This window comes from Pseudonocardia yunnanensis (assembly GCF_039534065.1).
In the GTDB taxonomy this organism is placed as follows: domain Bacteria; phylum Actinomycetota; class Actinomycetes; order Mycobacteriales; family Pseudonocardiaceae; genus Pseudonocardia; species Pseudonocardia yunnanensis.
In genome coordinates this window covers 120,907-177,791 of the sequence record NZ_BAAAUS010000039.1, presented here as the reverse complement: position 1 = coordinate 177,791, position 56,885 = coordinate 120,907, and the positions used below count along the sequence as shown (strand labels likewise).

54 protein-coding genes, 1 pseudogene and 1 riboswitch (2 of these 56 only partly in view) are annotated in these 56,885 nt (G+C 71.9%); of the genes and pseudogenes, 32 read left to right on the top strand and 23 right to left on the bottom strand.

Translation table 11 applies throughout. The annotated features are described in order from the left end of the window. Window positions 1-1,719 carry the 3' portion of a vWA domain-containing protein gene (locus tag ABD743_RS33010; protein ID WP_344726808.1) on the top strand. The gene continues 216 nt to the left of window position 1, outside the view, so only the last 1,719 of its 1,935 coding nucleotides appear in the window; its start codon lies beyond the left edge, outside the window; its stop codon occupies window positions 1,717-1,719. Between the two features lie 2 nt (window positions 1,720-1,721). Here ABD743_RS33010 and ABD743_RS33005 read toward each other — a convergent pair whose 3' ends face one another. The 8 genes from ABD743_RS33005 to ABD743_RS32970 form a co-directional block, all read right to left on the bottom strand. Beyond that, window positions 1,722-3,350 carry a thiamine pyrophosphate-binding protein gene (locus ABD743_RS33005; protein WP_344726806.1) on the bottom strand — a complete coding sequence of 543 codons (1,629 nt, stop codon included), beginning with the start codon at window positions 3,348-3,350 and terminating at the stop codon, window positions 1,722-1,724. A gap of 64 nt (window positions 3,351-3,414) precedes the next feature. Next, window positions 3,415-4,188: a cyclase family protein gene (locus ABD743_RS33000; protein WP_344726804.1), complete on the bottom strand. Its 774-nt coding sequence runs from the start codon at window positions 4,186-4,188 to the stop codon at window positions 3,415-3,417. A 114-nt stretch (window positions 4,189-4,302) separates the two neighbouring features. Beyond that, the gene (locus ABD743_RS32995; RefSeq protein WP_344726802.1) at window positions 4,303-5,109 is read right to left on the bottom strand and encodes an alpha/beta hydrolase family protein; all 807 of its coding nucleotides are present in this window, start codon (window positions 5,107-5,109) and stop codon (window positions 4,303-4,305) included. 359 nt (window positions 5,110-5,468) lie between these two features. Further along, window positions 5,469-6,212, bottom strand: a complete 744-nt coding sequence (locus ABD743_RS32990) for a 16S rRNA (uracil(1498)-N(3))-methyltransferase (RefSeq protein ID WP_344726800.1) — start codon at window positions 6,210-6,212, stop codon at window positions 5,469-5,471. A gap of 226 nt (window positions 6,213-6,438) precedes the next feature. Further along, window positions 6,439-7,593, bottom strand: coding sequence for a molecular chaperone DnaJ (gene dnaJ / locus ABD743_RS32985; protein ID WP_344726896.1), 1,155 nt, complete (start codon window positions 7,591-7,593; stop codon window positions 6,439-6,441). 66 nt (window positions 7,594-7,659) lie between these two features. Next, window positions 7,660-8,679 (bottom strand): heat-inducible transcriptional repressor HrcA, encoded by a 1,020-nt coding sequence (gene hrcA, locus ABD743_RS32980; RefSeq protein ID WP_344726798.1) that lies wholly within the window; start codon window positions 8,677-8,679, stop codon window positions 7,660-7,662. Between the two features lie 127 nt (window positions 8,680-8,806). Further along, window positions 8,807-10,234, bottom strand: a complete 1,428-nt coding sequence (locus tag ABD743_RS32975; protein WP_344726797.1) for an MFS transporter — start codon at window positions 10,232-10,234, stop codon at window positions 8,807-8,809. A gap of 68 nt (window positions 10,235-10,302) precedes the next feature. After that, complete coding sequence (locus ABD743_RS32970) at window positions 10,303-10,866, bottom strand: MarR family winged helix-turn-helix transcriptional regulator (RefSeq protein ID WP_344726795.1); 564 nt, start codon at window positions 10,864-10,866, stop codon at window positions 10,303-10,305. Between the two features lie 413 nt (window positions 10,867-11,279). On the opposite strand from ABD743_RS32970, the gene ABD743_RS32965 reads away from it, so the two are divergent. The 6 genes from ABD743_RS32965 to ABD743_RS32940 all read left to right on the top strand — a co-directional run bounded on the left by ABD743_RS32965 (window position 11,280) and on the right by ABD743_RS32940 (window position 16,161). After that, on the top strand, window positions 11,280-11,696 hold the full coding sequence (locus tag ABD743_RS32965; RefSeq protein WP_344726793.1) for a hypothetical protein: 417 nt from the start codon (window positions 11,280-11,282) through the stop codon (window positions 11,694-11,696). A 62-nt stretch (window positions 11,697-11,758) separates the two neighbouring features. Next, complete coding sequence (locus tag ABD743_RS32960) at window positions 11,759-12,334, top strand: ASCH domain-containing protein (protein ID WP_344726791.1); 576 nt, start codon at window positions 11,759-11,761, stop codon at window positions 12,332-12,334. Window positions 12,335-12,470: 136 nt separating this feature from the next. After that, entirely contained in the window at window positions 12,471-13,574 is a 1,104-nt protein-coding gene (locus tag ABD743_RS32955) for a LolA-like protein (protein ID WP_344726789.1), read from the top strand. After that, window positions 13,571-14,500 (top strand): ABC transporter ATP-binding protein, encoded by a 930-nt coding sequence (locus ABD743_RS32950; RefSeq protein WP_344726787.1) that lies wholly within the window; start codon window positions 13,571-13,573, stop codon window positions 14,498-14,500. The genes ABD743_RS32955 and ABD743_RS32950 overlap by 4 nt, the downstream gene beginning before the upstream one ends. Window positions 14,501-14,528: 28 nt before the next feature. After that, window positions 14,529-15,359, top strand: a complete 831-nt coding sequence (locus ABD743_RS32945; protein WP_344726785.1) for an ABC transporter permease subunit — start codon at window positions 14,529-14,531, stop codon at window positions 15,357-15,359. 19 nt (window positions 15,360-15,378) lie between these two features. Then, window positions 15,379-16,161 carry a methyltransferase domain-containing protein gene (locus ABD743_RS32940; protein WP_344726784.1) on the top strand — a complete coding sequence of 261 codons (783 nt, stop codon included), beginning with the start codon at window positions 15,379-15,381 and terminating at the stop codon, window positions 16,159-16,161. A gap of 19 nt (window positions 16,162-16,180) precedes the next feature. On the opposite strand, the gene ABD743_RS32935 is transcribed toward ABD743_RS32940, so the two are convergent. The 3 genes from ABD743_RS32935 to hemW all read right to left on the bottom strand — a co-directional run bounded on the left by ABD743_RS32935 (window position 16,181) and on the right by hemW (window position 19,190). After that, a complete protein-coding gene (locus ABD743_RS32935; protein ID WP_344726782.1) occupies window positions 16,181-16,900 on the bottom strand; it encodes a DUF2306 domain-containing protein in 720 nt (239 codons plus the stop codon). A 213-nt stretch (window positions 16,901-17,113) separates the two neighbouring features. Then, entirely contained in the window at window positions 17,114-17,920 is an 807-nt protein-coding gene (locus ABD743_RS32930) for an esterase/lipase family protein (RefSeq protein ID WP_344726780.1), read from the bottom strand. Window positions 17,921-17,987: 67 nt separating this feature from the next. Continuing rightward, a complete protein-coding gene (gene hemW, locus ABD743_RS32925; protein ID WP_344726894.1) occupies window positions 17,988-19,190 on the bottom strand; it encodes a radical SAM family heme chaperone HemW in 1,203 nt (400 codons plus the stop codon). Between the two features lie 153 nt (window positions 19,191-19,343). Here hemW and ABD743_RS32920 point away from each other — a divergent pair, with 153 nt between their 5' ends. Beyond that, window positions 19,344-20,825 carry an FAD-dependent oxidoreductase gene (locus ABD743_RS32920; RefSeq protein ID WP_344726778.1) on the top strand — a complete coding sequence of 494 codons (1,482 nt, stop codon included), beginning with the start codon at window positions 19,344-19,346 and terminating at the stop codon, window positions 20,823-20,825. A 22-nt stretch (window positions 20,826-20,847) separates the two neighbouring features. Here ABD743_RS32920 and ABD743_RS32915 read toward each other — a convergent pair whose 3' ends face one another. After that, a complete protein-coding gene (locus tag ABD743_RS32915; RefSeq protein ID WP_344726776.1) occupies window positions 20,848-21,462 on the bottom strand; it encodes a hypothetical protein in 615 nt (204 codons plus the stop codon). A 23-nt stretch (window positions 21,463-21,485) separates the two neighbouring features. On the opposite strand from ABD743_RS32915, the gene ABD743_RS44620 reads away from it, so the two are divergent. From ABD743_RS44620 to ABD743_RS32855, 13 genes are all read left to right on the top strand, one after another. After that, window positions 21,486-21,665 carry a putative leader peptide gene (locus tag ABD743_RS44620; protein WP_425567021.1) on the top strand — a complete coding sequence of 60 codons (180 nt, stop codon included), beginning with the start codon at window positions 21,486-21,488 and terminating at the stop codon, window positions 21,663-21,665. Window positions 21,666-21,754: 89 nt separating this feature from the next. Continuing rightward, the gene (locus ABD743_RS32910; RefSeq protein ID WP_344726774.1) at window positions 21,755-23,425 is read left to right on the top strand and encodes a nitrite/sulfite reductase; all 1,671 of its coding nucleotides are present in this window, start codon (window positions 21,755-21,757) and stop codon (window positions 23,423-23,425) included. 28 nt (window positions 23,426-23,453) lie between these two features. After that, on the top strand, window positions 23,454-23,621 hold the full coding sequence (locus tag ABD743_RS32905) for a PDDEXK family nuclease (protein ID WP_241037812.1): 168 nt from the start codon (window positions 23,454-23,456) through the stop codon (window positions 23,619-23,621). 73 nt (window positions 23,622-23,694) lie between these two features. Beyond that, window positions 23,695-24,399 (top strand): phosphoadenylyl-sulfate reductase, encoded by a 705-nt coding sequence (locus tag ABD743_RS32900; protein ID WP_344726772.1) that lies wholly within the window; start codon window positions 23,695-23,697, stop codon window positions 24,397-24,399. 37 nt (window positions 24,400-24,436) lie between these two features. Continuing rightward, window positions 24,437-25,360 carry a sulfate adenylyltransferase subunit CysD gene (gene cysD, locus ABD743_RS32895; protein ID WP_344726770.1) on the top strand — a complete coding sequence of 308 codons (924 nt, stop codon included), beginning with the start codon at window positions 24,437-24,439 and terminating at the stop codon, window positions 25,358-25,360. After that, window positions 25,360-26,634, top strand: a complete 1,275-nt coding sequence (locus tag ABD743_RS32890) for a sulfate adenylyltransferase subunit 1 (RefSeq protein WP_344726768.1) — start codon at window positions 25,360-25,362, stop codon at window positions 26,632-26,634. Before cysD ends, ABD743_RS32890 begins: the two co-directional genes overlap by 1 nt. Window positions 26,635-26,679: 45 nt before the next feature. Beyond that, entirely contained in the window at window positions 26,680-27,465 is a 786-nt protein-coding gene (locus ABD743_RS32885; protein WP_344726892.1) for a sirohydrochlorin chelatase, read from the top strand. Window positions 27,466-27,631: 166 nt separating this feature from the next. Beyond that, entirely contained in the window at window positions 27,632-27,769 is a 138-nt protein-coding gene (locus ABD743_RS32880; RefSeq protein WP_344726766.1) for a hypothetical protein, read from the top strand. Window positions 27,770-27,878: 109 nt separating this feature from the next. Further along, complete coding sequence (locus ABD743_RS32875) at window positions 27,879-28,970, top strand: ABC transporter substrate-binding protein (RefSeq protein ID WP_344726764.1); 1,092 nt, start codon at window positions 27,879-27,881, stop codon at window positions 28,968-28,970. Further along, on the top strand, window positions 28,967-29,758 hold the full coding sequence (locus tag ABD743_RS32870; protein ID WP_344726762.1) for an ABC transporter ATP-binding protein: 792 nt from the start codon (window positions 28,967-28,969) through the stop codon (window positions 29,756-29,758). The genes ABD743_RS32875 and ABD743_RS32870 overlap by 4 nt, the downstream gene beginning before the upstream one ends. Then, complete coding sequence (locus ABD743_RS32865) at window positions 29,745-30,626, top strand: ABC transporter permease (protein WP_344726758.1); 882 nt, start codon at window positions 29,745-29,747, stop codon at window positions 30,624-30,626. The genes ABD743_RS32870 and ABD743_RS32865 overlap by 14 nt, the downstream gene beginning before the upstream one ends. 150 nt (window positions 30,627-30,776) lie before the next feature. After that, on the top strand, window positions 30,777-30,956 hold the full coding sequence (locus ABD743_RS32860) for a hypothetical protein (protein ID WP_344726756.1): 180 nt from the start codon (window positions 30,777-30,779) through the stop codon (window positions 30,954-30,956). 137 nt (window positions 30,957-31,093) lie between these two features. Next, complete coding sequence (locus ABD743_RS32855) at window positions 31,094-31,339, top strand: hypothetical protein (RefSeq protein WP_344726754.1); 246 nt, start codon at window positions 31,094-31,096, stop codon at window positions 31,337-31,339. Window positions 31,340-31,391: 52 nt separating this feature from the next. Here the strand turns inward: ABD743_RS32855 and ABD743_RS32850 are convergent, their stop codons facing one another. Continuing rightward, window positions 31,392-33,317, bottom strand: a complete 1,926-nt coding sequence (locus tag ABD743_RS32850) for an FAD/NAD(P)-binding protein (protein ID WP_344726752.1) — start codon at window positions 33,315-33,317, stop codon at window positions 31,392-31,394. A gap of 162 nt (window positions 33,318-33,479) precedes the next feature. Continuing rightward, on the bottom strand, window positions 33,480-34,286 hold the full coding sequence (locus ABD743_RS32845) for an N-formylglutamate amidohydrolase (RefSeq protein ID WP_344726750.1): 807 nt from the start codon (window positions 34,284-34,286) through the stop codon (window positions 33,480-33,482). A 224-nt stretch (window positions 34,287-34,510) separates the two neighbouring features. Here ABD743_RS32845 and ABD743_RS32840 point away from each other — a divergent pair, with 224 nt between their 5' ends. Then, complete coding sequence (locus ABD743_RS32840) at window positions 34,511-35,626, top strand: LLM class flavin-dependent oxidoreductase (protein WP_344726748.1); 1,116 nt, start codon at window positions 34,511-34,513, stop codon at window positions 35,624-35,626. 52 nt (window positions 35,627-35,678) lie between these two features. Here the strand turns inward: ABD743_RS32840 and ABD743_RS32835 are convergent. After that, window positions 35,679-36,045 (bottom strand): annotated as a pseudogene (locus ABD743_RS32835) (PaaI family thioesterase). Window positions 36,046-36,182: 137 nt separating this feature from the next. Between ABD743_RS32835 and ABD743_RS32830 the strand changes: the two are divergent. The 3 genes from ABD743_RS32830 to ABD743_RS32820 are packed head-to-tail and all read left to right on the top strand — an operon-like array spanning window position 36,183 to window position 39,732. Then, window positions 36,183-36,980, top strand: coding sequence for a helix-turn-helix domain-containing protein (locus tag ABD743_RS32830; RefSeq protein ID WP_344726746.1), 798 nt, complete (start codon window positions 36,183-36,185; stop codon window positions 36,978-36,980). 41 nt (window positions 36,981-37,021) lie between these two features. Beyond that, a complete protein-coding gene (locus ABD743_RS32825; RefSeq protein ID WP_344726744.1) occupies window positions 37,022-38,968 on the top strand; it encodes an ABC transporter ATP-binding protein in 1,947 nt (648 codons plus the stop codon). After that, window positions 38,965-39,732: an enoyl-CoA hydratase-related protein gene (locus tag ABD743_RS32820; protein ID WP_344726742.1), complete on the top strand. Its 768-nt coding sequence runs from the start codon at window positions 38,965-38,967 to the stop codon at window positions 39,730-39,732. The genes ABD743_RS32825 and ABD743_RS32820 overlap by 4 nt, the downstream gene beginning before the upstream one ends. Window positions 39,733-39,903: 171 nt before the next feature. Here the strand turns inward: ABD743_RS32820 and ABD743_RS32815 are convergent, their stop codons facing one another. Then, the gene (locus ABD743_RS32815; protein WP_344726740.1) at window positions 39,904-40,503 is read right to left on the bottom strand and encodes a TIGR03086 family metal-binding protein; all 600 of its coding nucleotides are present in this window, start codon (window positions 40,501-40,503) and stop codon (window positions 39,904-39,906) included. A gap of 91 nt (window positions 40,504-40,594) precedes the next feature. Here ABD743_RS32815 and ABD743_RS32810 point away from each other — a divergent pair, with 91 nt between their 5' ends. Then, complete coding sequence (locus ABD743_RS32810; protein ID WP_379659450.1) at window positions 40,595-41,497, top strand: NAD-dependent protein deacetylase; 903 nt, start codon at window positions 40,595-40,597, stop codon at window positions 41,495-41,497. On the opposite strand, the gene ABD743_RS32805 is transcribed toward ABD743_RS32810, so the two are convergent. Next, complete coding sequence (locus tag ABD743_RS32805) at window positions 41,494-41,691, bottom strand: hypothetical protein (RefSeq protein WP_344726738.1); 198 nt, start codon at window positions 41,689-41,691, stop codon at window positions 41,494-41,496. The two genes, ABD743_RS32810 and ABD743_RS32805, sit on opposite strands and share 4 nt — an antisense overlap. Window positions 41,692-41,759: 68 nt before the next feature. On the opposite strand from ABD743_RS32805, the gene ABD743_RS32800 reads away from it, so the two are divergent. Both ABD743_RS32800 and ABD743_RS32795 read left to right on the top strand, forming a co-directional pair. Then, entirely contained in the window at window positions 41,760-42,725 is a 966-nt protein-coding gene (locus ABD743_RS32800; RefSeq protein ID WP_344726736.1) for a zinc-binding dehydrogenase, read from the top strand. Between the two features lie 148 nt (window positions 42,726-42,873). Further along, window positions 42,874-43,290: a MarR family winged helix-turn-helix transcriptional regulator gene (locus tag ABD743_RS32795; protein ID WP_241037769.1), complete on the top strand. Its 417-nt coding sequence runs from the start codon at window positions 42,874-42,876 to the stop codon at window positions 43,288-43,290. Between the two features lie 75 nt (window positions 43,291-43,365). Here the strand turns inward: ABD743_RS32795 and ABD743_RS32790 are convergent, their stop codons facing one another. From ABD743_RS32790 to lepA, 3 genes are all read right to left on the bottom strand, one after another. Then, the gene (locus ABD743_RS32790) at window positions 43,366-44,034 is read right to left on the bottom strand and encodes an MOSC domain-containing protein (RefSeq protein WP_344726734.1); all 669 of its coding nucleotides are present in this window, start codon (window positions 44,032-44,034) and stop codon (window positions 43,366-43,368) included. Next, a complete protein-coding gene (locus tag ABD743_RS32785) occupies window positions 44,034-44,465 on the bottom strand; it encodes a hypothetical protein (protein ID WP_344726732.1) in 432 nt (143 codons plus the stop codon). The genes ABD743_RS32790 and ABD743_RS32785 overlap by 1 nt, the downstream gene beginning before the upstream one ends. A 70-nt stretch (window positions 44,466-44,535) precedes the next feature. Then, window positions 44,536-46,383, bottom strand: coding sequence for a translation elongation factor 4 (gene lepA, locus ABD743_RS32780; protein ID WP_344726730.1), 1,848 nt, complete (start codon window positions 46,381-46,383; stop codon window positions 44,536-44,538). A gap of 473 nt (window positions 46,384-46,856) precedes the next feature. Here lepA and ABD743_RS32775 point away from each other — a divergent pair, with 473 nt between their 5' ends. Next, window positions 46,857-48,755, top strand: a complete 1,899-nt coding sequence (locus ABD743_RS32775; RefSeq protein ID WP_344726728.1) for a GGDEF domain-containing protein — start codon at window positions 46,857-46,859, stop codon at window positions 48,753-48,755. Between the two features lie 18 nt (window positions 48,756-48,773). On the opposite strand, the gene ABD743_RS32770 is transcribed toward ABD743_RS32775, so the two are convergent. Beyond that, window positions 48,774-49,526 (bottom strand): alpha/beta fold hydrolase, encoded by a 753-nt coding sequence (locus tag ABD743_RS32770; protein WP_344726726.1) that lies wholly within the window; start codon window positions 49,524-49,526, stop codon window positions 48,774-48,776. A 160-nt stretch (window positions 49,527-49,686) separates the two neighbouring features. On the opposite strand from ABD743_RS32770, the gene rpsT reads away from it, so the two are divergent. After that, window positions 49,687-49,947 (top strand): 30S ribosomal protein S20, encoded by a 261-nt coding sequence (rpsT, locus tag ABD743_RS32765; RefSeq protein WP_241037762.1) that lies wholly within the window; start codon window positions 49,687-49,689, stop codon window positions 49,945-49,947. A gap of 90 nt (window positions 49,948-50,037) precedes the next feature. Here rpsT and holA read toward each other — a convergent pair whose 3' ends face one another. Then, window positions 50,038-51,015 (bottom strand): DNA polymerase III subunit delta, encoded by a 978-nt coding sequence (gene holA, locus ABD743_RS32760; protein ID WP_425567014.1) that lies wholly within the window; start codon window positions 51,013-51,015, stop codon window positions 50,038-50,040. Window positions 51,016-51,142: 127 nt separating this feature from the next. Beyond that, window positions 51,143-51,259, top strand: a riboswitch (SAM riboswitch). Window positions 51,260-51,267: 8 nt separating this feature from the next. On the opposite strand from holA, the gene thrC reads away from it, so the two are divergent. Further along, window positions 51,268-52,539, top strand: coding sequence for a threonine synthase (gene thrC / locus ABD743_RS32755; protein ID WP_344726722.1), 1,272 nt, complete (start codon window positions 51,268-51,270; stop codon window positions 52,537-52,539). Between the two features lie 1,130 nt (window positions 52,540-53,669). Beyond that, the gene (locus ABD743_RS32750) at window positions 53,670-55,055 is read left to right on the top strand and encodes an MFS transporter (RefSeq protein WP_344726720.1); all 1,386 of its coding nucleotides are present in this window, start codon (window positions 53,670-53,672) and stop codon (window positions 55,053-55,055) included. Between the two features lie 205 nt (window positions 55,056-55,260). Here ABD743_RS32750 and ABD743_RS32745 read toward each other — a convergent pair whose 3' ends face one another. Then, a protein-coding gene (locus ABD743_RS32745; protein WP_344726718.1) for a ComEC/Rec2 family competence protein crosses the window boundary here: on the bottom strand, window positions 55,261-56,885 show its 3' portion. The gene runs 919 nt beyond the window's last position; 1,625 of the gene's 2,544 nt are visible here — the last part of the coding sequence; its start codon lies beyond the right edge, outside the window — the gene reads right to left on this strand; the stop codon is at window positions 55,261-55,263.

Here is a 56,885-nt window from a genome sequence, read left to right as displayed (position 1 = left end):
GCGCTGGTCGACGCCGCACCCGACGGTGCACCCGTCGGTCTCGCCGTCTACGGCACCGGCACCGGCAACTCCGACGCCGAACGCGCTCGGGGTTGCCAGGACGTCACGGTGCTGCGTCCGCCAGGCGCGATCGACAAGGCCGCCCTCGCCACGGCCGTCGACGGCGTCGTTCCCCGCGGCTACACCCCGATCGGGCGCTCCCTCCAGGTGGCCGCGGAGCAGCTGCCTCAGGAGGGCCCCCGCTCCGTCGTGCTCGTCTCCGACGGCGAGGACACCTGTGCCCCGCCCGAGCCCTGCGACGTGGTGCGCACGCTCGCCGGGCAGGGCGTCGACCTCGTCGTGCACGCGGTCGGCTTCGGCGTCGACGCCGTCGCCCGCGCCCAGCTCGCCTGCGTCGCCCAAGCCACCGGCGGCACCTACACCGACGCACCCGACGCCGGCGCCCTGCAACGCGTACTCCCCCGCGTCGCCGCCACGGCGCTGCGCAACTACCAGCCTGCGGGCACACCCATCACCGGCACGCCGACCTTCGACGCCGCGCCGGTGGCAGGCCCGGGACAGCACCTCGACACCGTCGGCCAGCACGAGCAGCGCTACTACGCGGTCGACGTGCCCGCCGGCGCCACGGCCTACTTCAGCGCAACGGTCTCCTTCCCGCGCCTGCGCGGGATCGACGTGGTCAACGACTTCAACACCCTCCAGCTGCGCACCTACGGCGAGGACGGCGCGGACTGCCACGAGTTCGAGTCGGAGCAGGCGAGCAGGTCGTCGGACGGAGCCGCGCTCACCGTGGCCACCACCTGGGACGGCGCTACCAAGGAGGACACCGGGAGCAGCCCGACCGGCGACGCGTGCAAGGGCGGCGGCCGCTACTGGTTCGCCCTCGAGTGGGACCGGGTGTCGGCGGGCGTGCCGGAGCGGCTTCCTGTCGAGCTGCTCATCGGCGTCGAGCCCGCGGTGACCGACCCGGGCCCCGTTGCCGTGCTGCCGCTAGGCGCGTTCGTCGAGCCGACGGGTGCACCCCGGCCCGTGGTGGGCGGCGGCTCCTTCAACGTCGCCGGCACGCTCGACCGCTCCGGCAGCTACACGGACGTTCTGCAGCGTGGCGAGTTCGTGTTCTACCGGGTGCGCCTGGACTGGGGGCAAGGACTCGCGTACCGCGTGCGGTACGCCGAGACGCCCGGCCGAGGACTCGAGCACCTCTCCACCGTCACCACGCGGGTGTACACGCCGACGCGCGAGGAGATCGACCAGGACTTCAACTCGTACAACGGCGAAGCTCGGCAGCTGCCGTCCAACGGTCCCGCGATCACCACCGTGCCGGTGCGCTACGGCAACCGGAACGCCGACGTGGTCGCGACCCGCACCCAGAGTGTGGCCGGCTGGTACTCGATCTCCGTGCAGGTGGGCGCCCCCCACACCGACACCGGCATCGCCGCCCCGGTGCCGATCCAGCTCGATCTCACCGTCACCGGCGACCCCGAGCCCGGCCCGGCGTACGCGTTCTCCTCGCCCGAGGCGCAGCGGATCGGGCCGTTCGGCGAGCCCGGCACACCCGCCGCCGCGCCGGTGCCCGCAGGCCCGGGTTCTGCCCGGGGCGAGGCCGCGAGCACCACGGTGGTCTCGCCTGCCGGCTGGGCCACGATCGCGGGCGGTGCCGCGCTGGTGGTGGCGATGGCCATCGGCCTCGTGCTGCGGGCTCGCCGCCGGACCAGGTAGCGCTAGTGGCCGCGGAACGCCTCCGCGAGCCACCATGAACCACCGTCCGAGGCGATCTTCGCGTCGACCAGCATCGGGGCGGTGCGTGGGCCGTGCACCCACTCCTCCACCGGCTTCAGATCGTCGGGGGTACGCACCGTCACGGCGTCGAAGCCGAACCCCCGCCCGATCGCGGCGATGTCGGTGTCGGGGAACGTGACGGTGGTGTGGTCGGCGCCGGTGAAATGGTGCACCTCGGCGCCGTAGCCACGGTCGTCGTAGATCACCACGACCATCGGGAGCCCGAGCCGCGCCACGGTCTCCAGCTCCGCGGCCGCCATCAGCGCCCCGCCGTCGCCCAGCGCGGCGACGGCGAGCCGGTCCGGGCGGGCGAGCGCTGCGCCCACCGCCGTGGCGAGGCCGAGCCCGATCGACTGGAACGCCTGCGTGAAGCAGAACCCGTGCTCGTCGGGAACGCGCAGGTAGGCGCTCGGGTAGCCCATGAAGTTCCCGGAGTCGACGGCCACCGTCCGATCGTCGGGCAGCAGCTCGTCGAGCGCGATCGACAGCGTGCGGGGGTCGATCCCGTCGGGCCCGGTGAGATCGTCGTAGGCGACGGTGTTCCAGCGGCCGCGCTCGGCGATCGCCGCCTGGACCTCGCCGGTGCGGTAACCCCTGCGGCGCTCCTGGTGGACCGCCAGCACGTCGGCAGCCGTCGCGCCCACGTCACCCAGCACGCCGAGGTCCACCGGCCGGTTCGCGCCGATCGCGTCGGCGTCGAGGTCCACCTGCACGACCCGGGCGCCCGGTCCGATCAGCGCGCCGTGGCGCATGGTCCACATGTTCAGCGTGCAGCCCCAGCCCACCACCAGATCGGCCTGCGTGATCAGCTCCGCGGCCAACGGCGAGGCGAACCCGCCGGAGATCCCCAGCGACCAGGGGTCGTCGTGGAACAGCCCGTTCGCCACGGCCGACGTGGCCAGCAGCGCGCCGCATGCCTCCGCCAGCGCGCGAAGCTGCTCCCGCGCGTCGCGCGCGCCCCGACCGGCCACGAACACCGGGCGCTGCGACGCCGTCAACAGCGTGACGAGCTCCGCCACCGACGCAGCGGACGGCCGCACCGGCGCCAGTGCGGGCAGCGCGGGCACCTGCATCGGCTGTGGAGCTGCGGCGGCCTGCACGTCGAGCGGCAGGTTGAGCACCACCGTGCGCCGCTGCTCGACGGCCGTCCGGAAGGCCCGGACGACGTCGTCGGCCGCCGACTCCGGCGAGTGGACGCGTTCCGCGACCGCACCGACCGCTTCGACGAGCGCGTCCTGGTCGATCCGGAAGTTCGACCGCACAGCGGCGCCGCCGGTGTCGGCGGCCAGCACCAGCATCGGCGTGCGGCTCTTCGCGGCTTCGGCGATCCCGGTCATCGCGTTGGTGAGCCCGCAGCCCTGGTGCACGGAGAGCACGCCGACGCGCCCGCTCGTGCGGGCATAGGCGTCGGCCATCGTCGCCGCGCCGCCTTCGTGGCGTGCCGCGACGAACGGGAGGCCGCCGGCGCGCAGTGCATTCGTGACGTGGAAGTTCCCGCTCCCCACCACCCCGAAGGCGTGCCCGACCCCCAGCTCGGTGAGCGCCCGGCCCACCAGCTCGGCGACGATCATGAGGTCACCTCCCGATCGCAGGCTCCGTTCGGCCGGTTCGGCCTGCTGCCATCGCCGTCCTGCATCACGGCTCCACCAGCGCCAGCACCCGGGCCGGGCTCCCCGACCCGCCGACGATCGGCAGCGGACCCGCGATCACCACCGCGCCGGTGGGCGGCAGCTGCGCAAGGTTCTGCAGCTGGGTCAGCCCGTACTTGCCCGCGCCCAGCATGTAGGAGTGGCACGGGAACGGCGGGTCGAACGAGTGCGCCGCACCCGCGTCGGTGCCCACGGTCTCCGCACCGAGCCCCATCACCGGGGCCTCCTCGGCGAGCCACTTCGCGCACTCGACGGAGATGCCGGGTGTGTGCGACCCCGTCTCGTCGGCGTTCAGGAACGCGGCGGCATCCTCGCTGCGGGAGTCCCAGCCCGTCCGGTAGAGCAACCAGCCGCCCTCCGGGAGCGGCCCGTGCTCGGACTCCCAGGCACGGACGTGGTCGATCTCGAGCAGGAAGTCCGGGTTCTTCTCGCACTCCGCCGAGAAGTCCAGCACCGCAGCGGGCGCAACCAGGCGAGCGGCCGGCACCTGCGCGATGTCCTCGCCGTCCTTGGCGGTCACCCAGTGCACCGGCGCATCGAAATGCGTGCCAGTGTGCTCCGAGGTCTGGATGTTGTTCCAGTACCAGGCGGGGCCACGGTCGTCGTAACGGCTTATCTCGGTGACCCCGAACGGCGAGGCGTTGGCGAACTGGGGAGGCAGCTGGAGAACCGGGGTTCCGCTGTGCAGCGGCGCGGTGAGGTCGATGACCTCGACCGTGCGCGTGCGTAGCGCGTCGAGCAGGTTCTGCAGCACCGGCATGGCGGGTTCCTCCGAGATCGGCGTGTGGTCGTGGATGTAGTCGCGATCCCCGATGATCCTTGCGCATGACTGCATATCCGCCCAGTGCGCGAGGTACTGGTCCTCGATGAAGTACTAGTCCTTGAGAAGGCGCTCCAGGGCGTCGCGGCAGGCGCGCCACGCGGCGCTCGACGGGTCGATCAGCGCCATGTGGTCCACCCCCGGCAGCGTGACGAGCTCGGCCGCGGCTCCGGCCGCAGCCACGAACCGCTCGCTCTGCCGGATCGGCACGTTCACGTCCGCGGTGCCGTGCACGCACACCGCCGGCACGCCGATCGGGAGGCGGGCGATGGGCGAGGCGAGTGCGTACCGGTCCGGGACGGCGGACGGGTCACCGCCGAGCAGCGCCTGCACCGCACCGCTGCCCACGCGGCGCTCCGCAGCGTCGACGAGGTCCAGCACACCGGCCTGACTGACGACGCCGCGCAGCTCGACGAGAGGAGCCGCGCCGGGCGCACCCGCGGGAAGCCCGGGACGGGTGGCGAGCCACGTGGCGAGATGTCCACCGGCGGAGTGCCCGACGGCGACGACGCGATCCAGGGGCAACCGGCCACCGACCGCGTCCTGCACCGGACCGGCCAGCGCATCCACCGCGGCCGCGACGTCGTCGAACGTGCGGGGCCAGCCGCCGCGGTTGCCGTCGGCGGAGCCGGTGCTGTCGGCCGGTACCCGCCGGTACTCGATGTTCCATGCGGCGAGCCCGGCGTCCGCGAGGTCGGCGGCCAGCGGGCGACCCAGCTCGAGCCCGTAGGCCTGCCGCCAGAAACCACCGTGCACCACGACGGCGACCGCTCGGACATCGCCTGCCGGAAGGGTCAGCTCGCCGAACTGGGCGGGGTGGATGCCGTATTCGAACCGGAGTGGGGCCTCTGGGCGACTCACGGACGGGATCATGGCACGGAAAACCGATTCGTCACGTCGCGGTGGACGTGGGGGGACACCCACCGCGACGTGACTCCGCCGGCTGAGGGGGACTCCACCGGCGGCCCCGTGGGCGAGCACGCTCACGGTGCAGGCCGGTCGTCTGCACGACCGGATTCCGACAGACGGTACCGTGAGGAACGAACCGCGAAAGCCGTCCTCACCCGGATGAACCCGCAGGTCCGACGTATCTGGACCCGGACGGGGGCGTCCTGGGCCGTCACAGCTGATGAGAGCGCCGGCGGCGAGCCGGGCGAACGGCACATCGGTACTGACCTATCGAACGGGTGTGCCGCTCATCCGGCACGGCGACCGACCGATCAGCTCCAGCGATCGGTCAGCACACCGAGCGCACCGAGAGCGACGGCGGCCGCGGTCGAGGCCCGCAGCACTTCCTGGCCCAGCCGCACGGGCCGGGCACCCGCCGCCACGAGCGTCTCGATCTCCTCGTCGGTGATCCCACCCTCCGGGCCGACCACGAGCAGGAGGTCACCGGTGCGCGGAAGCTCGTCGGCGATGTCGGCGAGCCGCTCGCCTGCCCCCTCGTGCAGCACCAGCGCACCGGCCGCGGCGCTCACGCGTCGCGCCAGCCCCCCGGTCGTCACGGGCTCCTCGACGTCCGGCAACCACGGACGCCGGGACTGCTTGGCCGCCTCGCGGACCGTGCTGCGCCAACGGCCCAGTGACTTCTCCCCGCGCGGTCCGTCGTCCCAGCGCGCGATGCACCGCGCCGCGCGCCACGGCAGGATCCCGTCGATCCCGGCCTCGGTGGCCATCTCGACGGCCAGCTCGCCGCGGTCACCCTTGACGAGGGCCTGGGCGAGCAGCACGCGGGGCGCGGGCGGTTCCAGCACGACCCGCGCGGTCACGGTCAGGTCGACGGTGTCGCGGCCGGCCGCGTCGACGACGGCATGGGCGAGCCCGCCGTGGCCGTCGGCGAGCTGCACGGCCTCGCCAGGACGCAGCCGCTTGACCGTGGCCGCGTGACGTCCCTCGGGCCCGTCGAGGACAGCGCGGTCGCCGGACGGCAGCGCGTCGACGAGGAACAGTGGTGCGGTACTCACGAGACGATCCTCCCGCGCCCGTCACCGGGGCGGGCGGCAGCCGGTTCAGGAATGCGCCCGGCCGGCGGACCGGCGCGATCGTGGTCACCGGATCCGCCGCCTCGAAGGTGAACGTCCCCGGGGCGACCGGCGTGCGCCCGTGCCCGCGGCGGTCGCCACCGACATCGACGAGTGGGTCCACCGCAGTGGGACCGGGCGCGGACCCGGCACTCATCGGTCGGGCAGGTCAGCGGAACGAGTCGCGCAGCCGGGAGAAGATGCCGTGGCCGTTGCGGTTGCCCGCGGCGAGGTCGGGCTGTTCCTCCCCGCGCAGCGCGGCGAGCTGGCGCAGCAACTCGGTCTGCTCCTTCGTGAGGCTGGTCGGCACCGCGACGTCGACGTGCACCATCAGGTCGCCGTGGCCGTCCACCCGTCCGCTGGAGCGCAGCCGCGGCATTCCCTTGCCGCGCAGCGTGCGCACCGTGCCCGCCTGCGTGCCCGGCTCGACGTGCAGTTCCTCCATCCCGTCGAGGGTGGGCAGCGGCAGTGTGGTGCCGAGGGCGGCCGCGGTCATCGGCAGCTCCACGGTGCAGTGCAGGTCGGCGCCGTCGCGGGTGAACAGCTCGTGGGGCTCCTCCTCGACCTCCACGTACAGGTCCCCCGCCGGGCCGCCACCGGGCCCGACCTCGCCCTGCCCGGCCAGCCGGACCCGCATGCCGTCGGCCACACCGGCGGGGATCCGCACGCCGACCGAACGCCGGGAGCGCACCCGCCCGTCGCCGCCACACTGCCGGCACGGCTCGGGGATGACCTCGCCGAACCCACGGCAGTTGGGGCACGGCCGGGACGTGACGACCTGGCCCAGGAACGAGCGCTGCACGCTCTGCACCTCGCCGCGGCCGTTGCAGATGTCGCACATGGTGGGCGCGCTGCCGGGAGCGCAGCCCGAGCCGGTGCACACCGAACAGAGCACGGCGGTGTCGACGGTGAGGTCACGCGTGACGCCGGTGGCGCACTCCTCGAGCGTGAGGTGCATCCGGATCAGCGCGTCGGCGCCCGGCTGCACACGGCTGCGCGGGCCACGGCCACGGCCACCGCCCTGGCCCCCGAAGAACGCGTCCATGATGTCGCCGAAGCCGAAGGCGCTGAACGGGTCGCCACCGCCACCGCGGGCGCCGGCTCCGTTGCCCAGGGGGTCGCCACCCAGGTCGACGATGCGGCGCTTCTCCGGGTCGGACAGCACCTCGTAGGCCGCACTCACCTCGCGGAACCGCTCCTGTGCCGCCGCGTCGGGGTTGACGTCGGGATGCAGCTCGCGCGCGAGCCTGCGGTAGGCCCGCTTGATCTCGTCAGGCCCGGCGTCGCTGTCGACGCCCAGGATCCCGTAGTAGTCCCGTGCCACCCTGGCGTTCCCCATGGTCCTTCTCGCTCAACCGTTCACAACTCGTGCCGGATCGATAATGCCCTGTCAGCGCCCTGCCAGGATCTCACCCACGTACCGTGCCACCGCACGGACCGCCGCGATCGAGCCCGGATAGTCCATCCGGGTGGGGCCGACAACACCCATGCCACCCAGAACGGTGCCGGGGCCGTATCCGATCGACAGCACGGATGTGTCGCGCATCTCCTCGGCCTCGTTCTCCTCGCCGATGCGCACCGTGACGGTGCCGGGATCCTGCGCGGAGGCGAGCAGCTTGAGGACCACCACCTGCTCCTCGAGGGCTTCGAGGACCTGCCGCAGCGATCCGGGGAAGTCGCCCGCGTTGCGGGTGAGATTGGCGGTGCCGCCGAGCAGCAGGCGCTCCTCGGGGTGCTCGACGAGGGTCTCGATGAGCACGGTGGAGAGAGTGACGATCACGTCACGCAGCTCGTGCGGGACGGACTCGGGTAGGTCGGCCACCGCGACGGACGCGGCCGCGAGCCTGCGGCCGGCGAGCGCTCCGTTGATCAGGCTGCGCAGCTGCGCGACCTGGTCGTCGGAGAGCACCTCGCCGAGATCCACCACCCGCTGGTCGACCCGTCCGCTGTCGGTGATCACCACCAGCATCAGCCGCGCCGGGGTGAGCGCCACGATCTCGCAGTGGCGCACGGTGGAGCGGGTGAGCGTGGGGTACTGCACCACAGCGACCTGGCGGGTGAGCTGCGCCAGCAGCCGCACGCTGCGCCGCAGCACGTCGTCGAGGTCGATCGCGCCGTCGAGGAACGCCTGCAGCGCTCTCCGCTCGGCCAGCGACAGGGGTTTGACCTGCGCCAGCCGGTCGACGAACAGGCGGTAGCCCTTGTCGGTGGGCACCCGCCCTGCGCTGGTGTGCGGCTGGGCGATCAGCCCGTCCTCCTCGAGGACGGCCATGTCGTTGCGTACGGTGGCGCTGGAGACGCCCAGGTTGTGGCGCTCGACGATCATCTTCGAGCCCACAGGCTCATGCGTGGCGACGTAGTCCGCCACGATCGCCCGCAGGACCGCGAAGCGACGCTCGTCGGCGTTCACGCGGCGTTCCTCCCCGGTTCGTGGTGTTCTCACCAGTCTAGGTGTTCTCCACGAGTTGAGCGCTCATCATCGCTCCGCCGGTGGCCGACCGCACGTTCCGGGGAGGGGGACAGCCGCGCGGGGGGCCTCAGGAACCTGCCGGCCCCGCATCCGCGAGTGCCGCCGGGGCGACGACCGGGGCGCCTCGACCAGCGGCGACCTCCCGTGCCACCTCCTCCACCGTCTTGCCCTTCGTCTCGAAGGTGGCAGCGAGGGCGATGATGCCGGCGACGATCGAGATGACGCCGAAGAGCACGAAGAACGCGTAGCGCGAGGTCTGCATGGCCAGCACGAAACCGACCAGCACGGGCATCACGAGGCCGCCCACCTTCTGCATCGCGGCGGCCCAGCCGATGCCGGTGGCCCGGCTCGCCGTGGGGTACAGCTCGCTGGCGTAGGCGAAGAGCGTGGCACCGCCCAGCCCGCTGCCGAAGAAGGTGGCGAGCGAGCCGAGCACCACCACCGCGACGGCTGCCGACGCGGTGCCCCACACGAAGCAGAGCAGCCCGCTGACCAGGAACGACACGCCGAGCACGACCCGGCGGCCGATCCGGTTGATCAGCTGGCCTGCCAGGATGCTGCCCACCACACCCACAGCGGTGATGATCGCGGTGTAGCCGAAGCTCTTGAGCAGGCCGACGCCCTGGCCCTCCAGCACGGAGGGCAGCCAGCCGGAGAGCCCGTACAGGAACGCCCCACCGCACACCTCCATGATCCAGAGCGCGACGGTGTAGCGGAGGTAGGAGCGTCCGAGCAGGGACCCGATCGATCCGGCGGGTTCGAACGGTGCGCCGTGCACGACGGTGAGGTCCCCCGTGGCGCCGCGCGACTCCGGACAGAGCCGGTCGACGATCCGGAGCGCATCCTGCGCCCGTCCGCTGCGCAGCAGGTAGCGCACCGACTCCGGGAGCCGGGCCAGCATGAACAGGGTGACGAGGACCGGCAGCGTCCCGATCACGAACATGGCGCGCCAGGAGAACGCGGGCACCACCAACGCACCGATCGCGGCGGCCACCGGCGTGCCGATGAGCCATGCCGAGGTGGCCATGGTGACCATCGGGCCGCGGTGGCGGGAGGGCGCGAACTCGGCGATGTAGGGCAGCACCACCGCGATCTCCGCGCCGAGGCCGACACCCTGCAGCCCGCGGAACACCAGCAGCGACGGATAGCTCCAGGCGAACACCGCGGCGAGGCAGAACACGGCGTAGATCGCGATGCTGGCGGCCAGCGGAACCCGGCGTCCGAACCTGTCGGAGACCGAACCCGCGAGCGCCGCGCCCACGAGCATTCCTGCGAACAGGACCGACGAGTAGAAGCCGGCCTGGTCTTTGGAGAGATGGAACGTAGCGATGATTCCGGGGAGGGTGACCCCGGTGACGTTGATGACGAAACCGCACAAGAAATGCCCGGTCAGTACCGTCAGGTAGAGCGTCAGATGCCGATTGGTGAATCCGGATTCGTCCAGCCGGGTGAGCAGGGAGCTGGAACCGGGGGCGGTCGCGGCGTGGTGGGACATGGAGATACCACCTCCTTGTGGCGCGAAGCTGAATGTGTGTCGCGGTGGCCTTCGGGTGGGCCGCGCGATCAGCGGTCGTCCAGGTGACCCTGGGTGTCGAAGTAGATCCGGCGCAGCGCCGGAAGGACTGGGGAGCACATCTCAGCGGGCAGCCCGGCGGTGAGCTCGGCGGCGAATTTCTCGAGAGCCCGCCGCGCCGCATCCCTGGCTTCCACGCCCAGCGGGGTGAGCGCGAGTCGCATCATGCGACGGCTGGTGTCGGACGTGCCGCGGATGAGGAATCCACGGGTGACCATCTTGTCCACGCTCTCGGACATCGTGGACGGATTACGGTGTGCAAGTTTGCACAAGGCGGTGAGCGAGGTGTGCCCACTCCCGACCCGGGACAGAATTCGGTACTGCCGAATAGTGAGGGACTGGTCGAGGCCGGCGAGAATCTCGGTCTGCAACCTGGTGAGTCGCCCTCCAAGGGCGAGCAGCACTTCTCCGATGCCGGCATCTGGGCCGACCTCGTCGAAAGTTTCAGTATCGTCGTTGATCACTTTGGTGTCCGCACTGTCCGGTGCCCGAAATGATGTCCGCCGTGACACTACTGGCGTGACGGCGTTCACGGAAGAGGCAATTTCGATCACCCGAAACAGCGCAGAACAGCCAGACTGGAATGAATAGGTGAGATTAGCCGAAATAGGATTATCGGGATGAGTGAGACCGTCCACGCAAGGCGTGCCGACACCGGCGCGCCACCCCGCCGCCACCGGCCGGCTACCCGCGCACGTTCCGCGGAACTCCCGGTCGGGTGTGATCGTTGGGTTGGCGTGGATCATCCGTTTCGCGAACTTCGCGAAGAACGACGCCAGGGAGCCGCGCGCTGATGGGCCTCTTCGACAAGCTGAGGGAACGGTTCGCTCAGCCGGCGCACACCGCGCACCCAGGGCACGATCATCATCGGTCGCCTGATCATCACCGCGCACACGATCATCACCGGCCGCAGTACGGCGACCAGGGTCGCGACCCTGACGAGGTCGCCGTCGAGCGGTACAGGTACATGCTGAAGACCGCACCCCCCGAGACCATCGAGCAGGCGCACACCGAGGCGTTCGCCAAGCTCACCCCGGAGCAGCGCTCGCGGGTTCTCGCCGAGATGAGCACCACCGTGCCCGAGGCGGAGCGGGCGCGCTCCACCGATCCGCGGGAGATGGCACGCATGGCCACCCGTGCCGAGATGCACCACCCCGGCACGATGGAGCGCACGCTCGGCGGCGGCCGTCAAGGGCCGGGCATGGGCAGCATGATCGCCGGCACGCTCCTGGCCAGCGTCGCCGGCGCGTTCATCGGCACCGCCATCGCCGACGCCTTCTTCGACGACGACGAGGACGACATGTCCGGCGGCGAGGAGGATCTCGCCGGCGGTGAGGAGTTCGCCGACACCGGCGCCGAGGACTTCGGCGGCGAGGAGTTCTGACCCCCGCCCCGTGCGCGGTGACGGGTGTTCGCGCTGGTCACCGCGCACGGGCTGCTGGGAGGATGCGCCGTGTGCTGATCCGGCGCATCACCCTGGACGCAATCGCGGCGGGCACCGTCACCGCCGTGTTCCGGCGCTGGGACCGGCCGCGGGTGCGCCCGGGCGGCACACAGCGCACCCCCGTCGGCGTGCTGGAGTTCACCGCGGTCGAACCGGTGGACCCCACTGCTCTCACCGAGCAGGACGCCCACGCCGCCGGTTTCGCCGACCTCCCGGCGCTGTTGGCGGCACAACCGGGTGACGGGCAGCTCTACCGCATCCGGCTGCGGGTCGCCGGTCCGGATCCGCGCGTGGAGCTGCGGTCGCGGGCGGGGCTGAACGCCGAGGAACGCGCGGAGCTGACCAAGCGGCTGGACCGTCTCGACCGCGCGTCCCGCTCCGGCCCGTGGACCGCGACGGTGCTCGACCTGATCGCCGGCAACCCCGGCACCCGCGCCCCCGACCTCGCCGCCCGGCTGGGCCGGGAGACGCTGCCGTTCAAGCGTGACGTGCGCAAACTCAAGGAGCTCGGCCTGACCGAGAGCCTCCCGGTCGGCTACCGGCTCTCCCCGCGCGGCGAGGCCTACCTCCGCGCCTGACCGGCCAATCACGGCCGCCGCACACACCGGTTGGCCGCCGCACACATGTCCGAACGTGTGCACGGTGGCAACGAGATGTGTGCCGCACCGAATGGCCGCGGTGCCCGAGAAGGTGGCCGGTGGCAGTGTGGGTGCCGTGGCTGGCCAACGCTTCAGCCGGCGGTGGCTCCTCGTCGCGGCCGGGGCCGCTGGTCTCGTCGCAGCGGGCGCGGTGCCGTGGCCCGCCGGTGCGGTCGAGGTCGAGCCCGCCGATCTGCGCCGACGGATCCTCGGCACCGTTCCGCCCCACGTCGGCTACGCGGAGAGCGTCGGACGGCTGGGCCTGCCGCAGATCCCGCAGCTCGGATCGGCGATCGCGCTGTTCACCTCCACCACCCGGATCCGTGCCTTCGTCGCGGGCGCGGACCGCTGGCGCGTCGCCGAGCTGACCCCCGCCGGGGAGCGCGACACGTACCACCTCGATGGGGCCGAGTACCTCTGGGACTTCGGGGGTGACCAGGTCACCCGGGTGGTCGGTCAGGCCCCGCTGCGACTGCCCCGCGCCGCCGACCTGCTCCCGCCCGCAATCGCGCGGCGGCTGCTGGGTCCTGACGCAGGCCCTGTCACGTCGCTACCGCCCCGGCGGGTTGCGGGACGGACGGCCGCCGGCCTGCGGCTGACGCCGTCCGATCCGGCGACCACGATCGGCACCGTGGACGTCTGGGCCGATCCCGCCACCGCGTTGCCGCTGCGTGTCGAGGTGGCGCCACGTGGTGGTCCGCCGCTGCTGACCAGCGAGCTGATCGACGTCGTGGACCGCGGGCCGGACCCTTCGGAGCTGATGCCGACCGTCCCGCCCGGGGCGGCATCGGTGGCGGCGTCGGCGGCCGATGTCAGCGGAGCCTTCCGCCAGCTCGACGCGCCACGGGCTCCCCGGCGGCTGGCGGGCCTCGCCCGGGCGCCGCGGTCGGGCACGCCGGACTCCCAGCTGCCCGGTGCGGGGATCTACGGATCGGGTCTGGCCAGGTTCGCGTTGGTACCCGCCACTCAGGATTTCGCCGAACGCGTGGTCGGCGACGCTACGGCGGCAGGCGCCACGGTGGTGCCTGTGCCGTCCGGGCAGGCGGTCCGGCTGGCCACCCCGCTGGTGTCGGTCGCCGCCATGGCGGCAGGGGGCAGCGGCGCCCTCCTCATCGGGCCGGTCGTGCCGGAGCTGCTGGACCAGGCGGTGCGGGAGCTCTCGGAGCGGAGGAGGGCGTGACGACCGGACTCGTGATCAGCACCGCCGGCCTCACCAAACGCTTCGGCCACGTCACCGCCGTGAACGCGGTGGACCTGCACGTTCCCGCGGGCAGCCGCTTCGGGCTGCTCGGACCCAACGGCTCGGGCAAGACAACGCTCGTGCGGATGCTGCTCGGCCTGGTGCATCCGACGTCCGGGTCGGTGGAGATGCTGGGGCGCGCGATGCCCCGGCACTCAGCGAGCGTGCTCCCCCGCGTCGGTGCAATCGTCGAAGGCCCCGCCGCCTGGCCGCACCTGTCCGGACGGGCCAACCTGCGCCTGCTCGACGCCGCAGGATCCGGCGGCAGGCGGCGCGACCGTCGCGCCAGAATCGAGGACGCGCTGCAGCGTGTGGGGCTCGGCGGCATCGACCGCCGTCCCGTACGGGCCTACTCCCTCGGTATGCGGCAGCGCCTCGCCATCGCGGCGGCACTGCTGCGCGGGCCGGAGCTGTTGCTGCTCGACGAGCCGACCAACGGCCTCGATCCCCGTGGCATCGGGGAGGTCCGAGACCTGTTGATCGCGCTCAACGAGCGTGGGACGACGGTGGTGCTGTCCAGCCATCTGCTCACGGAGGTGGAGGCGCTGTGCACCCGCATCGGTGTGATGGACGCCGGACGACTCGTGCTGACCGACGACCTCGAGACGCTGCGCACGCCGACCGGCCAGGTGCTGCTGCGGTCACCGCACCCGGCCGCGGTGGTCGGGCTGCTGGACGGGCAGGTGCTGGAACGCAGCGGAGACACCGTGGTCGTGCGGGAGGACGATCCGGCCGCGCTCAACGCCCGGCTGGTCGCCGCCGGCATCGCCGTGACGGAGCTGACCCCGCTGCGCCGGTCCCTGGAACAGGTGGTGCTGGCGGTCACCGGAGCCGGCTCGGACCGGATGGACAGGAGAGGACGTTGATCGCGCCTGCGAACGCCGGGGAGGCTCCGTGATCGGCGTCGAGCTGCGGCTGATGCTGCGCCGCCGGCGGGTATGGCTCTGCTGGGCACTGCTCTGCGCGCTCCCCGCGCTGGTCGCCGTGCTGCTCGCCACCACGCGGCTGGCTCCGGCGCCCGGGCAGGGCCCCGCGTTCCTCTCGGCCGTGCTCGACAACGGGCAGCTCTTCCCGGCGGCCGCGCTGGCCCTGGTGCTTCCGGTGTTCCTGCCGATCACGGTGGCCGTCGTGGCCGGGGACGCGATCGCGGGCGAGGCGAGCACCGGAATGCTGCGCTACCTGGTGGTCCGCCCGGTCGGACGGCTGCGGCTGCTGACGGCCAAGCTCGTGTCGGTGGCGGCGTACGTGCTGATCGCCGTCGCACTGGTGACGCTCACCAGCTACGTCGTGGGGGTCGCGGCGTTCGGTTTCGGCGCAGGCGCCGCAGCGGGCGGAGCCGGTGGCATCACGTCGCTGTCCGGTCCGGTGATCACCCCCATGGGGCTGGCCACCCGCACCGCGATCGTCGTCGGCTACCTCGCGCTGTGCATGCTCGCGCTGGGGGCGATAGGGCTGTTCTTCTCCACCGTCACCGACTCCCCCCTGGCCGCTGCGCTCGGGGTGCTCGCCGTGGTCGTCGTCAGCGCGTCGCTGCTGCCGCTGGACGCGGCCGCCGCCATCCGCTTCTACCTCCCGACCACGCACTGGCTGGCGTGGATCGACCTCTACCGCGTGCCGATCCTGTGGACGGCCGTCCGCCAGGGCGCGGAGGTCCAGCTGTCGTACGTGCTCGTCGCGTTCGGGGCAGCATGGGCCAACTTCGCGACCAAGGACGTCACCAGCTGACAGGCATAACCTCAGCGCCATGGCCGCGCTGGAGTTCGACGAGCAGGCCGCTCGCCACGTCGAGCGGACCTACGCCACTCCCGACGTCGTGGCACAGCGAGCGCAGGTACTGGCGTTGCTCGCGCCGAAGCCCGGCGAGCGAGTGCTCGACATCGGCTCCGGGCCCGGATACCTGGCCGTGTCGCTCGCCGACGCAGTCGGGCCGACGGGCACCGTGTGTGGGCTCGATGTCAGCGAGGCGATGAACACGATCGCCCGCTCCCGCTGCGCGAGCAGGGCCTGGATCCACATCGACGACGGAGACGCGGCGAACCTGCCCTACCCGGACGCCTCGTTCGACGCGGCCGTCTCCACACAGGTCTACGAGTACGTGCCCGATATGCCCCGGGCGCTCGCCGAGCTGCGCCGGGTGCTGCGCCCCGGCGGCCGCGCGCTGATCCTGGATACCGATTGGGACTCGGCGGTGTGGCACGCGGCGGACCGTGAGCTGCACGAGCGGGTCATCGCGGCGTGGGAGGAGCACCTCGTCCATCCGCACCTGCCGAGCACGCTGGCGGGGCTGCTGCGGCGCGCCGGCTTCACCGTGCCCGAGGAGCGGGTCGTGGTGCTGTTCAATCCGCGGCTGCACAGCGAGACGTTCAGCGCCAACATCATGGAGCTGATCGCGGAGTTCGTGGTGGGCCGCCGCGGCCTCACGGCAAAGGACGCGCAGGCCTGGCTCGACGACCTGCGCGCCCGCGCCGACGAGGGCGACTACCTGTTCAGTCTCAACCGGTACGTCTTCCTCGCGACCGTCACCTGATTCCAGCACCGGGACCCGATCAGGGCGTGGCCGAGACCGGCAGCCGGTGCTTGGCCGCGGGCCCGCCCCGAACGCCCCGCCGCGTGCGGGTGCGGTGCAGCCAGTACTCGGCGACGAGCAGGTTCACCACCCAGCTCAGCCACATCGACACGCCGGCGGCCTGGGCGAGTACGGCCGGGTCGACCGGACCGGTGCCCATCACCTCGGGGGCGAACACGGCGATGCAGAGCATGCTCCACGGCCGGTTCGCGACGATGGAGAACGTCAGGGCCACGTTGCGCACCATCCACTCGCGGTGCTCGCCGAATCGCCGGGCCCGGGCCGCCCGGTAGCCCGCCACCGCCGTGGCCAGCCAGAGCAGCGCCAGCATCGTGTTCGCGACCTGGCCGGTCGGTCCGCCCGTCTGCCCGAACGGTGCGACGGCCAGCACCGCAATGCCACCTGGGATGACGCCGAGCCCGAGGTAGATCCGGCCACTCCAGCGGTGCACGGCGGGATGGGTCCGTCGCAGCCACGGCCACACCTGCAGCACCGCCGTCAGCAGCGCGATCGAGCCGAACCCGATGTGCGCCACGAGCGCGGGGTAGAACCACGGGACGTCCTCGGGGACGGGCAGGCGGGCCTTCGCGGGATCGAGCCCGAGGTAGGGCGGCAGCGAGATCACGAGGAACACGACGGTCAGCACGGCCAGCGGGACGGCGAACGTCCGGAACCGGCGGACAGCGGATGGGGCGGGCACCGGGGGAACCTCCGAGCTCGGGAGCAGTGCGTTCACCCTCCGCTCCCACGGGCTCGCCGACATGCCGGTGCGCCACCGTCCGCTGGTGGGGAACACCCCACCGCGGTCACCGGCCAGGTCCGGGGCGCGACATGGTCACGTGTCGCTGTTTCGCGCCGGGTTCGTTCCGCGTCAGGTGTCCATGTCGCCGGCGATCGGCGCCTGACGCGACCGTCAGCCCGCTCCTGCGGCTCGCAGGGAAGCGCAGTCCCCGCCCGTCGGGAGGGCGGCCGGCGAGATCGCCTCCAGCACGAGGCCCGTGACGGCCGCGTCCGTCGGCAGGTCGCCGTGGCTCACCACGGCACCGGGGCAGATCGACTGCACCGGCACGTTCACCGCGCCGTCGAGCCGCGCCGAGTCCGGCGGGGTGACGACCCGGTCGTCGGTGGTCCAGATCGACAGCCACGGCACCGCCGTCCCGACCTTCGCATCGGCCAGCTCGACGAGGTCGGCGCTGCCCGGGGCCAGCTCCCGGCACGCGGCCGGGCAGGCGTCCGGCGCGCTCGCCGACGCGGCCGCCGCCACCGTCGTGCCGGCGAGGGGCGAACCCAACGTGATCACCCGACGGGCCTTGGTGGCGCCGTCGTCACGGGCGACCCAGAGCCCGGCGACCACCCCGCCCGCCGAGTACCCGATCACGTCGACCGAGGGCGCCCCCGCCGCCAGCGCGCTTCCCACGGCCCCGTCGAGCAGGTCGACCTGCGCGGACAGGTCCCCCGTGCCGTTGCCGGGCAACGTCAGCACCTCGGCGGTACGGCCGGTGGCCTCGATGCGCCGGGCGAGGGTGAGCAGGCTGTCGCGAGAACCGCCGTACCCGGGAACGAGCAGTACGGGCCCGGGCCGGTCCTGGGGTGGCAGTGGCAGCGCGGCGGGCCCGGCGCCCCGGCCGCCGCCCCCGACCAACCGAATCCCGACAACCACGACGAGTGCGACAACAAGCACCCCGACCAGCGCAACCAGCAACCGCCGGCGCGGGCTCACAGGTGAGCCACCCAAGCCCGCGAGCCGCCCGTATTCCGGGAGCCGAAGGGGCGACACGCAGGGGTTGTCACACGGGGGCTCCTGCCAGGAGGGCGTTGATCACCCCGTCGGCCAGGAGGCGGCCACGGCGGGTCAGCACCGCGCGGCCGGTGGGGAGTGCCGCGGGGTCGAGCAGTCCGTCCTCGGCCGCGCGGACGGCGGCGGCGCGGCCGTCGTCGTCGAGGAGGTCCAGCGGGAGGCCCGTCGCCAGGCGTAGCCGCAACATCACGCGCTCGGTGTGGCGTTCCGACTCGGTCAGCACTTCGCGCCCGGCCTCCGGGGACTCGCCCTCGGCCAAGAGCGAGGCGTACCGCGCCGGGTGCTTCACGTTCCACCACCGGACGCCGGACAGGTGCGAGTGCGCGCCCGGCCCGAGCCCCCACCAGTCCCCGTCGAGCCAGTACCCGAGGTTGTGCCGGCAGGCCGCAGGCTCGGAGGCGGCCCAGTTCGAGACCTCGTACCAGTGCAGTCCGGCTGCATCGAGGCGATCGTCGATCAGCTCGTAGCGGGCCGCGGCCACGTCGTCGTCAGGGGCGGGCAGTTCCCCCCGCGCCACGCGGCGGGCCAGCGCGGTGCCGTCCTCGACGATCAGGGCGTAGGCCGACACGTGGTCGACACCCGCATCGAGCACCGCGTCGAGCGAGGCACGCAGGTCGTCGTCGGTCTCGCCGGGTGTGGCGTAGATGAGGTCGAGGTTGACGTGCCCGATCCCCGCGGCCCGGGCCTCCCGTGCGGCGGCTACCGCCCGGCCCGGGGTGTGCCGGCGATCCAGCACGCGCAGCACGTGCGGCGCGGCGGACTGCATCCCCAGCGACACCCGCGTGAACCCCGCCTCGACGAGGCCTGCGAAGAACTCCGGTGACGTCGACTCGGGGTTGGACTCGGTGGTCACCTCGGCGCCCGGAGCGAGCCCGAAGCTCCCCCGGACGGCGTCGAGCACCTCGCCGAGCCGATCGGCCCCCAGGAGCGACGGGGTGCCGCCGCCGACGAACACGGTGTCGACGGCCCGCGGCCCCACGGTGTGCACAGCGAGATCGAGCTCGCGGCGGACGGCGTCGAGCCAACCGTCCGGTGACGCTCCTGAGCCGGCGAGCTCAACCGGTGTGTAGGTGTTGAAGTCGCAGTACCCACAGCGCGCCGCACAGAACGGCACGTGGACATAGACCCCGAAGGGCGAGCGGGTGGGCACGGCATCCCAGTCTGCCAGTCGGGCGGACAGCGCAGGGTTCACCGGTCCGTCCCCTTCGCCGCGGCTCGCCCCGTTCACGCCGGAGTCCTCGATCACATCACCCGAGCGGGTCGCGACGCCTCCGGTGATCGTGGCCTAACGTCCCGATCAAGCTCCGGTTGCCCGGGGCGCCGCCCCCGGGACAGGACCGCAGGAATGCCGATCTCCCGGCCGCTCAGCCCGGCCCGCATGTTCGCCGACCTCGTCGGGACGACGACTCCCGCCCCCGAACGGCCCCTGCTGAGGCGGGTCGTGGTGATGGGCGGCTCCATCGCCGGACTGTTCGCCGCGCGAGCACTCTCCGATGCGGCCGCCGAGGTGGTGATCGTCGAGCGCGACGAGCTCGACGAGAGTGCCGACGCCCGCCGCGGCGTGCCGCACGGACAGCAGGTGCATGCGCTGCTGGCGGCGGGGCGCATGCAGCTCGACCGGTGGTTCCCCGGGTTCTCCGCCGCGTGCGTGGCAGAGGGCGCCTTCGTGGCGCCCCCGGCGGATCTGCGTCTGGCGTTGACCGGTCGCAACCGGCGGCTCCGGAGCGTCCACCCAGGGATCATGTCGGCCAGCCGCCCGTTCCTGGAGGCGATGATCCGCCGTCGGGTGCTCGCGCTTCCCGCGGTCACCGTCCGCACCGGGCGGGCCACCGGGCTGGAGTTCGTGGGCGAGACCGTCACCGGCGTCCGTGTCGAGGTCGACGGCGACGAGCGCGTGGAGCGGGCGGACCTGGTCGTCGACGCGACCGGGCGCTCGAGCCGGCTGGGTGAGTGGCTGGAGAAGGCCGGATGGGAGCGCCCGGCGCTCGTCCGGCTACCGATCGCGCTGACGTACGCCACCGGGTACTTCGCACCGAGCGAACAACCGCCCGAGCCGCCGATCACCCTGCTCCGCGACCTCCCCGGCCGGACGAACGTCGCTGTCTACGGGCCGATCGAGGGCGAGCGGTTCATCGTGATGCTCTCCGGATACGACGAGAACCGGCCCGCCACCACGATCGACGACTTCCGCGCGCAGATCCGTGACGATCTTCCGGAGCGCTTCACCCGCGCGGCAGCCGGCGAGCCGCTGGGCCCCATCCGGCTCTATCACATGGGCGACAGCCGCCGCCGGGAGTTCGCCTCCGCCTACCGTCTTCCGGCGCGGCTCGTGGCGGTGGGCGACGCGGTGGCCTCATTCAACCCCACCTACGGCCAGGGCATCTCCTCCGCGGCACTGCACGCCGTGTGCCTGGAGTCGTTCCTGGCCACCCAACCGGACCTCGACGTCCCCGCGTACGGGTTCTTCGAGCGCCAGCACCTGGTGGTGGACGCGGCCTGGCGCATGTCGACGATCACGGACGAGCTCCGGGTCGGTACCCCGCTGCCCCACACCGTCGGGGAGCGGGTCGCTCGCCTGCTGACCCGTTTCGTCCTGACGGCCGCGCCGCTCGACACCACCGTGGAGGCGACGGCGACCGCCGCCGGTTTCATGCTCGTGCATCCCGATGCGCTGCTCTCGCCGCCCGTCATCACCCGGGCTGCGGTGGCGCACGGACGGGACGCGGCCTGCCGGGCTCAGGCGGCGGCCCGGCAGGGCCTGGGCCGGCTGGCCGAGCGGCTGAACGAGTTCCGTGGCCACGACCCCGTTCCGGACGAGGCGACCTGACGGCGAGACGCGCGTGCGGACCTCATCGAGGGTCCGCCAGCAGCGATGCCGAGTGCTCCCCTCGCCAGAGCTCCGGATGCCACCGCTGCACGAGCGCGCCGACCGGCGGCGGAGCCCCCGCGCCGCCCATGATCACGAACAGCCAGCATCGCTCGCCACCCAGCCGCCATGCACCGCGCAGCTCGGGGTGCCGGCGCACGGCCTCCTGATCGGCCGGGTAGAGCTCGAGGGCCGCAACGATCGGCGTCACTTCCGGCGGTAGATCGAGCCATCGGTGGTAGATCCGGGCGTGGATGCGCCGGCGTTTGTCGGAGAGGCGCAGGGAGACCGCGCCGATCTCCGTCCACGCCAGGCGGAACTGCGGTGTGCGCCGGCCGGTGTCGAGCCGGATTCCCTCGTGATCGATCAGCAGCCGGCGCGGCCGTCGAAGGTCGAACAACGCCAGCGTCACGACGAGCGCGAGGAGCCCGAAGCACCCTCCCAGCACGCCGACGACCACCCGGGCCACGAGCCCACCGTCCACGTCGCCACGGACCGCGGCGACGACGACAACCACACTCAGCGCCCACAGGATCGGCGCCCCGAGCAGCAGCCACCGTCCGTTGAGCCTGCGCAGGTCGATCACTCCGCTCTCCACGCGCGGGACGGTACGCAGGGAGCGTGACGCGGTGGGGCCGTTCGGCAAAGCGTGTGAGTCCGCTCCCAGCATGCGGACGTCGATGGATCGCGGACCGGACAAGTGGCACCCTGTCCGTTGTGACCGCGCTGACCCTGCGACTCGTGGCCCGGCGCCACGTGGACCTGCACCGGGTTAGCAGCGCGCTCTGTCGACAGCGCTGATCTCGCGCCCCGACCACCACACACAGTCGGCGCAGAGGCCTGTCGCGCACGCCCGCGGCCGTCCCGTGCCGCAATCCGGAGGCACCGTCTTGCCCCCCACCACGTCCGTTCCCGGCAAGCGCAAGCGCGGCGAAGGCCAGTGGAAGCTGGGCTACCGAGAGCCGCTCAACCCCAACGAGCGCACGAAGAAGGACGATGACGGGCTGAACGTCCGCGCCCGCATCGAGAACATCTACGCGAAGGGCGGGTTCGACTCGATCGACCCCGCCGACCTGCGTGGCCGCATGCGCTGGTGGGGTCTCTACACCCAGCGCCGGCCCGGGATCGACGGCGGCCGCACCGCGGTGCTGGAGCCCGAGGAGCTCGACGACCGCTACTTCATGCTCCGTGTGCGCATCGACGGCGGGGCGTTGACCACTGAGCAGCTCCGGGCGGTCGGCGAGATCTCGCAGGACCACGCCCGCGGCACAGCGGACGTCACCGACCGGCAGAACATCCAGTATCACTGGATCCAGATCGAGGACATGCCCGCGATCTGGAAGAAGCTCGAGGGCCTCGGGCTGCTCACCACCGAGGCGTGCGGCGACACCCCCCGCGTCATCCTCGGCTCGCCCGTCGCCGGGATCTCGGCGGACGACCGGATCGACCCGCGGCCGGCGATCGACACGATCATCGAGCGCTACATCGGCAGCCCTGAGTTCTCCAACCTGCCGCGCAAGTTCAAGACCGCGATCTCCTGGCAGCAGGACGTGGCGCACGAGGTCAACGACGTCTCCTTCATCGGCGTCGAGCACCCGGAGCACGGCCCGGGCTTCGACGTCTGGGTCGGGGGTGGGCTCTCGACGAACCCGAAGATCGCCCAGCGGCTCGGGGCGTGGGTGCCGCTCGACGAGGTTCCCGACGTCTGGGCCGGGATCGTCTCGGTGTTCCGCGACTACGGCTACCGCAGGCTGCGCACCCGCGCCCGGATCAAGTTCCTCGTCGCCGACTGGGGCGTGGCGGAGTTCCGCCGCGTGCTGGAGGAGGAGTACCTCGGGAAGAAGATGGTGGACGGTCCTGCGCCGGCCATCCCCGAGCGCCCGATCGACCACGTCGGCGTACACAAGCAGCTCGACGGCCGCAACTACATCGGCGTGGCCCCCTCGTCGGGGCGCGTCTCGGGCGCCACTCTGGTGGCGCTGGCCAAGGCCGCGGAGACGGCAGGCTCGCAGCGGGTGCGGCTCACCCCGCAGCAGAAGATCGTCGTGCTCGACGTGCCGGACGAGAACGTCGCCTCTCTCGTGGCAGAGCTCGCCACCCTGGGCCTGCAGGCCGAGCCGTCGCCGTGGCGGCGCGCGACCATGGCCTGCACCGGGATCGAGTTCTGCAAGCTCGCCATCGTCGAGACCAAGGAGCGGGCGATCCGGCTCGTCGAGGAGCTGGAGCTGCGCCTCGCCGACGTCAGCCCGGACGTCCCGATCTCGATCCACCTCAACGGCTGCCCGAACGCCTGCGCCCGCACGCAGGTGGCCGACATCGGCCTCAAGGGCCAGCTCGTGACCGACGCGAGCGGCAACCAGGTCGAGGGCTTCCAGGTGCACCTCGGCGGTGGCCTCGGTCTCGACGCCGGTTTCGGCCGCAAGCTGCGTGGCCTCAAGGTCACCAGCGCGGAGCTGGGCGAGTACGTCGAGCGGATCGTCAGGCGGTTTGTGGCCCAACGCGAGGACGGCGAGCGGTTTGCGCAGTGGGTCACACGCGCCGCCGAGGACGACCTCAAATGATCGCCGGTATAACCGAGCGGGGGGCGAGATGAGCGAGCGCGCGGTCCCCTTCTACTGCCCGTACTGCGGCGAGGAGGACCTACGGCCCGCAGAGCAGACCGAGCGGGTGCCGCACGGCGCCTGGTACTGCGCGGCCTGTCTGCGGACGTTCTCACTGAAGTTCGTCGGAATCGGAGTGCCGGAGGTGTCGCGGTGAGCGGAGCTTGCGGAGCGAACGATCAACACAGCGCCCCCGCGAAGCGGTCGGCCGAGCGCAGCGAGGACGAGCGATGAGTGTTGCGACGGAAACCGATCTTCGTGGTCTCGCGGAGCGGGGAGCGGTCGAGCTCGGGCCGGACGCGACCGCCGAGCAGGTGCTGGCCTGGGCCGCGGAGACGTTCGGCGAGCGGCTGATCGTCGCGTCGAACATGCAGGACGCGGTGCTCGTCGACCTGGCCGCCCGCGCGCGGCCGGGTGTGGACGTGCTGTTCCTTGAGACCGGCTACCACTTCGCCGAGACCATCGGCACGCGCGACGCCGTCGAGCTCACCTACGACGTGCGGATCGTGAACGCCACGCCGGAGCGCACCGTCGCGCAGCAGGACTCGCTGCTCGGCAAGGACCTCTTCGCACGCGACCCGAACCAGTGCTGCGCGTTGCGCAAGGTCGCTCCGCTGGAGCGCACCCTCGCCGGCTACGACGCCTGGGTCACGGGGGTGCGCCGCGTCGAGGCTCCGACCAGGGCGAACACACCCCTCGTCACCTACGACGAGAAGTTCGGGCTGGTGAAGGTCAACCCCATCGCCGCGTGGAGCGATGAGGAGATGGACGACTACATCGCCGAGCACGGGATCCTCGTGAACCCGCTCGTCGCGGAGGGCTACCCGTCGATCGGGTGCCTGCCCTGCACGGCGAAGCCGGCGCCCGGCGCCGACAAGCGCTCGGGCCGGTGGGCGGGCACGGGCAAGATCGAGTGCGGGCTGCACGTCTCATGATCCGCATCCACGCACTCTCGACCGTGGAGGCCCACAAGTGACCGCGACCCTGCCCCTCACGGCCGCTTCGGCGCTCGACGCGCTGGACGCCCTGGAGAGCGAGTCGATCCACATCTTCCGCGAGGTGGCAGGTGAGTTCGACCGTCCGGTGATCCTCTTCTCCGGCGGCAAGGACTCCACGCTGCTGGTGCATCTCGCCGTCAAGGCCTTCGCGCCGGCACCCGTGCCGTTCCCGCTGCTGCACGTCGACACCGGGCACAACTACCCCGAGGTCATCGACTTCCGCGACCGGCTGGTCGCGCGGCTCGGGCTCCGCCTGGAGGTGGCGCACGTCCAGGAGTGGATCGACGACGGTCGCCTGGTCGAGCGCGCGGACGGCACCCGCAACCCGCTGCAGACCACTCCGCTGCTCGACAGCATCACCGACCACCGGTTCGACGCGGTGTTCGGCGGCGGGCGGCGCGACGAGGAGCGGGCGCGGGCCAAGGAGCGGATCCTCTCGCTGCGCGACGCGTTCGGCCGGTGGGACCCCCGCAGCCAGCGTCCGGAGCTGTGGAACCTCTACAACGGCCGGCACGCACCGGGTGAGCACGTGCGGGTGTTCCCGATCTCGAACTGGACCGAGCTGGACGTCTGGCGCTACATCCAGCGCGAGGAGATCGAGCTGCCCTCGATCTACTTCGCCCACCAGCGCGAGGTCTTCCGGCGTGACGGGATGTGGCTCGCCGAGGGACCGTGGGGCGGACCGCGCGGAGCCGAGGCCCTGGAGCTCAGGTCGGTGCGCTACCGCACCGTCGGCGACGGCTCGTGCACCGGTGCCGTCGAGTCCACCGCCACCACGCTCGACGAGGTGATCGCCGAGGTCACCGCATCTCGGCTCACCGAACGCGGGGCCACCCGCGCCGACGACCGCCTGTCCGAGGCGGCGATGGAAGACCGGAAGCGCGAGGGGTACTTCTAGTGGCTCGGGATCTGCTCCGCTTCGCCACCGCAGGCAGTGTCGACGACGGGAAGTCGACGCTCGTCGGGCGCCTGCTCTACGACACCAAGTCGGTGCTGGCCGACCAGATCGAGGCCGTGCAGCGCGCGTCGGTCGACAAGGGGCTCTCCACCCCCGACCTGTCGCTGCTGGTGGACGGGCTGCGCGCGGAGCGCGAGCAGGGCATCACGATCGACGTGGCTTATCGCTACTTCGGCACCCCGACCCGTGAGTTCGTGCTTGCCGACACTCCGGGGCACGTGCAGTACACCCGGAACACGGTGACCGGCGCGTCCACCGCGGAGCTCGCGGTGCTGCTCGTCGACGCCCGCCACGGCGTGGTCGAGCAGACCCGCCGGCACGCCGCGGTGCTCGCTCTGCTGCGGGTGCCGCGCCTCGTGCTGGCCATCAACAAGATCGACATCGTCGACTACGACGAGGCGGTGCTCGCCGCGATCGCCAAGGACTTCGCCGGGCTCGCCCGCTCGCTGGGCTTCGCCGACGACGCCGTCGTGACGATCCCGGTGTCGGCGCTCGTCGGCGACAACGTCGTCGAACGCTCCGCGCGCACCCCCTGGTACGAGGGGCCGACCCTGCTCGGGCACCTGGAGTCGGTTCCCGTGTCCGGGCCGGAGGTGGCGGCGCCGTTCCGCATGCCGGTGCAGTACGTGATCCGGCCCAGAACCGAGGACCTGCACGACTACCGCGGCTACGCCGGTCAGGTGGCCGCCGGAACGGTGCGGCCGGGTGACGAGGTCGTGGTGCTGCCCGGCGGTGCCCGCACGAGGGTCGCGCGCGTCGACACGGCGGACGGGCCGCTCGACGCAGCCGGTGCCGGGCGCAGCGTCACGGTGCTGCTGGAGGACGACATCGACATCTCCCGCGGCGACCTCCTCGCCTCGGCCACCGCTCCGCCGCGGCTGACCAACGAGCTGGACGCCACGTTGTGCTGGCTGGCCGACAAGCCGCTGCGGCCGGGGGCCCGGCTGCTGCTCAAGCACGGGGCGCGCACCACCCAGGTGATCGTCGGCGCGCTCGGCGAGCGGTTGGACACCGAGACCGTCTCCTACGTGGACGCGCCCGACGAGCTGGGGATCAACGACATCGCGCGCGTCGCCCTGCGCACTGCCGACCCGCTCCCCGTCGACGAGTACGCCGACATCCGCGCCACCGGCAGCTTCCTGCTCATCGACCCGCCCACCGGCAACACGCTCGCGGCTGGCCTCGTCGGCCATCCGCTGTCGCTAGCGGGGTAGGTCGTGACGCTCCAACCCGTCCTCGTCCGCAGGCCCCGCGCCGCCCTGCGGCCCGAGTCGGCCGACGACGGGGGGTCGGCTCCCGTGCTGGTCGCGGTCGCGCACGGTAGCCGCGACCCGCGGTCGGCTGCCACGGTGGCAGCGCTCGCCGACGAGGTTCGCCGGCAGCGCCCGGGTCTCGACGTGCGCGTGAGCTTCCTCGACCTGTCCGCGCCGCGGCTGCCGGACGTGCTCGCCGGGGTCGCCGCCGAGGGCCACCGGGCCGCGGTGGTCGTCCCGCTGCTGCTCGCCCACGCGTTCCACGCCAGGGTCGACGTTCCCGGGGAGGTCGCTCGTGCCGCCCGGCGGCACCCGCAGCTCCACATCGCGACGGCCGGTGTGCTCGGCGGCAGCCCATTGCTGGAGGCGGCCGCGCTGGATCGCCTCACCGCCGTCGCAGGTCCGCTCGACGACCCCGGGCTGGGCGTCGTGCTCGCCGCGATCGGCTCCTCGCACGCCCCGGCCAACGCCGCGGTGGCGCAGGTGGCCGACGGCTGGCTCCGCAGGTTCGGCTGGGCAGGTGCCACGGCGGCGTTCGCGACCGCAACGGAACCAACGGTGCCGCAAGCCATCGCCGCCCTTCGCAGGCAGGGAGCACAACGGGTGGCGGTGGCGCAGTGGATCCTCGCCCCGGGCCTGCTCCCGGACGCGATCGCCCGCTCCGCCCACGCCGCCGGTCCAGACGTGCTGCTCGCGGGACCGCTGGCCGCACACCCAGCGGTGGCGACCCTGATAGCCGAGAGATACGCATCCACACTGGACACCCCCGTAGCGTCCCGTGCCGCAGGCTGACCCTCCGCACCATGGAGCCGTACTGCCGCCGAGGCGGGCGCATGACGGCACCACGGCTCCGAAACACCCGCGTCCAGCGATTCACGTGTACGGACATTTTGGTCTCTTCCCGCTGCTCGGACACCTTGTTGTCCTCCGCGGGGCGGCGACGCACGATGGTGGCGTGATGTCGACGCAGCAGTGCCCGCAGGGCGCCGCGTCTCGGCGTGCCCGCCTATCGGGCATGTCGAACTTTCTCGTCACCGATCTCGAGAGGTTCTGGCCGTCCCGCCGCGGCCACGCCTTCGACGAGTTCTGTCGCTGAACCCTCACGCCCCCCGCTGATCAGCCCGCCATCCCGCGCGCCGTCAGCACGCGTGTCCCCGCCCGCGCACCTGGCTCGGGCACCCCCATTCAGAACAGGACTCCATCCGATGCCCCGGCTCCGCGCCTCCGCCCTGCTATCGGCCGTGATCGTCATGGCCCTGCTCGCCGCCACCGGTTGCTCGAGGGCCGACCGCCCGGACTCCGGCACCGCGGCACCTGTCGACGGCGGGAAGGCGCAGGAGGTACGACTCGGTTACTTCCCCAACGTCACCCACGCCCCGGCGATCATCGGCGTGGAACAGGGCCTGTTCACCGCTGAGCTGGGCAGCACCAAGCTCACGACGCAGACCTTCAACGCCGGAGGCGACGCGGTCAACGCGCTGCTCGGCGGCTCGCTCGACGCCAGCTACATCGGCTCCGGCCCGGCGATCAACGCCTTCGCGAAGTCCGACGGCCAGGTGCGCATCATCGCCGGCGCCACCGAGGGCGGCGCCCAGCTCGTCGTGAAACCCGAGATCACCAGTCCCCAGCAGCTCAAGGGCCGCACGATCGCCACCCCGCAGCTCGGCAACACCCAGGACATCGCCCTGAAGGTGTGGCTGAAGAAGAACGGGCTCACCGCGGGTGATGGTCCCGACGACGTGAAGATCGCCAACCTGGACAACCCCCGCACCCTCGACGCGTTCCGCCAGGGCAGCGTGGACGGCGGCTGGCTGCCCGAGCCGTGGAGCTCGCGGCTCGTGCTCGACGCCGGGGCAACGGTGCTCGTCGACGAGAGCACGCTCTGGCCGAACGGGCGCTTCCCCACCACGGTGCTGCTCGTCCGTGCGGATTTCCTGCAGAAGTACCCCGAGACCGTGCGCGCGCTCCTGCGGGCCCATCTGAAGGCGATCGACCTCGAGAAGCGGGACCTCGCGCAGGCCAAGACGATCGTCAACCAGGGCCTGGAGAAGCTCGCCGGCAGCGCGCTCGCCGGGCCGGTGATCGACCGCGCCTTCGAGAACATCACGCTCGACCCCGACCCTCTGGCCTCGACGTTCCCGCAGCTCGCGCAGGACAGCGTGACAGCGGGGATCACCGAGCAACCCACTGATCTGGCCGGCTTCATCGACGTCGCGCCGCTGAACGCCGAACTGCAGGCCGCCGGCAAGCCCGCTGTGGACGCGGCCGGACTCGACAAGCCCGGAGGCAACTCATGACCGCCATCCTCGATCGCGCCGTCGGCGTCCAGCACGGGGCGGCCGTCGACCTGCAGGGCGTCGGGAAGGTCTTCGGTCGCGGAAGCGAGACGGTCACCGCGCTCACCGACGTGGACCTGCGAGTGCGTCCGGGTGAGTTCGTGGTGCTGCTCGGGGCGTCGGGCTGCGGCAAGAGCACCCTGCTCAACCTGGTCGCCGGGCTGGACCAGCCGACTTCCGGCACCGTGACGGTCGACAGCGGCCGGCCCGCGGTCATGTTCCAGGAGCCTGCCCTCCTGCCGTGGCTCGACGCGGGCCGCAACGTGGAGCTTCCACTGCGGCTCGCGGGGGTCGGGCGCACCGCGCGGCGCACCCGGGCGGCCGAACTACTGGACCTCGTCCGGCTGGGCGGTCAGGCACGCAAGCGCCCCCACGAGCTGTCGGGCGGCATGCGGCAGCGTGTCGCGCTGGCCCGCGCCCTTGCCGCCACCTCGAACGGCAAGGGCGCCCCCGAGGGCGGACTGCTGCTGATGGACGAGCCGTTCGCCGCACTCGACGCCATCACCCGCGACTTCCTGCAAGGTGAGCTGCAGCGGATCTGGCAGGCCACCGGCACTGCCGTGCTGTTCGTGACCCACGACGTCCGCGAGGCCGTCCGGCTCGGGCAGCGAGTTGTACTGCTGTCGTCCCGGCCGGGCACCGTCGTGCGCGAGTGGGACCTCGACGCCGACGGCGTCGACCGCGAGGAGCTCACCGACGAGATCACGGCCAGACTCCGGGAGGTGATCTCGACGCATGGCCGCGCCTGAGGTCGTCTCCCGCCCCGACACCGCCGCGGTCGGGGCGGGGCTCGACGCGCTCGACACCCCCACCGAGGCGCGCAAGCCGGTGCTCCGGCGGGTGCTGGCGACGGGGCTGCCGCCGCTGGTCGCGATCGCCCTGTTCTTCGCCGTGTGGCAGGTTGTCTGGGCCTCGGCGATCTACCCGGAGTACCAGCTGCCTGCCCCGCTCGCGGTCTGGCACGAGTTCGCCGGCACGGTCGCGGACGGCAGCATCTGGAGCATCGTGTGGGTCTCGCTGCACCGCGCGGTGCTCGGGTTCCTCGCCTCGGTGGTGATCGCCACGCCGCTCGGGCTCCTCGTCGCGAAGGTCCCCGTGGTGCGGGCGGCGATCGGTCCGCTGCTGGCCGGCATGCAGAGCCTGCCGTCCGTCGCGTGGGTGCCCGCGGCCATCCTCTGGTTCGGGCTGACCGACACCACCATCTACTTCGTGGTGCTGCTCGGCGCCGTCCCCTCGATCGCCAACGGCCTCGTCTCCGGCATCGACCAGGTCCCGCCGATCCTGCCGCGCGTGGGACAGGTGATGGGCGCCGGGCGGATCGACTCGGCGCGGCTGATCCTGCTGCCTGCGGCGCTGCCCGGCTACATCTCCGGCTGCAAGCAGGGCTGGGCGTTCTCGTGGCGCTCCCTGATGGCGGCCGAGATCATCGCGACGTCCCCGCAGCTGGGCATCGGGCTGGGCGCCTACCTCAAGGAGGGCAGCGACTTCAACAGCATGCCCGGGGTCATCGCGGCGATCTTCCTGATCCTGCTCGTCGGCATCGGCATCGAACTGCTGGCGTTCCGGCCGTTGGAGCGCCGCGTCCTGCGGGCCCGCGGCCTCGCCTCGGCGACGTGATGGCGCGGCGGTCGATCGGAGCGCCGACGCTCGCACGGCGCCGGCACATCGACTTCTGCCGCGTCCCCAGCACGTGTTGTCCGTCCTGATCAGCCCCCTCCGGTGGCGCGTGGCGCGCCGGGCTCCGATCGGGCGACAGGACGGACAACCGTGGGTAGGACCGAACCGCGCGACGACCAATCGCGGCCGCCCGGCGTGCGCCGAGGCCAGGCCGTCGGCGCAGCGTCGATCGATGGCAATATCGACACCAGGGCGGCGGTGAGCGCCGCCGGAGCGATCGTCGGCGAGGAGGACCTGCTGATCGCCACCATCGTGAAAACCGCCGCGTAGGGGTACTGGTGCCCCCCGCAACCCGGTCGTCGTCGCTCACGAGGCGACGCGATCGGGATCTGGCCCACCACGCGAGCGCGCTCTGTCGGACGGGCCGTCGATCCGTCCCGTCCGACTCCCATCTCCAGGAGGCAACGATGTCCCCTTCCGCGTCCGGGTCCGCGTCCCCACCCGCCGGCGAGTCCGTCCGCCCGAGCGTCGCCGACCGCCTGCTCGATTCGCTCGAAGACCTGGTCCGCAGGCACCGGGCGCTCGCGCTGCAGGAATCGTCAGACGGGCAGAAGGCCGCTCTGCACGCCGAGCTCATCGCCGCCGAGGTGGCACACGAGCTCGCCATGGCTCGCAGCGCACTGCACCGTCACCCCGCACTGGGCGCCACCTGATCGGTGCCGGCGGGGCCGCGTGGCCGTGGCCCCGCCGTGACGGACGACGGTCCTACGCCGCTGAGGCCTCCGCCGCGGCGTCCGGGAGGCTGCGCAGCACCGCGCGCGCCACGGCGTCGTTGTAGCGCAGGCTCTGCGAGTTCATTCCCGGCCGCGTGAACGCACCTGCCAGCTTCACGGCGGTGTGCGGGCCGACAGCGAAGCGGCGAGGGTGCACCACACCCGACGCGTCGATCAACGCACCGTCGGACGGACGCACGCGCAGCTGACCGGTGTTGCGCAGGACGGTGCCGTCGTCGTCGACGAGCTCGAGTTCGCTGGCGGCCCCGCTGCGCATCAGGCCGGCCACCAGCGGGTCGACGGTGCGTGCGGCACTGGCATTGGGCAGCCGGGCATCGACGAGCACGGTGGACGTGACGGGGGGCGCGCCCTGAAGCGTCGCGCTGCCCGCACGGAAGACGCCGTCGGCGACGTCCACCCACATCCCCGCGCCGAGGAACTGGACGAACCCCGCCCGGGCAAGGGCCAGCAGCTCGCGCACGCGGAACCCGGGCGGCCCGCTCGCGACGGAGTTGAAGAAGCCCTGCCACCAGCTCAGGTCGAATGCCTGCGAGCGTGCGGAGAGCGCGCCGGCGCCGACCAGGCGGCCGACCTGTCCGTATACGGAGAGCATCGCGACGAACGCGCCCAGGTGCGGGGTGTGGGCCGGATCGACGTGTTGGCGCAGGTCTTCGGCTATCCGCTCCCGTACCAGCGGCTGGAGGGTGGCGAGGTCGGGGGCGCGCAGCCCGTCGAGCGGGCGGTCGAGTGCGGCGAAGTCGATCCTGTCGACGGGGCCGGGCACGGCAGTGGCGAGCAGCTCGTCCATCTCCGGCGTGCCCCACTCCAGCTCGGCGTACCGGACGGCGAACTCGGCCCAGGAAAGCCGGACGCGGTCGGGGTGGCCGAGGAACAGCTCGTGGTACCAGCCCCAGGCGATCTCCTTGGCCATCAGCGGCCACACCTGCGTCAGCAGCTCGACGGGACCACGCTCGGCGATCAACCGGTCGATATCGGCCGGTCCGAGGAACCGCGGCAGCGGCGGACGTCCACCGCGCAGCTCGTAGTGGGTCTTGGAGTGGTAGGGCGCGCCGCGCGGCGAGCCGACCACCAGCCGCGGTTCGGCGCCCGACGGGATGTAGCGCAGGGTGTCCTCGCCGGGGCCCGTCGGCTCGAACCGGCCACCGCGGCCCTCGAAGAGCAGCACCATGAGATCGACGAACGCGAGCCCCATGCCGCGCACGATGACCCTCTCCCCCGGCTCGATCACCGACAGGTCGGAGTCGGTGGTCTGCTCCGGCGGCAGGTAACGCAGTCCGAGCCCGGCGGCCCTGGCCGACAGCGCGAGCTCCTCGTCGGTGGGAGTTGCGTCGAGATGCCCGGAGGCGAGCACGACCGCGTCGACATGCAGGGCCGAGCCGTCTTCCAGGTGCACGACCTGGGTCTCGCCCTCCTCGGTCAGCTCGACGGCCCGGGTGCGGTGGATGTGCACCCGAACACCCGGGGGCAACCCGGCGATCACCTCGTCCAGCACCCAGCTCAGGTACGCGCTCTGCAGCCGCCTGCTCGGAAAGGTCGAGGCCGTGACGGCGCGCAGCTCGGCGGCGAGTTCGGGGCCGAGCACGTCGGGGTCACCGCTCGCGCGCACCTCCTGCGCCCAGTCCCAGAACGAGGGGCCCGGCCGGATCGGCCCGTCACAGACGACGGTGTCGTCGGTGAACATGGTGACGTCGGCCGCCATCGAGTTCATGGCCAGCAACGGGGACTGCTCGTGGCGCCAGATCCGCCCGGCACCCGCCGGGTAGGGATCGATCAGGTGCACGTCGACACCTGTGTCACAGTTGGCGGCCGGGAGCAGATCGGGGATGCTCGCGCCGAGGCGCTCGAGCAGGCCGACGCCCCGCGGTCCCGCGCCGACGATCGCGATCGCGGACGTCACAAAGGGTTCCTCTCGGCAGGCGGACGGAAGACGGTCCGGGCTTGCCTGTCAGAGAGCTGCGCTGGTGCGGCACAGGTCCACGTGCCACCTACGCGACAGCTGGAACCCCATCCCTCGACTGTAGATCGGCGTATCCAGCACGGCCAGCAATCCGGTCTCGCGTCACGTTCCGGATTCCATGACCGCGTCGACGAGGTCCGCGAGAGCGCCGGCCACCCGAGCCGCGCCCGGAGTGGGGGCACCCCCCGGCTCGGCCATGTACCCGTCCCGGCGGATCTCGATCATGACCGACAGCACCCGCGGGTCGGTGCCGTAATGCGCGAGGGGGACGTAGGTGCCGGCGAACGGGGAGTTCACCGAGACCGACCCGATCGCGGCGAACGCCGACTCCGCCGCTGCGACGAGCCACGACGGCGTGTGCACGGGGTCGGCGCCCAGGCACACCGCAGGCCGCGGGCCGTCGGCGTGCAGCTCGTAGGGCAGCGGTGCCGTGGAGTAGGAGTGGACGTCCACGAGCACGGCGCGTCCGGTGGCGTCGATCCGGTCGTCCACCGCGGCCTGCACCGCGGCTGCCCACGGCGTGTAGTAGGCGGCGAGCAGCAGGTCGCGATGCGCCGCATCGTCCGCCCGGACGGGCTGGCCGCGGGTGCCCCGGGTGTAGACGGCGGCCATGCCGGCCGCGGCCATCTCCTCCCGCTCGTCCGGGAACCGCTCGGGGTCGACCACGAACCGCGACACCCGGTTCACGAGCACCCAGGGCCGCACCCGGGCCCGCTCCGCGGCGATGGTCGCGATCAGGTCGGTGTGGTGGTCGGTCAGCGCGGCCAGCTCGGCCGCGAGCTCGTCGTCGTCGAGCACGAGGTGCGGCCTGGTCCACGAGGGGATCTCGGTACTGGCATGCGGGACGTGCAGCAACACGGGGCTCCGGGCATCGCCCGCACGGGCGTCCGGAGGGCGGGGATCCGGCACGTGGCCATCCTGCCGGTCGGCGCCGCACACCAGCCGCGCTTTCTCCCGTGTGACCGCTTCGAGGTCTTGTTGACGGACCGACCCCGCGGTGCTGCAGTGGAGGACGTGACCATCCGGGTTCCCCTGGTGACTCGAGCACACATCGACCTCGGCCGGGTGTGGTCGGCGGCCTGTCCGGGCCTCTGAGCCCGCAGCCCGCAGCCCATTCACCCGGAAGGACCACCATGCCCGTCGAGTTCCTCGGCATCGGCGCCACCAACAACGGCACGGAGACGACACCGCGCTCCGGCCCCGCGTTCGACAAGGACTACACGCTCGCCCTCGCCCGCGGCCACGAGGAGAGCGGCTGGGACCGGGTGCTCACGGCGTACAGCTCCGGCAGCCCGGACCCCGCTCAGGCCGCCGCGCTCATCGCCACCCACACCGAGCGGCTGCAGCTGCTGCTCGCCCACCGGCCGAACGTCTCCTACCCCACCTTCGCCGCGAAGACCGTCGCCACGCTCGACCAGATCAGCGACGGGCGCCTCACCCTGCACGTGATCACCGGCGGCAACGACCACGAGCAGCAGCGCGAGGGCGACACCCTGCCCAAGGACCAGCGCTACGACCGCACCCGCGAGGCCATCCAGATCTTCAAGAAGGCCTGGACGTCACGCGAGCCGTTCGACTTCCACGGCGAGCACTACGACTTCAGCGACTTCGTGCTGGACGTCGAGCCCGCCCAGAAGCCCCGCCCGCGCATCTCCTTCGGCGGCTCCTCCCCCGCGGCCTACAAGGTGGGGGCGGAGGAGGCCGACATCTACGCGCTCTGGGGCGAGCCGCTCGCCGGCACCGCGCAACAGATCGCGACGATCAGCGACATCGCCCGCGCGGCCGGGCGCCCGGTCCCGACGTTCCAGGTGGCGTTCCGCCCGATCCTCGGCCGCACCGAGGAGGAGGCCTGGGAGAAGGCCTACGCCACCGTGGCCCGCATCCAGGACCGCACGAAGGGCGGCACGGCGCAGCTGACCCGCCGCCACAAGCTCTCCGACCCGGAGAACGCAGGCTCGCAGCGGCTGCTGGAGGTGGCCGCACAGGGCGAGCGCTTCGACCGCGCGCTGTGGACCGTCACGGCGAAGGCCACCGGTGGAGCCGGTAACTCCACCGCGCTGGTGGGCACGCCGGAGACGGTGGCCGCGGCGCTGCTGGACTACTACGACCTCGGCGTCCGGATCCTGTCCGCCCGCGGCTACGACCTGCTCGCCGACGCCGTGGAGTTCGGCCGCGAGGTGATCCCGCTCGTGCGCGCCGAGGTGGCCAGGCGCGACGCCGAGGAGGCCCGCACCGCCGTGCCCGCCTGACCCCGGCTCGCATCCAGGCGATGCGCTGGGCCCCCGCCCGTCACGCAGGGGCTCAGCGCAGCACCGCCTGAGTCTGTGTCACCCGCGCCGCGAGTTTCCCTGCCGCGTCGCGCACCTCCGTGTCGACGATGATCGTGCTGCGGCCTCCGTGCAGCACCCGGGCCACGGCCTCGACATGCCCCGGACGTCACGGGGCGCAGGAAGTTCGTCGCCGACGTGACCGTGGCGGTGCCCGTCGCGCCGTCGGGCAGGTTGAGGAAGGCGCACCAGCCCCCTGCGGCATCGGCCAGGGCCATCAGGGCCCCACCGTGGAGCAGCCCGGCGGTCGTGCACCGGGACTCGTCCCAGTCCAGCCGCAGGGCCACCTCGTGCGGCTCGGCGCGCAGCGCGGTGGCCCCGAGCAGGGCGGTGAAGGGCATCAAGCGGTGCATCAGCGTGGTGGGGTCATCGGTCTCGAGTGATCCGGTCACGCGCTGAGACTGTCGCGATCGCGGCCGCCGGTCCATTACCCGGGACGTTATCGATCAGCCCCATCGGCGCCGCTAGCGTGCTCGCCATGACCGCCGCGACAACCACCGGCACCGCGTTCGGCGCGCTGCTGCGCGACTGGCGACAGCGCCGCCGGCTGACCCAGCTCGACCTCGGCATCCAGGCCGACGTGTCCGCCCGGCACCTGAGCTTCCTGGAGACCGGCCGGTCGAAGCCGAGCCGGGACATGGTGCTGCACCTCTCGGAGGAGCTGGACGTGCCACTGCGCGGACGGAACGAGCTGATGATCGCGGCCGGCTTCGCCCCGGCCTACTCCCAGCACGGCCTCGACGACGCCGAAATGGGTGAGGTGCAGCGCTCGCTGCGCCGGATCCTCGACGGTCAGGAGCCCTACCCGGCCGTCCTCGTCGACGGCTCGTGGAACCTGGTCGCGGCCAACCGAGGGATCGCAATCCTCACCGACCTCGTCGACCCCGAACTGCTGATCCCGCCCGTCAACGTCCTGCGGGTGAGCCTGCATCCGCGCGGGCTCGCCCCGCATGTCGCCGACCTGGAGGAGTACGCCGCGCACGTCGTGTCGCGGGTGCGCAGGCAGGCCGAGCGGGCGGCCTCCACGGGGCTGCGTGCGCTGCTCGGTGAGCTCGTCGGGTACTGCCGGGACGCCGGGCTCGACCCCACGGCGCAGCCGCGCGACCGGATCGTGCTGCCACTGCGGCTGCGCCACCCCGACCAAGAGCTCACGCTCTTCAGCACCGTCTCGGTGCTCGGCGCGCCGCTCGACGTGACGCTGGAAGAGGTGGCCATCGAGAGCTTCTTCCCCGCGGACGACGCCACCGCCGCATACCTCCGGGACCGATTCGCCTGATCTCTCCCTCTTGCCTGCACTGTCATGGATCATGGAGATCCGTGACGGGGGAGCGCGTGGGTGACAAGCCGGGGCCTGCCCCGCTGATCGGGGTCGACGACATCGGTACGCCCTCGTGGGCGCAGGGCTACGAGTCCGTGGCGAAAGCCGGGCTGCCGGCCGTGGCGCGCGCCGCACCGCGCACGGCGGTGCTGGCCGCACGCTGGGCGTGGCAGACGTCGCGGCCGCTCACGATCGCCACGGCGGTGCTGGAGCTGCTCGCGGGTGTGATCACGGCATTCGGGCTGCTGGCCACGGCCAACGTCTTCAGTCGGCTCCTGGAGCAAGGCCCCACCCCGGAGCGCGTGCTGGCCGCGCTTCCCGCGCTCGCCGTGGTGGTGGCGGCGGCCGCGGCCCGTGGACTGCTGGACGCCGCCGTGGCCGGAGTTTCGGGCGCGCTCGTGCCGCGCGTGGAGCAGCGGGCACAGGACATGCTGCACACCGCGGTGATCGGGGTGGAGCTCGCGGCGTTCGACGACCCAGACTTCGCCGAGCTCGTCGAGCGAGCCACCACCCAAGGCCCGGACCGCGTGCGGGCCGTCGTCCGGGACACCGGCGATCTGCTCGCCTCGCTGGTGTCGGTGACGGCTGCCGTCGTCACAGCAGGGCTGCTGCATCCGCTGCTGGCACCGGTCGTGCTGCTCGCTGCGCTGCCGCGCGGCTGGGCATCGATCCGGACCGCGCGGCTGATGTTCAGCAACTTCGTGCGCACGAATTCGCATCGCAGGCGCCTCGGGGTGACCAGCGGCCTGATCACCGGGAGGGACGAAGCCGCCGAGGTACGCGCGTTCACCACCCAGGAGGTGCTGCTCCGCGAGCACCGCCGCATCTCCGACGAGATCACCCGCGACGCCGTCAGCCTCGAGCGCGACCGGACCCTTGTCCAGCTCGTCGGGCGCACGCTCGCGGGCGTCGGCACGGCCGCGGCCTACCTGGTGCTCGCGTTCCTGATCTATGCCGGAAGCCTGGAGCTGGCCCTGGCCGGCGCAGCCGCGCTGGCCATGCGCACTGCAGCGCAAGCGGCCACCACCACGATCTTCCAGGCCAACCGCCTCTACGAGGCCACCTTCTACCTCGACCTCTACCGCAGCGCGCTCACCGACGCAGCCTCCCGCCGCCGCCTCCCGCCGGTTGCCGAGCTGCACGGTGACCCGGAGGTGATCACGCTGGCCGGGGCGTCGTTCCGCTATCCCGGTCAGGACGAGTACGCCCTGGCCGACGTCGATGTCACGATGCGCCGTGGCGAGGTCATCGCGTTGGTGGGCGAGAACGGGTCCGGCAAGTCCACCTTGGCGAAACTGATCACCGGGCTGTACCTGCCCACCACCGGCAGCGTCACGTGGGACGGCGTCGACACAGCAACGGTCGACGCCCGCGCGCTGCACGCCCGGGTGGCGGTCGTCCTGCAGGATCCGGTGCACTGGCCGATGACGGCCGAGAACAACGTGCGGATCGGGCGGCTGGAGCGGGCCGATCCCGGCTCGGAACAGCTCGGCGCCGCGGCCCGGCTGTCGGGCACCGACACCGTCGTCGCCGACCTCCCCAACGGCTGGGCCACCGTGCTCTCCCGGATGTTCCAGACCGGGAGGGACCTCTCGGGTGGACAGTGGCAGCGGTTGTCGGTGGCCCGCGGTCTGTACCGCGACGCGCCCGTGGTGGTGGCTGACGAGCCGACCGCCGCCCTCGACGCCCGCGCCGAGCACGCCGTCTTCGGCACGCTGCACGGACGCTCCGGGGCGGGTGCGCAGCGCATCACCGTGCTCGTCACGCATCGGCTGGCCAACGTCCGCCACGCCGACCAGATCCTGGTGCTGGAACAGGGCAGGCTGATCGAGCACGGCCGCCACGAGCAGCTGATGGCGCACGGCGGCACCTACCACGAGCTGTTCACGTTGCAAGCCCGCGCGTACACCGAGTCGGCGGGCGAGCCGGATACCGTCCCAGCATGACCGACGAGCTGGTGCACCTCGATGTCGCCGCGGGCGTTGCGACGATCACGCTGGACTCCCCCGCCAACCGCAACGCGCTCTCCGCACAGGTGCGCCGGGAACTACTGGCTCACCTCGGCACGGCCATCGCGGACGACGGGGTGCGGGTGATCGTGCTCGCCCACACCGGCCGGGTGTTCTGCTCGGGGATGGACCTCAAGGAGTCGCGCGGGGCGGGAGCGCAGAACCAGGGCATCAACGAGTTCCCGGCGATCCTGGAGCGGATCTGGAACTCGCCGACCCCGGTGCTCGCGCGGGTGGCCGGCCCCGCGCGGGCCGGCGGGGTCGGGCTGGTAGCGGCGTGCGACATCGCGGTGGCCGCCCAGAACGCCACGTTCGCGTTCAGCGAGGTGCGCATCGGAGTCGTCCCGGCGGTCATCTCGGTCACCGTGCTCCCGCGTCTGCTGCCCCGCGCCGCGCACGAGCTGTTCCTCACCGGCGAGACCTTCGACGCCACCCGCGCCGCGCAGATCGGCCTGATCAACACCGCTGTGCCCGGCGCGGCGCTCGACGCGGAGGTGCACCGCTACACCGAGGCCCTGCGGATGGGGGCCCCGGGCGCGCTGGCGGCCACCAAGGAGATGCTGCGCCGCGAGCGGCCTGCCGCGATGACCGACCAGCTCGCCGAGATGCAGCAGCTCTCGGCCCGCTTCTTCGCGGGCGAGGAGGGCCAGGAGGGAATGCGGGCTTTCGCCGAGAAGCGCGCGCCGTCCTGGGCGCTCTAGCACTACCGCGTGATCAGCAGCCGCGCTGCGTTCGCGACGATCACCCGGGCCATCGACGGCGGTATCACCGCGCCCGGTGACACCGGCCGCCGCGACGAGCGTCGTCAGGAGCGGCAGACCGCACCCCTCATCGTCCTATCGGGCTCGCCAGGCCTGGCAGGGCACTGCCCCTCACCGGCCGGCAGGGGCCCAGCGCGGGTCCCGGCCCGACGCTGCGAGCGCCCGCTCGAACACCGGCGCGTCGGCGGCCACCGTGACCTCGGCGCCCATCCAGCCGCCCTCACGTCCCATCGGGGCCATCGACTCGACGCCCTCGAGCACCACCTGGTCGAGGCCGGACGGCACGTGGAACGGCTGCCCGGTGGCGACGGCCAGGTCCCAGCCGTGCACCACGAACTCCGACGTCATGATCGAGCCGATCATCGCCGCGGGCATCTGCGAGCCCCCCATGTGCGACTCGCCCTCCCAGGCGGACGGGACGGCCCACGCCTGCGCGGCCGCGGCGGCCTCCTCCGCGCAGGCCTGCGCCCACTCGCTCTCCGGACGTCCCTGGAGGTACGGCGTGCGGTCCGCGGCCGTCCAGGACGGGTCCCAGGCCTGCCTGGTGGCCGAGCGGTGGGCCAGCAGGAACCCGAAGGCGAGGTGGTTGACCACCTCGCGGACGCTGTAGTCGGAGCACGGGGAGGGATCGTCGTACCGGGCGAGGCTTGCGCCCTTGATCGCGGCGACCGCGAGATCGATGCTCCGGCTGAGGTGATCGGCACTGTCCATGTCGTCAATCTCCCGCGATGCCCGCATCCCGTATTGCACGAACGCGACAGCAAGGGCCGCTGCAGCCGACGGTTAGCCTGGTCACGTGGACGTGCTGGAGGGGGCCCCGGACACCCCCGGCAAGGCTCTGGACGAGGCGCTGGACCGGGCGCTGGGTGTGCTCGCCAGTAGGCCGGTGGTGGCGCTCACCGGCGCGGGGCTCTCCACCGACTCCGGCATCCCCGACTACCGCGGCCCTGGCTCCCCCCGCCGCACCCCCATGACCTACCAGGAGTTCGTCTCCGGGCACCACGCGCAGCGCCGCTACTGGGCCCGCAGCCACGTCGGCTGGGCCCGGATGGCCCGCGCCGAACCCAACCCTGGCCACCACGCGCTCGCCGACCTGGAACGCGCTGGGGCCCTGCACGGGCTCATCACGCAGAACGTCGACGGGCTCCACACCGCCGCCGGCAGCCGCACACTGATCGACCTGCACGGCCGGATCGCCGACGTCGTGTGCCTCGGGTGCGATCGGCGCAGCCCGCGTGACGAGCTGCAGCGCCGGCTCGCCGCCCTGAACCCGGGTTTCGTCGAGGCAGCAGGCGAGAGCGTCGAGACCGCCCCCGACGGCGACGCGGCACTCGAGGCCACCGACGGGTTCCGGCTCGCCGAATGCGCGGGCTGCGGCGGCGCGCTCAAGCCCGACGTCGTCTTCTTCGGCGAGAACGTCCCGCGGGATCGGGTGGCCCGGGCCTACGCGATGGTCGACGCGGCGGGCTCACTGCTCGTCGCGGGCAGCTCGCTCGCGGTGATGTCCGGGCTGCGTTTCGTGCGGCACGCGCGCAAGATCGGAACGCCCGTGGTGATCGTCAACCGCGGTCAGACGAGGGGTGACGACCTCGCCGACGTGCTGGTGGACGGCGGCTGCTCGGAGGTGCTCCCCGCGATCGCCGCGGTGGCGCGGCTCAGCTGGACCGACGACGGCCGGACGAACGGCACTGTCGTGCGTTCCTAGCGTGCCGACGGGCCGTTCGTACGGTCGCGCCCCAGCTGGGCGGCCGCCAGATCGACCAGGCGGTCCACACCGGCCGCTGTGCCCCAGCAGAGCGGCAGCACCACCAGGATGGCCAGCGCCACCTGCATCGGGAACGGGAGCTGGGTGATCCACAGCTCGACGGCGTCCCACCAGTCGGCCACTGCGCGCAACATCAGCTCACCTTCTCCCTGTCTCCGCGTCCACACGGTAGCGGCTCATCGATGCGACTAGTTTCCGTGGCATGTTCGCCGTCTACGCCGCAGAGCCCAACGCCGATGCTCCTCTTGACTCCCTGACCGTGGGCGAGCGCCCCGAGCCCGAGGTTCCCGACGGCTGGGTGGCCGTCCGGGTCTCCGCCGCGAGCCTCAACATGCACGACCTCTGGACGCTGCGCGGCGTCGGAATCAAGCCCGAACAGTTCCCGATGATCCTCGGCTGCGACGGGGCCGGGACGCTCGAGGACGGCACGGAGGTCGTGCTGCACTCGGTGATCGGGGACGCCTCGCTGTTCGGCGACGAGACCCTCGACCCGAAACGCACACTGCTCACCGAGAAGCACCAGGGCACGTTCGCCGACACCGTGGTCGTCCCGAAGCGCAACGTCCTGCCGAAGCCCGAGAATCTGACGGCGGCGCAGGCGGCGGTGATGGGCACGGCCTGGCTCACCGCCTACCGGATGCTGTTCGTGAAGTCGGGACTGCGGCCGGGCCAGACGATGCTCGTGCAGGGGGCCTCCGGTGGCGTCTCCACGGCCCTGGTTCAGCTCGGCAGCGCGGCCGGGATGCGGGTCTGGGTCACCGGTCGCACGGAGGAGAAGCGGGCGGTGGCGGAGAAGCTGGGGGCGCACGCCACGTTCCCGTCGGGCGAGCGGCTGCCCGAGCGCGTCGACGCCGTGTTCGAGACTGTCGGTGACGCCACGTGGTCACACTCGATGCGGGCACTCAAGCCCGGTGGGGTGGTCGTGGTCAGCGGATCGACGAGCGGTCCCAACCCCGGTGCGGATCTCCAGCGGCTCTTCTTCCTCCAGCTGCGCGTCATCGGCTCGACCATGGGCACCCGGGAAGAGCTCTCCGACCTGCTTACTTTCGTCTCCAACGCCGGAATCAGCCCTGAAATCGGGCTCGAACTGCCCATGGAACGGGCAGAGGAGGGGTTCCGGGCAATGCTCGAAGGCGACACTTCCGGCAAGATCGTCTTCCGTCGATGACGCCATCCGTCGCGCTAGATCAGCCGCTCGTCTACGGCAAGTGGTTCCTGAGAGACCCGCTTGGCCCTCTCAGGACGTACAGTAAGTAACCGTGTCTGAGCCACCAAGTCGAATGGCGCCGGGGTCCGTGTACATCCCGGTGCCACGAGTGACAGGTCTGGTCGAGCTACTCGACCGGTTGGACCGTGCGGTTGCTGCCGCGCTGTCACCGGTCACCTCGGCGGAGGGCGTCAGCCGTGATGGCTGGCGAGTGCTGCTGATGCTGGCCCGTGGCGGCGGCCGGAGCATGGGCGAGATTGCCTCGCACACTGCTCTGCCGGCGCCCACGGCAACCCGCGTCGTGGACCGGTTGGTCGCTGCCAAGCTGGCCTACCGGCGCACTGATCCGGTAGACCGCCGCCGCGTCCTGGTCCACCTCGCGGGGGACGGACGGGCAGTGGTCGAGCGGGTCTGCGGGCGAGTGGAACGCCGCGCAGGTGAAGCACTCGGCTCCCCCCACACGCCCGAACGCGCACAGCTCGCCGAACTCCTCGAGGCCCTGGCAAGCCAGGGCGTCACAGCCTGACCAGACCCCTCGCCCCCGCAAGCCTCCCCACATCGACCCCCTCCCCCGCCCCACAGCTTCCCCACCAGACCCCGATCAGGTCCGCGTCACTCCGAGCGTCCTGTCCAGCCAAGCTCGTCCGCGAACACCGAGGTGCTCACGGGCGGTTGCCACCTGAGGCAGGAGACTTCGCTCGCCGGTGCGTGCTGCCAGGACGTGGGCCACGGTGACGCCGTGGGCGGGGCGGTCGACCACACGCACGGTGTCGCCCGCCTTCACCGCTGCGGGCTGCAGGACGGCCAGGTACGCGCCCGGCCGTCCTGCGGCGACGAAGCGCTTCACCAGGTCGGGCACGCCGCGGAACCCGGCGAACACCCGGCACGGGATGCGTGGGCCGCGCACCTGGAGCACGGCGGCGCCGATCTGCCAGCGCTCGCCCACCACGGCTCCGGAGCAGTCCACCCCGGAGATGGTGAGGTTCTCCCCCACCCCGCCCGGTGACAGCGGCTGTCCGAGTTCGGCCGTCCAGAACTCCAGGTCGTCGCGCGAGTAGGCGTAGACGGCCTGGTCGGGGCCGCCGTGGTGATCGAGATCACAGATGGTGTCGCCTTCGACACCGTCGGCGGCGAGCAGCACCGGGTGATCCACGGGGCGCTTGTCGATGCCGGAGCGCCCCTTCTGCATCGTCCACTCGCCGGTGCGCACGACGGCCACGTTCACGGACTCGACACGGCCTGCCACCCCCGGCCCGGTCGATGTCGTCATCACGGTCCCCCCTGTTCTCCCCCCGGCACTCCGACGGGCGCACCGGGCAGCGTGTCGGCCGTGACCCGGCCCGCTGCGGCATACGGGAACGCCGCGATGACCAGAGCCGCCACTCCGACCACGACCACGCGCTGGATCCAGCCGGCCCTCCCGCACGACCATCCAGCCGCAAACGCCACGAGGAGCGGCACCACCACGGTGTAGAACGCCGTCATCTCGGCAGCGCGGTCACCCGCAACCGCCGGATCGGGAGCCCCGGCCACCGCGATGACGAGGACGCCGAACACGAGCACCCCGAGCAGCCCGGTGAGCAACAGCGCCCACCGCCGTTTCGTGCGCCCGGCGACCACCCCGACAAGCAGGACGAGCACCAGCACGAGCCCCGCGACGCCCGGTGATCCCCCGCCGGGGAGCACCGGCGCATCCGTCATGGCGCCCATCGTAGGCTGATCGTTGATCAGCGACGATCGGTATTCGGCACCCCGAACTCGGGGATAGGTGCTATTTCTTCCCGGACTTCGCGTCGGCCGCGGAGTCGGTGGACAGCGCCGCCACGAAGGCTTCCTGCGGCACCTCGACCCTTCCGATGGTCTTCATCCGCTTCTTGCCCTCCTTCTGCTTCTCCAGCAGCTTGCGCTTGCGGGTGATGTCGCCGCCGTAGCACTTGGCGAGCACGTCCTTGCGGATCGCCCGGATGTTCTCCCGCGCGATGATCCGCGACCCGATCGCCGCCTGGATCGGCACTTCGAACTGCTGGCGCGGGATCAGTTCGCGCAGCTTCGTGGTCATGGCCGTGCCGTAGGAGTAGGCGTCGTCTTTGTGGCGGATCGCCGAGAACGCGTCGACCGGCTCTCCCTGGAGCATGATGTCGACCTTGACCAGATCGGCCTCCTGCTCGCCCGCCTCCTCGTAGTCGAGGCTCGCGTAGCCGCGCGTACGCGACTTCAGGGCGTCGAAGAAGTCGAAGATGATCTCCGCGAGCGGCATCGTGTAGCGCAGCTCGACCCGGCTCTCCGACAGGTAGTCCATCCCGCCGAGCTGGCCACGCCTGCCCTGGCACAGCTCCATGATCGTGCCGATGAACTCCGACGGGGCTAGGACCGTCACCTTGACGACCGGCTCGAAGACCTGCGCGACCTTGCCCGTCGGCCAGTCCGACGGGTTGGTCACCGTCATCTCGGTGCCGTCGTCCTTGATCACCCGGTACACCACGTTCGGCGCGGTGGAGATGAGGTCCAGGCCGGCCTCGCGCTCCAGCCGGTCGCGGGTGATCTCCAGGTGCAGCAGCCCGAGGAAGCCACACCGGAAGCCGAAGCCCAGCGCGGCCGACGTCTCCGGCTCGTAGGTGAGCGCGGCGTCGTTGAGCTGCAGCTTGTCCAGCGCCTCGCGCAGGTCCGGGTACTCCGAGCCGTCCACCGGGTAGAGCCCGGAGTAGACCATCGGCCGGGGCTCGCGGTAGCCGGTGAGCGGTTCGGTGGCGCCGCCCCGCTGGCTCGTGACGGTGTCGCCCACCTTCGACTGACGGACGTCCTTCACACCGGTGATCAGGTAGCCCACCTCGCCGACCCCGAGCCCGACGCTCGGCTTGGGGTCCGGCGAGACGATGCCCACCTCGAGCAGCTCGTGGGTGGTGCCGGTGGACATCATCTTGATGCGCTCGCGCGGGGTGATCTTCCCGTCGACCACACGGATGTAGGTGACGACGCCGCGGTAGGTGTCGTAGACCGAGTCGAAGATCATCGCCCTGGCCGGGGCGTCGGCGTCGCCGACCGGTGCCGGAACCAGCCGGACCACCTCGTCGAGCAACTCACGCACGCCGAGCCCGGTCTTGGCGCTCACCCGCAGCACATCGCCGGGCTCGCAGCCCACGATGTGGGCGATCTCCGCCGCATAACGGTCGGGATCGGCGGCGGGCAGGTCGATCTTGTTCAGGACCGGGATGATCGTGAGGTCCTTCTCCAGCGCCAGGTAGAGGTTGGCGAGGGTCTGGGCCTCGATGCCCTGTGCGGCGTCGACGAGCAGGATCGCCCCCTCGCACGCCTCCAGGGCCCGGCTCACCTCATACGTGAAGTCGACGTGGCCAGGGGTGTCGATGAGGTGCAGGACGTGGTTCTGCCCATCGACCTGCCACGGCAGCCGCACGTTCTGCGCCTTGATCGTGATGCCGCGCTCGCGCTCGATGTCCATCCGGTCGAGGTACTGGGCGCGCATAGCCCGCTCCTCGACCACACCGGTGAGCTGCAGCATGCGGTCGGCCAGGGTGGACTTGCCGTGGTCGATGTGGGCGATGATGCAGAAGTTCCGGATCAGCTCCGGAGGCGTGAAGGTCTGGTCGGCGAACGAGCTCACTCACGGATCCATTCAGTACGGGTCCCTCTATCGTCCCATGCGGCGCGGCGGGCGCGGCGCTGCCGGTCAACGCGACGGTGCCGCCGTCGCCGACCCTCGCGCCGCAGCCGCTCGCGGCACCGACCAGTCCCGGTCTCGCCGAGCACGGCGGAGCAGACCGGCGCTGCCTGCCACAGGTCCGTCACATCCACGACCGGGACGAATCCGCTATATCGATCGGGCCGATCATCACCACCTGTTTCACCTGCACCAGGAGTACCGCCGGATTACGACGATCGGTTGTTTTTCGATCACTCTCCGCAAACGGTGCAGCAAGGCCGAAGCCTGAACTCCCCGCTCGAGCGGATCACGTGCCACCATGACGAGATCGTGCGGTCGCGGAGCGACGGAGGAGCTCCTGCGCCTCACGCGCGTCGGAACCCCAGCTCCGGCGTTCACCCGAGCAACCCGATGGCCCTCAAGGGGAGCGATCCGTGACATCGCGCTCGTCCGTGGCGATCACTGTCCCGAGCGAGTGTGTCCTCGTGGCAGGTGAGCCCAATTGCCGGTGCCCGCAGGACGCCCACCGGATCACCGACGAACAGCTCATCGTCCGAGCCACCGACAAGTTCCGCTGGCAGCAGCGGGCGGCAGCCGAAGGGCGCACCGCCGCTCGTGCCGGGCTGGACGCGCTGCTCGTCGACGCGCGTCACGACCGCCCGTCCACGGTGGTGTCCGAGCTGCTCCGGATGTGCATCATGATCCGGATCTACGACCCCGACCTCACGACGCACGTCGAGGCGGACACCGTGCGGACAGAGGTCGAGGCGCTGCTGCAGGAGTACACGGAGCTCGCCGAGCTCGACAACGACCCCCGCAGGCTCGGCGAGGCGGCCACCCTGCGCGCACTTCGCACCGTCACCTTCTGCCAGGGGGAGAACGCCCTCGCCGACACCGCAGCGGCGCACGCCATCCTCACCGACCTCACCTCCCCGATGCCGGGCGAGGATCCGAAGGAATGGTCGCGCCTGCTGTCGCGGAGCCTCAACGGGCTGGTGCTCGTGCTCCTCAAGCTCGGCTCGCACGAGCTGGCCGACGAGGTCTCTCAACGGGGGATCGCGGTGGCCGAGAGCGGCGGGGCTCCGACGATGGACCGCCTCATCCACCAGCTCAACCGCGTGCGGCTGCAGTTGTCCTGGGCGTTGCGCCTCGAGCGCGGAGGACGGGACGCGGCCGCATCCACCCGTTTCGTCGGGGCCGCACAGGCCGCTCACGCCGCTGCGTTGCTCTGGGGCCCCGCGCACGGAATTCACGACGACGGGTCGGCGGCCATCGCTGGATGCTCGATCCTCAGCACCGCCTACGCCCTGAAGCAGCCGACCCCCGACCAGATCGACCTGCTCGTCTCGCTGGAGCGGACCACCCACTTCACCGAGGACCGCATGATGCTCGCCATCGCCACGGCGCGCTGTCTGCTGGCCGCCGGCAGGCCCGCCGCCGCGGCCGCGGCGCTCGCGCCGCTGCAGACGGAGCTGCGCATCTCCACCCCGGATGCGGTGCTCTCCCTCGCCCTGCACCGCGAGTTCGCGAAGATGGACGGCCTCGCCCACGGTGCGCCCCGGCGGCCCGACGCCCTCGCCCGCTACGCCGAGGCCCTGGAGTCCGAGCTCTGGGCGCTGCGCGAGGCGCGGCTCACGGCCCTGCGCAGCCACTCCGAGCACCACCGGCTCGCACTCGAACACGGCGCAGTGGCCGCGCAGGCGCTGCAAGATCCGCTCACCGGGCTGCCCAACCGACGTGCGCTGGACCTGCGGCTCGCCGAGGCCGTGACCACGCCGTCCGCCCAACCGTGCGCCGTCGCCCTGATCGACCTCGACCGGTTCAAGGACGTCAACGACGACCGCTCGCACGCCGCGGGTGACGCCGTTCTGCGCGAGGTGGCGACGTGCCTGCGCACGATCCTGCGCTCCCACGACCTGGTGGCCCGCTACGGCGGCGACGAGTTCGTCGTCGTCATGCCGGCCACCCCACCCGCGGAGGCTCGAGCGGCGCTGCAGCGTGCCGCCGACGCCGTGGCGGCGCTGCCGGTCGAGGTCGCCGCCGGCGTCACGATGTCGGTCGGCGTGGTGCGCGCCCCGCTGGACGGCGACCCCGCTGCGGCGCTCGCGGCCGCGGACGCCGCGATGTACCGGGCCAAGCACGCAGGCGGCAACACCGTCGTGTCCGGTGCGGTCGCCCCGGCCGCAGCCACCGCGGCGGAGTCCGGGCCCGTCCACTCCAAGCGCGTCATGTCCACCCTGACGTCAACGTCCGTGTCGTCGAACTCGGCGACACCGGCGACGGTCACCTCGCGAGTGGGAAGGCCGAGCGCAGCTTCCGTCCCGTCCGACTAGCCGACACGCGCCCACGGGTCACAGGGACTCCCAGAACTCGGTGAGCACGGCCGCGCCCCGGTCGGGATCCTGGGTCATCCACCAGTGTCCGAGCCCGTCGAGCATCCCCACGCGAGCCCCCGCCCGAGCAGCGGCGCGTCGGCGTTGCTCGTCGGTACCCACGAAGTGATCTTCGGTGGCGATCAGAGCGAGCCCCGGGCGCGCTGCTGCATCCGGCAGCCGCGCGCCGAGGTCGCGGAGCACCGGCTGGGCGGCCGAGCGGTAGAGCGCCAGGATGCACCGCCCCATCACGGCGTCGAAGCCGGGAGCGACGCGCTGCGCCACCCCCGCGTCCATGCCGAGGGCGACCAGGCCTTCCGCGGCCTGCTCGTCGGAAATGGCGAGGCGAGCCTCGATCGCCTCCTCGCCCTTGCCGGGCGCCTGCCAGATCTGCGCGAGGTCGTGCCACACGTAGTCGGGGTCATAGATGCCGACGACGTCCGAGCACCAGCTGCGCAGCAGGTCGGGACGGCTCATCGCGACGTTGAGCACGTGGCCGCCGCCCCAGTCGTGACCGACCAGGTCGACCGGTTCCCCGATCCTCTCCAGCTCGGCCACCAGCCAGTCGCGGTACTCGTCGACGCTCGCCGTCCACCCGTCCGGCACCGGAGCGCCGAAGCCTGGCGGCGACAACCGCACCTGGTCTGTCCGACCGCGGGCGGCGAGCCGCTCGCTCAGCAGGTCCCAGATTGCCTCGGTCTCGGGGTTGCCATGCACCAGAACCACAGTCACGCACGTAGCCTAGGCGTCACTCTCGGTGCGGGGACCCGGGCCGATTTCCGCCTGGTCGTCGCCGGGCTGTAGCATGGATCGCTGAGCGCCCGGCGTGAACGCACGATCCCCGCCGCCGGTGCGGACCGGAACAAGGCGAAGAAGAACTCGAGGCATTCGCGTGGCCAACATCAAGTCCCAGATCAAGCGGGTCAAGACCAACGAGAAGCGCCGCCAGCGCAACAAGTCGGTCAAGTCCTCCGTGCGCACCGCGGTGCGGCGCTTCCGTGAGGCTGTGGAGGCCGGCGAGAACGAGAAGGCCACCGAGCTGCAGCGCGCGGCGGCCCGGGCCCTGGACAAGGCAGCCAGCAAGGGCGTCATCCACAAGAACCAGGCGGCCAACCGCAAGTCGGCGCTGTCGAAGCGCGTCGCCGCGCTCTGATCAGGCTCTCCCAACGGCGCTGCCCCCTCCGGGGCGGCGCCGTTGTGGCGTGTCCGGCGCGACTCGGACGCGCATCCCCGAGGGATGCGCTCAGCGGCTCTCGCGAGCCGCGCAGATCCGCAGCACTGCCCGTTCAAGGGCATAGCCGGCATCGGCAGCCGCGCCCTTGACGTCGGCGTTCACCTCGGCGGCGGCCTCGAAGGCCACTGCGAGCGCCTCCGGCTGCCACGCTCGAACCTGCGACTGGGCCTTGCGTATCTTCCACGGCGGCATTCCGAGCGTGCCCGCGAGCCGGTTCGGATCGCCGCGGCCTGCCGCGCCCACCTTGGCCAGCGTGCGCAGGCCGTCGGCCAGCGCGTCGGCCACCAGCACCGGCGCCACACCGAGCACCATCGCCCAACGCAGGGCCTCCAGCGCCCCGGCCCGGTCGCCCGCCATCACCTTGTCGGCCACCGTGAACCCCGACGCCTCGGCCCGCCCCCGGTGGTAGCGGCGCACCGCGTGCTCGTCCACCTTGCCGCCCGTGTCGGCCACGAGCTGGCCCACCGCGGCGGCGAGCTCCCGTAGGTCGGACCCCACCGCCTCGATGAGGACGCCCACGGCGTCGGGCGCGATCCGACCGCCGGCCCGCCGCGCCTCGGCCCGCACGAAGTCGGCCCGTTCCTCGAAGCGTGTGATCTTGTTGCACGTGGTGACGACGGCGCCGCCCTTGCGCAGCGCGTCGGCGAGCGGCTTGTTGCGCGCGCCCCCCGCATGGACCACGACCAGCACGATGCCCTCGGCCGGATCGGCGGACTGCTGGACGATCGCCGCCGCCAGATCCTTGCCCACCTCGTGGGCCGACTGCAGAACGATCACCCGGCCCTCGGCGAAGAGCGACGGGCTGAGATTGTCGGCCAGGTCGGCGGGTGTGAGATCGGCCGCCCGATACCGGCGCAGTTCGGCGCCGGGCTCGCCGATCCTGACCTCGGCCACCACCTGCTCGACGGCGCGCTCGACCAGCAGCTCCTCCTCGCCGAGGACGAGGTGCAGCGGCGCAGGTGCGGATGGCGCGGGCACGGCGTCCATGCTCGCGCACGGCACCGACAGCGCGTGAGCCGCCTCCCAGATCGTGGGCCACGGTTGGGATTCGAGTCGATCGTGTCGTAACGTGTCGGACATCCGGCGGTCCGAACCTCCGGGCACAACTTCAGATGGCTCATCCAGAGGGGCAGAGGGAACGGCCCGGCGAAGCCCCGGCAACCGGCGATGCGCGTTCACGCGTTCGATCACGGTGCCAATTCCGACCCGCACGATGCGGGAAAGATGAGGAGACTTCTCATGACCTTGACTGCCGACGCCTCGGCCACCACCTCGTACGACCTCGGGCCCGCTCGCGCCCTCTCCTGCCGCGAGTGCGGCCACCAGATCCCGCTCGCCGCGGAGTTCGCCTGCCCGCAGTGCTTCGGGCCGCTCGAGGTCGCCTACGACTTCGGCACCGTCACCCGCGAGTCCATCGAGGCCGGCCCGAAGTCGATCTGGCGCTACCGCCAGCTCCTTCCCGTGCCCTCCACCGTGCAGGAGCACCCCAACACCGAGCCCGGCCTCACCCGCCTGATCAAGGCTGACCGCCTGGGCGCCGCTCTGGGCCTGCGCAACCTGTGGGTCAAGGACGACACCGGCAACCCGACCCACTCCTTCAAGGACCGCGTGGTGGCCGTGGCGCTCGCCGCCGCACGCGAGCTGGGCTTCTCGGTGCTCGCGTGCCCGTCCACGGGCAACCTCGCCAACGCAGTGGCCGCCGCGGCGGCACGTGCCGGGTGGGACTCGGTCGTGCTCATCCCGTCGTCGCTGGAGCAGGCGAAGGTGCTCACCACCGCCGTGTACGACGGCACGCTGCTCGCGGTGGACGGCAACTACGACGACGTGAACCGGCTGGCCACCGAGCTCGCCGCCGAGCACGAGGACTGGGCGTTCGTCAACGTCAACGTGCGGCCGTACTACGCCGAGGGCTCCAAGACCCTCGGCTACGAGGTGGCCGAGCAGCTCGGATGGCGCCTGCCGCAGCAGATCGTGGTGCCCGTGGCATCGGGGTCGCAGCTGACCAAGGTGGACAAGGGCTTCACCGAGCTCGGAAAGCTGGGCCTTGTGGACGCCACGCCCTACCGCGTGTTCGGTGCGCAGGCCACGGGCTGCTCGCCGGTGGCCAAGGCGTTCGAGGACGGCCACGACGTGGTGCAGCCCGTACGCCCCGACACGATCGCCCGCTCACTCGCGATCGGCAACCCCGCCGACGGCCCCTACGTCCTCGACGCGGTGCGCCGCACCGGTGGCGCGATCGCGCACGTCAGCGACGCCGAGGTGGTGGACGCCATCCGGTTGCTCGCACGCACCGAGGGTGTCTTCGCCGAGACCGCTGGTGGAGTCACCGTGGCCACCACGAAGAAGCTGGTGGAGTCGGGCGCGCTCGACCCCGACGCCGAGACGGTACTGCTGATCACCGGCGACGGTCTCAAGACCCTCGACGCGGTGGCCGGCCAGATCGGCCCGTCGGCCACGGTGCCATCGACCAGCAAGGCCGTGCGCGAGGCCCTCGCCGAGCGCGGTCTCTGAGTCCACCGGCCGGGCCTTGGCCCCGGCCTGGTGGGACGCAGCCCCGGGGGGGGACGCATGACCCGGGGCCTGCACCCAGACAGCGCTGCGGGCCGGGAACACGGCGGAGGGATGCACGTCATGACGGGCTGCGGCGTCGAGTCGGCAACGGGCTGCTCCTGCTGAGGACCTGCAGGGGTGAGCGCACCGAGCCGCCTGCAGCCAGGCGAAGTGGAGCAGCGTCGGCCTCGGCGGGCCCGGAACGGAGAACGGTGGCTCGTCGGGCAGCAGGGTGGAGTTGGGCGTAACGCCTGGCTCAGGTGCAGGGTCGCCCACGCGAGCAGCACCGCGACCACACCGTACGCCCGCACGAAGTTCTGGACGTCGTCGTCGGCCACCGCTGGTCACCTTGCCGTGCCCGGCGCACCCGCGACACCCGGATCTCACGGCGACAGCCCCGCAGGCTGCACGGCCACCGGTTGTTCAGTGGCTTCGGTTCGGCCTCGGCCACGGACGTGGTGTGCTCGTTCACGTGCTGTTCCCGTCCAGTTCCGGCGCAGCGAATTCCATGGAGATCACGACTCTGGCCAAGAACAGCAGCGATCCACTCACGAGTGCCCGCATTCCGCTGCGCCAGGTCACCTCGCGATCCCGTTGCACGCGGCGGATCCGCAGTTCGAAATAACGGCGGACGGACTGTTCCAACTGAGCGGCCGCCTTTCATCTTCCCCGCTGAAGATCCGTCCGGCTTCGACCGACTCTTGCCGATCACAGCGCCGGTCACCACCGCGGTTCAGGCCAGAGACGCTGCCACAGAAGCACGCGTTCGGCGCGTAGCCAATGGACGACGAAGGATCCGGCCGGTCGGCCGGCTCCGCAGACGGACGGCACGACGGCACGTCCCCAGGCGTCACAAAGCAGAGCAAATCGTCCGGTTCGGCCACGGCGGACGACCGGGACACCTTCCCGAGTGTGATCCAGAACATTCAATCGCAACATTCCCGCGTCGGTAGCGTGTGTTCGCCGCAACGATTTTCATCCGACCGATCGGATTCACCCGGATCACCGAAGCCGACCGGCACAGAGGTCGATTCCGGCGCCCGGCAGAGCGTCATCCCAGCAGCGCAACACCGACGACAGAAGGGTTCGCCGTGGCCGACGGGAGTGATAAATGTGCCTGCAGTTCCGGATCCGACAGCGGAACTCCGCGCTTTCCGGATAGACACTCGCGCTCCGCGCATCAGGCCCGTCGCGCCGCCGCCGCAAGTCTCATCGGCACGACGATCGATTTCTACGACTTCTTCATCTACGGGCTGGCCGCCAGCCTGGTCTTCGCCAGCAGGTTCTTTCCGTCCTTCTCGCCCGCCGCCAGGACACTGGCATCGCTGAGCACGTTTCTCGTGGGCTTTCTGGTGCGCCCGGTCGGAGCCGTCCTGTTCGGCCACTTCGGTGACCGCATCGGGCGCAAGCGCCTGCTTGTGGTCTCCTTGGTCACTGCGGGCGGCGCGACGTTCGTGACCGGCCTGCTGCCCACCTATTCCGGCATCGGCGCGGCGGCACCCGCGTTGCTCGTGCTCTGCCGAATCATCCAGGGCGTCGGCCTCGGCGGCGAGTGGGGCGGCGCGGTGCTCATGGCCGTCGAGCACGCACCGCCGAGCCGCCGGATCGTCTACGGCTCACTCCCTCAGTTGGGCAACCCGGCGGGCCTGGTTCTGGCAACCGCGATCACGTTGCTCTGCAGCACGCTGATATCGAGGGAGCAGTTCCAGACGTGGGGATGGAGAATTCCTTTCCTCCTGAGCATCACACTGGTCGTCGCGGGGGTGATCGTGCGCCTGTGTCTGCGTGAAAGCCCGGCGTTCGATCGCGTGCGCGAGTCACGACAGCTCGTGCGGTTCCCCCTCGGGACACTCGTCCGCGAGCACCCGAGAGCACTCGTTGCGGGCACCCTCGCCGTCACCGCGTCCCCCGCGGTAGGGCTGCTGCTCTCGGTCTATCTCATCCCGTACGGACAGCAGGTCCTGCGCTTCTCCCCCACCGCGATGCTCCTGCTCTCCGGGATGTACGGAATAACGTTCTTCCTGGGGATCCTCGTGTCCGCCAGGGTCTCCGAACACCTGGGTGTGAGACCGCTGACCGTGCTCGGGCTGGTGTCCATGGTGGTCTGGGCGATCCCGTTCTTCCTCCTCCTCGACAGCCGTTCGTACCCGGCGGCGCTCATCGCGTATGCGGTCTCCGGTCTCACCGTCGGAACGGTGAACGGGCCGCAGGCCACCTTGCTCGCCGAGTTGTTTCCCGCGCAGGTGCGCTACAGCGGAGCGTCCGTCGCCTTCCAGATCTCGTCCGTGGTGGGTGGCGCGCTCACCCCGATCGTCTCGACCGCTCTCCTGGCCGTCGGCGGTGGCAACGGCCTCGCCGTCGCGGTCTGGGTCGTCGGGATCTCCCTGACGAGCTTGGTCTCGCTCGCCTACCTCCGTCTCGGCGTCGGCCTCGAGCCCGGAGAGGAACGCGCCGCCGAACTCAGAGGCCTCACCTGACCTTCCCACCCGACTCGGCGAGTCGACCGCCCGCGGGGCTTGACTCGTCCCTCCCGGGCAGGGAGGACGGCCACGACTGGTGCAGCCCCGTGTGCCCCGGCACGATCGTCCGGCAGCCGTGGTCAGCGCGGTCTCTGAGCCCACTGGCCGAGCCTTGGGCCCTGGCCTGGTGGACGCAGCCCCGGGGGATCACGCTGACCGGGGCCTACATCCCGACGACGCCGCCGCACGCCCGCCCGACGCAACAGCGGCCCAGCCGGCCGGTGTCCGCTACAGCGCCGGTGGCACAGCGCTGCGGGCGGGGGACGGGGCGGAGCGGCGGACGCCATGACGGGCCGCGGCGCGGAGCCGGCAACGGGCTGCCTCTGCTGACGACCTGCAGGGGTGTGCTCTGCGGGGCGCCGCCGGTCGCTGCCACGTCGGCGACGACTGCGATGTCGCCATGGATGTCGGTGCGCCGCACCACCGCTCCCCGCTGCTCGAGCCCGCCGAGCAGGCCGGGATCGGGGTGCCGGTACCGGTTTCCCGCACCGACGCTCACCAACACCGTGCGCGGGGTGACGGCGGTGAGGAAGCTGTCCGACGTGTAGCGAGAGCCGTGGTGCGGCAGCTTGAGCACGTCGGCGCGCAGGTCGGCTCCGGACGCCAGCAGGTCGGCCTGAGCTGCGAGTTCGACGTCGCCGGTGAGCAACGCGGTGGCCGCCGGCATGGTGGCCCGCAGCACCAGCGAGCCGTCGTTGACCGCCGTGCCGTCGTCGGGATCCACACCGGAAGCCGGATGCCGGGGAGCGAGCACGTCCACGGTGAGCCCTGGCCACCGGAGACGCTGCCCTGCCGTCAGTGCCACCAAAGGTGCGCCGACCTCCGCGGCCCGGCGCGCCACGGTTCGCAACGCCCAGTGCGGCTCGTGCACCGGGCCGACAGCGATTGCTCCTACCGGCCGCCCGCGCACTGCTCCCGCCAGGCCGCCGACATGGTCGGCATGCAGATGGCTGAGCACGACCATGGCGATGCCCTGCACACCGAGCCGATCGAGGCACGCATCAACCGGTCCGTCACCAGGGCCGGCGTCGACCAGCACCACCCAGCCCGGACGGCCGGTGGCGAGCACCACCGCGTCGCCCTGTCCGACGTCGCATGCCACCACGGCCCACCCGGCAGGTGGCCATCCCGGCGGAACGAGCCGCGTAGGCACGAGGACCAGCCCCAGCCCGACGAGCACCGCGAGCAGCATCGGCCGCCACCGCCGCGACCGGCCGAGCACGAGCAGCACCAGCACCAGTCCGCCGAGCAGGAGGGCACCGGTGAGCCCGTCGGGCCACGGAAGCACCGCACCCGGCACGGCCGCCGTTCGGTCGGCGACCTGGACGAGCCATCCCACCGCCGGCCCGGCCAGCCAGGCGCACGCCTGAGCCGGTGCGGAACCGAGCGGAGACAACACCGCGGCGAGCACTCCGAGCACGGTCGCCGGGGCGACCGCAGGCACGGCGAGCAGGTTGGCGACCACCGCGATCGGGCTCACCTCTCCGCTGAGCCCGGCCACCAGGGGCGCCGTGACGAGGAACGCCGCGGCGGGGACCGCGAGAGCCTCCGCCGCCCATGTGGGCACGCCCTTCCGACGCATGGCGTCGGTCCACCCGGGGGCGAGGAGCACCAGAGCGGCAGTGGCCAGCACGGACAGCGCGAACCCGGGGTCGACGGCCAGCGCCGGATCCATCAGCAACAGCACCAGCACGGCCACGGCCAGCGCCGGGAGCGCGGAGCGGCCCCGCCCGAGCGCCAGCGCGAGCAGCACCACTGCGCCCATCGCGGCGGCCCGCACCACGCTCG

What these genes read in the sequence shown, in the direction of transcription:
- ABD743_RS33005 (WP_344726806.1), bottom strand. Translation starts at nt 3,350, where the DNA reads ATGATCGTCGCCGAGCTGGTGGGCCGGGCGCTCACCGAGCTGGGGGTC.
- ABD743_RS33000 (WP_344726804.1), bottom strand. Translation starts at nt 4,188, where the DNA reads ATGCCGGTGCTGCAGAACCTGCTCGACGCGCTACGCACGCGCACGGTC.
- ABD743_RS32975 (WP_344726797.1), bottom strand. Translation starts at nt 10,234, where the DNA reads ATGTCCCACCACGCCGCGACCGCCCCCGGTTCCAGCTCCCTGCTCACC.
- ABD743_RS32965 (WP_344726793.1), top strand. Translation starts at nt 11,280, where the DNA reads ATGCTGAAGACCGCACCCCCCGAGACCATCGAGCAGGCGCACACCGAG.
- ABD743_RS32960 (WP_344726791.1), top strand. Translation starts at nt 11,759, where the DNA reads ATGCGCCGTGTGCTGATCCGGCGCATCACCCTGGACGCAATCGCGGCG.
- ABD743_RS32940 (WP_344726784.1), top strand. Translation starts at nt 15,379, where the DNA reads ATGGCCGCGCTGGAGTTCGACGAGCAGGCCGCTCGCCACGTCGAGCGG.
- ABD743_RS32920 (WP_344726778.1), top strand. Translation starts at nt 19,344, where the DNA reads ATGCCGATCTCCCGGCCGCTCAGCCCGGCCCGCATGTTCGCCGACCTC.
- ABD743_RS32905 (WP_241037812.1), top strand. Translation starts at nt 23,454, where the DNA reads ATGAGCGAGCGCGCGGTCCCCTTCTACTGCCCGTACTGCGGCGAGGAG.
- ABD743_RS32900 (WP_344726772.1), top strand. Translation starts at nt 23,695, where the DNA reads ATGAGTGTTGCGACGGAAACCGATCTTCGTGGTCTCGCGGAGCGGGGA.
- ABD743_RS32880 (WP_344726766.1), top strand. Translation starts at nt 27,632, where the DNA reads ATGTCGACGCAGCAGTGCCCGCAGGGCGCCGCGTCTCGGCGTGCCCGC.
- ABD743_RS32875 (WP_344726764.1), top strand. Translation starts at nt 27,879, where the DNA reads ATGCCCCGGCTCCGCGCCTCCGCCCTGCTATCGGCCGTGATCGTCATG.
- ABD743_RS32870 (WP_344726762.1), top strand. Translation starts at nt 28,967, where the DNA reads ATGACCGCCATCCTCGATCGCGCCGTCGGCGTCCAGCACGGGGCGGCC.
- ABD743_RS32865 (WP_344726758.1), top strand. Translation starts at nt 29,745, where the DNA reads ATGGCCGCGCCTGAGGTCGTCTCCCGCCCCGACACCGCCGCGGTCGGG.
- ABD743_RS32855 (WP_344726754.1), top strand. Translation starts at nt 31,094, where the DNA reads ATGTCCCCTTCCGCGTCCGGGTCCGCGTCCCCACCCGCCGGCGAGTCC.
- ABD743_RS32840 (WP_344726748.1), top strand. Translation starts at nt 34,511, where the DNA reads ATGCCCGTCGAGTTCCTCGGCATCGGCGCCACCAACAACGGCACGGAG.
- ABD743_RS32830 (WP_344726746.1), top strand. Translation starts at nt 36,183, where the DNA reads ATGACCGCCGCGACAACCACCGGCACCGCGTTCGGCGCGCTGCTGCGC.
- ABD743_RS32820 (WP_344726742.1), top strand. Translation starts at nt 38,965, where the DNA reads ATGACCGACGAGCTGGTGCACCTCGATGTCGCCGCGGGCGTTGCGACG.
- ABD743_RS32815 (WP_344726740.1), bottom strand. Translation starts at nt 40,503, where the DNA reads ATGGACAGTGCCGATCACCTCAGCCGGAGCATCGATCTCGCGGTCGCC.
- ABD743_RS32805 (WP_344726738.1), bottom strand. Translation starts at nt 41,691, where the DNA reads ATGTTGCGCGCAGTGGCCGACTGGTGGGACGCCGTCGAGCTGTGGATC.
- ABD743_RS32800 (WP_344726736.1), top strand. Translation starts at nt 41,760, where the DNA reads ATGTTCGCCGTCTACGCCGCAGAGCCCAACGCCGATGCTCCTCTTGAC.
- ABD743_RS32790 (WP_344726734.1), bottom strand. Translation starts at nt 44,034, where the DNA reads ATGACGACATCGACCGGGCCGGGGGTGGCAGGCCGTGTCGAGTCCGTG.
- ABD743_RS32785 (WP_344726732.1), bottom strand. Translation starts at nt 44,465, where the DNA reads ATGACGGATGCGCCGGTGCTCCCCGGCGGGGGATCACCGGGCGTCGCG.
- holA (WP_425567014.1), bottom strand. Translation starts at nt 51,015, where the DNA reads ATGGACGCCGTGCCCGCGCCATCCGCACCTGCGCCGCTGCACCTCGTC.
- thrC (WP_344726722.1), top strand. Translation starts at nt 51,268, where the DNA reads ATGACCTTGACTGCCGACGCCTCGGCCACCACCTCGTACGACCTCGGG.